Raw genomic sequence first — 56,907 nt, 5'->3', positions numbered from 1 at the left:
TCTTCTGATCTTAATCAAGGCCCTGCTGAGCAGGGCCTTTTTTCATACCCCCAGGCATTTCCTAGATCAATGACCGGGCGTCAATGCCTTTGCCCCATTACCTCTTTCGGGGGTAATGGAGTGACGCGATCTATTGCTGAGGAGCGAGAGCAGGCCAATTCCGTTTCCCGCGCACTGTTTTGATCGGGAAGAGCTCCCTACAATCCGTCCACATCTTGAGCTCATCACGTCAAGGAGGACGAATGACGGGGCTCTTCACCCCCAACGCGCCGGTCGGAAACTCTGATCTGGCAGCCGCAGTACTCACCGATGACAATCGGCTCATCGTGATGGTGATCGCGGCCGTGGCACTTGCCGCACTCGTCGTGGCACAGATCCTGGTCCGCCAGGTCCTCGCCGCGGACGAGGGCACCGACAGCATGAAGAAAATCGCCGCAGCCGTCCAGGAAGGCGCCAACGCCTACCTCGGCCGGCAGCTGCGCACCCTCGGGATCTTCGCGGTCGTCGTGTTCTTCCTGCTCTTCCTGCTGCCCGCCGACGACTGGACCCAGCGGGCGGGACGTTCCGCCTTCTTCCTCGTGGGCGCCATCTTCTCGGCGGCCACCGGCTACATCGGCATGCGGCTGGCGGTGCGCGCCAACGTCCGCGTCGCCGCCGCCGCACGCGAGGCCACCCCCGCCGAGGGCGAGCCCGCAAAGGACCTCACCGACGTCGCCCACAAGGCCATGCGGATCGCCTTCCGCACCGGCGGCGTCGTCGGCATGTTCACCGTCGGCCTCGGCCTCCTCGGCGCTTCCTGCGTCGTCCTGGTCTACGCCGCCGACGCCCCCAAGGTCCTGGAGGGCTTCGGCCTCGGCGCCGCCCTGATCGCGATGTTCATGCGCGTCGGCGGCGGCATCTTCACCAAGGCCGCCGACGTCGGCGCCGACCTGGTCGGCAAGGTCGAGCAGGGCATTCCGGAGGACGACCCGCGCAATGCCGCGACCATCGCCGACAACGTGGGCGACAACGTCGGCGACTGCGCCGGTATGGCGGCCGACCTCTTCGAGTCCTACGCCGTCACCCTCGTGGCCGCGCTCATCCTCGGCAAGGCCGCCTTCGGCGACCTGGGTCTGGCCTTCCCGCTGATCGTCCCCGCGATCGGCGTCATCACCGCCATGATCGGCATCTTCGCGGTCTCCCCGCGCCGCGCCGACCGCAGCGGAATGACCGCCATCAACCGCGGCTTCTTCATCTCCGCGGTGATCTCGCTGGTGCTGGTCGCCGTCGCCGTCTTCGTGTACCTGCCGGCGAGCTACAAGGACCTGGTCGGCGTCGAGGACGCCTCGATCACCAGCCACTCCGGTGACCCGCGCATCCTGGCCCTCGTCGCCGTCGCCATCGGCATCGTGCTCGCGGCCCTGATCCAGCAGCTGACCGGGTACTTCACCGAGACCAACCGCCGTCCCGTCCGGGACATCGGCAAGTCCTCCCTGACCGGCGCGGCCACCGTCGTCCTCGCCGGCATCTCCGTCGGCCTGGAGTCCGCCGTCTACACGGCGCTGCTCATCGGCCTCGGCGTGTACGGGGCGTTCCTGCTCGGCGGTACGTCGATCATGCTGGCGCTCTTCGCGGTGGCCCTGGCCGGCACCGGCCTGCTCACCACCGTCGGCGTCATCGTCGCCATGGACACCTTCGGGCCCGTCTCCGACAACGCCCAGGGCATCGCCGAGATGTCCGGCGACGTCGAGGGCGCCGGTGCGCAGGTCCTGACCGACCTGGACGCCGTCGGCAACACCACCAAGGCCATCACCAAGGGCATCGCGATCGCCACCGCCGTGCTCGCCGCGGCCGCGCTGTTCGGCTCGTACAACGACGCCATCGCCAATGCCGTCAAGCAGGTCGGAGCCAAGGCCGGGGAGATGAACCTCAGCCTGGACATCGCCCAGCCCAACAACCTGGTCGGCCTGATCCTGGGCGCGGCGGTCGTGTTCCTGTTCTCCGGCCTCGCCATCAACGCCGTCTCCCGCTCCGCGGGCGCCGTCGTCTACGAGGTGCGCCGCCAGTTCCGCGAGCACCCCGGGATCATGGACTACACCGAGAAGCCCGAGTACGGGCGCGTCGTGGACATCTGCACCAAGGACGCGCTGCGCGAACTCGCCACGCCCGGCCTGCTCGCCGTCCTCACCCCGATCGCCGTCGGGTTCTCGCTCGGCGTCGGCGCGCTCGGCTCGTTCCTCGCGGGCGCCATCGGCACCGGCACCCTCATGGCCGTCTTCCTCGCCAACTCCGGTGGCGCGTGGGACAACGCCAAGAAGCTCGTCGAGGACGGCCACCACGGCGGCAAGGGCAGCGAGGCCCACGCCGCGACCGTCATCGGCGACACCGTCGGCGACCCGTTCAAGGACACCGCGGGCCCCGCGATCAACCCGTTGCTCAAGGTCATGAACCTGGTGGCGCTGCTGATCGCCCCTGCGGTCGTGCAGTTCAGCTACGGCGCCGACACGAGCGCGACCGTGCGCGCGATCGTCGCCGTCGTCGCCATCGCCGTCATCATCGGCGCGGTGTACATCTCCAAGCGCCGCGGCATCGCCGTCGGCGACGAGGGCGACGGCTCGGCACCCGCCGAGCGGGTGGCCCAGCAGGCCGATCCCGCGGTGGTCTCCTGACCCGACGGGTGATCCGGGGGGCGACCCCCGGAGCAGCCGGAGGGCCGACCGGCCCGAGGACTCGAAGGTACGCCCGAACGGCGGACAGGCGGCGCGGACTGACGCGCCGTCTGTCCGCCTTTCTGCGTGCCCGGATGGCGGGCGTGTATCTTCCGGGCCGAGAGCCTTCGAAGGGACCAATCCGGTGAACAAGAAGTTTGCGGCCGCAGTGTCCGGCGGTGCGGTACTGATGCTCGTGCTGTCCGGCTGCGGCGGCGATGAGACGGACGACAAGGCCAACGCCTGGGCCAAGAAGGTTTGCGACAAGTGGCAGCCCGAGCTGAAGAAGATCGAGACCGCCAACACCGACATCAAGCGCGTGGCCACCCAGAGCAGCAAGCCCGACGAGGTGAAGACGACCGACTCGGCGGCGTTCGGGACGATGTCCGAGTCGTACAAGGCGATGGGTACCGCCCTGCAGGCGGCGGGAGTTCCGCCGGTCAAGGACGGCCAGACGACCCAGGCCACGGCCATCAAGGGCTTCGAGGACTCGTCCAAGGGCTACGCCGACCTGAAGGCGAAGATGGACAGCCTGGACCCGCAGGACCAGACCAAGTTCGCCGCAGGACTCAAGGAGGTGGCCGGTGGACTCGACGCGGCCACCCAGGGTGGCAAGGACGCGCTCAGCACGCTCAAGTCCGGTGGCCTGGACAACGCGATGAACAGCCAGAAGGGCTGCCAGGTCGCGGCGCCGACGCCGTCGCCGGCGAAGTGAGGTAGCAGGCTAGGACGGGCAGTACGCAGGCCAGGACGGGCAGTACGCAGGCCAGGGTGGGCAGTACGCAGGCCAGGGCGGCCGGGTTCGAGGAACCCGGCCGCCCTGCTCCGTGCCGGGCCACCGGCCGCGCGGGGCACGCATCTGCGGCGCCAGCCGACACAATGGACCGGTGAGTACCACCAGCCTTCCCTCGCCCGACCGCGCCGCCGAGCTCCGCACGGCCCTGCTCGCCGCCGGTTTCACCGCCGACGGCCTGCTCGACCTGCTCGGCGCCCCCGCCTACGCCGCGCTGGCCCGCAGTGAGACGGTCCCCGCCCTGCGCGCCACCCGCGGCAGCGGCGAGGGCGCGCTCGCGAGCCTGGTCCGGCTGTTCCTGCTCCAGCAGCCGGAGCCGTACGTGCACGCCGCCGAGGCGCTGCCCGTCGAAGCCGCCCTGGCCGACGGCTGGCTGCGCCGGGAGGGCGACGAGGTGCACGCCACCGTCGACGTGCGCCCGTACGGCGGCCCCGACGGCGAGGACTGGTTCATCGTCTCCGACCTCGGCTGCGCCGTCGGCGGGGCCGGCGGGATCGGAAGCCGCGAGGAGGGTGTGGTCCTCGGCGTCGGCGGGGCCTCCACCACCCTGGCCGGGATCACCGTCCGCACCCCGGTCGCCACCGCCCTCGACCTCGGCACCGGATCCGGCATCCAGGCGCTGCACGCCGCCCAGCACGCCACCCGGGTCACCGCCACCGACGTCAACCCCCGGGCCCTGGAGTTCACCCGGCTGACCCTGGCGCTGTCCGGGGCCCAGGAAGCCGAGCTGCTCCTCGGGTCGCTGTTCGCCCCGGTCGGCGACGCCACGTACGACCTGATCGTGTCGAATCCGCCGTTCGTGATCTCCCCCGGCGCGCGGCTGACGTACCGCGACGGCGGGATGGGCGGCGACGACCTGTGCCGCACCCTCGTCCAGGAGGCCGGGGCGCACCTCAACCCGGGCGGGTACGCGCAGTTCCTCGGCAACTGGCAGCACGTGGAGGGCGAGGACTGGCACGACCGGGTCCGCGCCTGGGTGCCGCGCGGCTGCGACGCGTGGATCGTGCAGCGTGATGTGCAGGACGTCACGCAGTACGCGGAGCTGTGGCTGCGCGACGCGGGCGACCACCGCACCGACCCCGCCGAGTACGCGCGCCGGTACGAGGACTGGCTGGACGAGTTCGAGGCCCGCAAGACCAAGGCCGTCGGCTTCGGCTGGATCACGCTGCGCCGCAGCGACGCGGCGGAGCCGTCGATCGTGGTCGAGGAGTGGCCGCACTCGGTGGAGCAGCCGCTCGGCGACGCCGTGGTGGCCCACTTCGCCCGGCAGGACTACCTGCGGGACCACGACGACGCGGCCCTGCTGGAGGCCCGCTTCGTCCTGGCGGAGGAGATCGTCCAGGAGCAGGTCGGCGCGCCCGGCGCGGAGGACCCCGAGCACGTGGTGCTGCGGCAGAACCGCGGGATGCGGCGCGCGACCAAGGTCGACACGGTCGGCGCGGGCTTCGCCGGAGTGTGCGACGGCTCACTCACGGCGGGCCGGATCCTGGACGCGATCGCACACCTGGTGCAGGAGGATCCCGTCGTCCTGCGGGACCGGACTCCGGGGTCGATCCGGATGCTGGTCGAGCAGGGATTCCTGGAGCCGGCGGACGGCTGACCGGCCTCCCGGCGGCGCGGCCGCGGCCCGTCGCCGGCGGTGGCCCGGCCGTGGCCGGATCCCTGATGTAACCAGGGGTTCGCGCGCCGTTTACCGCCGGCTGGCAGGCTCCCGTGCAGGGGGACGGCCAGGGGCCTGAGGGGGCGGTCCGGGGAGATCCGTAGGAGACCGCGAAGGTGCTCGGAGGGTAAGGGGGGAACGGCATGGAGGGCGGTCCGGCGGTCTTCGCGGCGACCGTGTTCCTGCTGTTCGGGGCGGCTCTGCTGGGCTGGACGGGGGCGCGTGCCCTGCGCCGCGCGCCGGTGGCCGAAGGTGTGCGCCCCGCCGTCGCCGTACCGCTGGCGCTGCTCGTGTCCGGGGTGTCCTTGGCGCTCGGCCTCTGGTGTCTCGCGCGGCTCTGATCACCGGCCGCGTGACGGACTGATCCCTGCTGATGACCGGCTGATCACCGGCGCGCCGACGGGCCCGGATCCTCTTCGGAAACAGGACGTCAGGCGGGGTGCGAGGGCGGGGCCAGACGGCCCCCTGGCCACTCGGCCCGGTGATCGCGACGGGTCCGGCGCGGTATCCGGGCGGCAGAAATGGCACTTGTCGGGTTACCGTTCGAGTGGCCGTTGCGGGCTTCTGCCGTTTGACACGGGGGCGGGTTGTACCGTCACACTCCGCAGCGTCGCCGTACCGCGACCGAGTGCCGACCGGAGAGAAGAGCCAAGTTGTCCCCGACTAGCGAGACCGCAAAGGGCGGCCGCCGACTCGTCATCGTCGAGTCCCCAGCCAAGGCGAAGACGATCAAGGGCTACCTCGGCCCCGGATACGTCGTCGAGGCGAGCGTCGGGCACATCCGCGACCTCCCCAGCGGCGCGGCCGAGGTTCCCGACAAGTACACGGGCGAGGTCCGCCGCCTCGGTGTGGACGTCGAGCACGACTTCGCGCCGATCTACGTGGTCAACGCGGACAAGAAGGCCCAGGTCAGGAAGCTCAAGGAGCTGCTGGCCGAGTCCGACGAACTCTTCCTCGCCACCGATGAGGACCGCGAGGGCGAAGCCATCGCGTGGCACCTGCAGGAAGTCCTCAAGCCCAAGGTCCCCGTCCACCGGATGGTCTTCCACGAGATCACCAAGGACGCGATCCGCGACGCCGTCGCCAACCCGCGCGAGCTGAACCAGCGCATGGTCGACGCCCAGGAGACCCGCCGCATCCTCGACCGCCTCTACGGCTACGAGGTCTCGCCGGTCCTGTGGAAGAAGGTCATGCCGAAGCTGTCGGCGGGCCGCGTGCAGTCGGTGGCCACCCGCCTCGTCGTCGAGCGGGAGCGCGAGCGCATCGCCTTCCGCTCCGCCGAGTACTGGGACCTGACCGGAACCTTCTCCACCGGGCGGGCCGGTGACGCCTCCGACCCGTCGACGCTGGTCGCCCGCCTGAACACGGTGGACGGCAAGCGCGTCGCGCAGGGCCGCGACTTCGGTTCGAACGGGCAGCTCAAGAGCGAGGTACTGCACCTCGACGAGGCCAATGCCCGGGCGCTGGCCGCCGCGCTGGCGGACACCTCGTTCGCGGTCCGGTCGGTCGAGTCCAAGCCGTACCGCCGCTCCCCGTACGCCCCGTTCCGTACGACGACGCTCCAGCAGGAGGCCTCGCGCAAGCTCGGCTTCGGTGCGAAGGCGACGATGCAGGTGGCGCAGAAGCTGTACGAGAACGGCTTCATCACCTACATGCGTACGGACTCCACCACGCTCTCCGACACCGCGGTGTCGGCGGCGCGGGCGCAGGTCACGCAGCTCTACGGGGCCGACTACCTGCCGGAGAAGCCGCGCGTCTACGCCGGCAAGGTCAAGAACGCGCAGGAGGCGCACGAGGCGATCCGCCCCTCGGGTGATCGTTTCCGCACCCCGGCCGAGACGGGCCTGACCGGCGACCAGTTCCGCCTGTACGAGCTGATCTGGAAGCGGACCGTCGCCTCCCAGATGAAGGACGCGGTCGGCAACTCGGTCACCGTCAAGATCGGCGGACGGGCGTCGGACGGCCGGGACGCCGAGTTCACCGCGTCCGGCAAGACGATCACCTTCCACGGGTTCATGAAGGCGTACGTCGAGGGCGCGGACGATCCGAACGCCGAGCTCGACGACCGCGAGAAGCGGCTCCCGCAGGTCGCGGAGGGCGACGCGCTGTCGGCCGAAGAGATCACGGCGGACGGCCACTCCACCAAGCCGCCGGCGCGCTACACCGAGGCCTCGCTGGTCAAGGAGCTCGAGGAGCGGGAGATCGGCCGCCCGTCGACGTACGCGTCGATCATCGGCACGATCCTGGACCGCGGGTACGTCTTCAAGAAGGGCACGGCGCTCGTGCCGTCCTTCCTGTCGTTCGCCGTGGTGAACCTGCTCGAGACGCACTTCGGCCGGCTCGTCGACTACGACTTCACGGCCAAGATGGAGGACGACCTCGACCGCATCGCGCGGGGCGAGGCCCAGTCCGTGCCGTGGCTGAAGCGGTTCTACTTCGGCTCGGAGGACGCGACCGAGGTCGTGCCGGCCGACGGGGACCACCTCGGCGGCCTGAAGGAGCTGGTCACGGACCTCGGCGCGATCGACGCCCGGGAGATCTCCTCCTTCCCGGTCGGCGAGGGCATCGTGCTGCGCGTGGGCCGCTACGGGCCGTACGTCGAGCGCGGCGAGAAGGACGCGGAGGGCCACCAGCGGGCCGACGTGCCGGACGACCTCGCGCCGGACGAGCTGACGGTCGGGTACGCGGAGGAGCTGTTCGCGAAGCCGAGCGGCGAGTTCGAGCTGGGCAAGGACCCGGTGAGCGGGAACGAGATCGTCGCGAAGGACGGCCGCTACGGGCCGTACGTGACGGAGATCCTCCCCGAGGGCACCCCGAAGACCGGCAAGAACGCGGTGAAGCCGCGGACGGCGTCGCTGTTCAAGTCGATGAGCCTGGACACGGTTACGCTCGACGAGGCGCTGAAGCTGATGTCGCTGCCGCGCGTGGTGGGCGCGGACGCGGAGGGCGTGGAGATCACGGCCCAGAACGGCCGCTACGGCCCGTACCTGAAGAAGGGCACGGACTCGCGGTCGCTGGAGACCGAGGACCAGCTGTTCTCGATCACGCTGGACGAGGCCCTCGCCATCTACGCGCAGCCGAAGCAGCGCGGGCGGGCGGCGGCCAAGCCGCCGCTGAAGGAGCTGGGCACCGACCCGGTCAGCGAGAAGCCGGTCGTCGTCAAGGACGGCCGCTTCGGGCCGTACGTGACGGACGGCGAGACGAACGCGACGCTGCGGCGGGACGACGACGTCGAGACGATCACGCCGGAGCGGGGCTACGAGCTGCTCGCTGAGAAGCGGGCGAAGGGCCCGGCGAAGAAGACGGCGAAGAAGGCCCCGGCCAAGAAGGCGCCGGCGAAGAAGGCCACGGCGACGAAGACGGCTGCGGCGAAGAAGACGACGACGGCGAAGAAGGCCGTCGCGAAGAAGACGGTGGCCAAGAAGACGGCGACGAAGAAGACGGCCGCGGCCGCCCCCGCCCCGTCGGACGACTAGCCTCCGGCCACGAACGGACAGGGCCCGCGCCCAAGGCGCGGGCCCTGTCCGCGTTTCAGCCCCGCCGGCGTTTGAGGCGCGGGTCGGGGCCCTGGGGTCGGGCAGCGGGGTGGTGGGGAGAAGACCCGCAACCCGCACGGCTGGTCAGGGCCGTGGGACTGGGGCCGGGGTCACACCCGATGGTTGTCCACAGGGCTCCGCACCCGCCAAGCGCAGCGGATAGGCTGGGCGGATGACGCGAGCCGAGCAGCCAACGGTCGTGACCGCCCCCGCGAACCCCACCTACGACGAAGCCCTCGCCGCGGATTCCCGCGAGCGCGCGGTGCGCGCACTGCTGCGCACCCCCAGGCTGCGCCGGCTGTGGAGCGCCCAGCTGGTGAGCGGCATCGGCGATGCCCTCGCCCTGCTGGTGCTGGTGCTGCTGGCCTTCCAGGCGGCGGTCTCCGAGGAGACCTTCGGCAGCGGCTACCAGGGCTGGGCCCTCGTCGTCGCCGCCGTCTTCGGGGTCCGGATCCTCGCCACGCTGCTCTTCGGCGCCGTACTGCTCGGCCCGCTGGCCAAGCTCCTCGCGCCGAAGGAGGCCGGCGGCAAGCTCGACCGCCGCTGGACGATGGTCGGCGCCGACGGGGTCAGGCTCGGCCTGTTCGTCGTCGCCCCGCTCTGGCTCGACTGGATCCCGGCCCACGCGCTGACCGCGGTGCTGGCCACCGTCTTCGTCTCCGGCGTCGCCGAGCGGCTGTGGACCCTGGCCAAGGACAGTGCGGCTCCCGCCCTGCTGCCCTCGCCGCCGCCGGAGGGGGCGACCGTACGCCCGCTGCCGGACCACCTCGACGCGCTGCGCCGGCTGACCCTGCGGACGTCCTTCGCCGCGATGCCGGTCGCCGCCGCCGTGCTGCTCGCCGCGACCCTCGTCGGCAAGGTCCTCGGCCTCGGCGTGGACTGGTTCGCCGAGAACCAGGCCGCCCTCGGCTCGTACGTGGCCTCCGGCCTGTTCGCGGCGTCCGTCTCGCTGCTGCTCCCGCTGGTGCTGCCCGCGGCGAAGACCCCGCGTCCGCGTTCCCCGCTGGAGGGGCTGCGGGCCCCCAAGGCGGGGGACCGCCCGGAGAAGGGCCGCACGGGGGCTATCCCCCTGCTCGTCCTGGCCAGTGCCGCCGTCGCGGGAGCCGTGTCCAGTGCCGCCGCCGTGGCCGTCCTGCACGCCTTCGACCTGGGCGGCGGCCCCGCCACCTTCGCCCTGCTCGTCCTCGCCCTGCTCGGCGGTACCGCCGTCGGCATCCGCGCCACCCAGGCCGGCAAGGTGCTGCCCGCCCTCTCCCGGCGCCGACTGCTGGCCCTGGCCATCGCGGTGGCCGGGGTCGCGCTGCTGCTGACCGGGCTGGTCCCGGACACGGCGACCGTGCTGTTCCTGTCGCTGCTCGCCGGCACCGCCGCGGGCGTGGCCGCCAACACCGGGCACACCCTGCTCGACCAGGAGACCGAGGAGTTCCGCCGGGCCCGCGTCACCGAGCACCTGCAGGCCGTCGTGCGGGTGGCCGTGGGCGTCGGCGCCGTCCTCGCCCCGGTCCTGGCCGCGGCGATCGGCCCGCACCGACTGGCCGCCGGGGACGTCGTCTTCGCGCACGGCGGGGCCGCGTTCACCCTGATGCTGGTCGGCGCCCTGCTGCTGCCCGTCGGCGTGGTGGTGCTCGCCAAGGCCGACGACCGCAGCGGCGTACCGCTGCGCCGCGACCTGCGCGAGGCGCTGCGCGGCGGGGAGCCGGTGCAGGCCGCGTCCGACGCCGGGTTCTTCATCGCCCTGGAGGGCGGCGACGGCGCCGGCAAGTCCACCCAGGTCGAGGCGCTGGCCGACTGGATACGGGGCAAGGGCCACGAGGTCGTCGTGACCCGCGAGCCGGGGGCCACCCCGGTCGGCAAGCGGCTCCGCTCGATCCTGCTCGACGTCTCCTCGGCCGGGCTGTCGCACCGCGCCGAGGCGCTGCTGTACGCCGCCGACCGCGCGGAGCACGTGGACACCGTCGTCCGGCCCGCCCTGGAGCGCGGCGCGGTCGTCATCTCCGACCGCTACATCGACTCCTCGGTGGCCTACCAGGGCGCCGGTCGCGACCTGTCCCCGACCGAGATCGCCCGGATCTCGCGCTGGGCCACCGACGGGCTCGTACCCCACCTGACGGTGCTGCTCGACGTGTCGCCGGAGGCGGCGCGCGAGCGGTTCACGGAGGCCCCGGACCGGCTGGAGTCGGAGCCCGCCGAGTTCCACCAGCGGGTGCGGGCCGGCTTCCTGACGCTGGCCGCGTCCGACCCCGGGCGCTACCTGGTGGTCGACGCCGGCCAGGACCCGGAGTCCGTGACCACCGTCGTACGCCACCGTCTGGACCGGATGCTTCCGCTCTCGGAGGCCGAGGTGGCCGCCCAGGCCGAGGCCCGGCGCAAGGCCGAGGAGGACGCCCGGCGCAGGGCCGAGGAAGAGGCGGCGCGCAAGGCGGAGGAAGAGCGGCTGCGGGCCGAGGAGGAGGCCCGGCTGAAGGCCGAGGCCGAAGCCGCCCGGATCAAGGCCGAGGCCGAGGCCGCCCGCAGGGCGGAGGAGGAGCGGCTGCGCGCCGAGGAGGAGGCCCGCGCCCGGGCCGAGGCCGAGCGGCTGCGCGTGGAGGCCGAGGAGAAGGCCCGCGCGGCGGAGCGGGAGCGGCTGCGCAGGCAGGCGGAGGAAGAGGCCCGGCTGCGTGCCGAGGCCGAGGAGCGGCGGCTGGAGAAGCAGCGGCGGGCCGAGGAGGCCCTGCTCAGGGCCGAGGAGGCGCGCCGGCTGGCGGAGGCCTCGGCGGCCGCGGCGGCAGCGCAGGCCGCGGCGGCAGCCGCTTCGGCGGCGGCTTCGGCCCCTGCCGTGGCTCCGGCACCTGCGCCTTCCCCGGCACCGGCACCTGCGCCTTCCCCGGCACCGACCCCCACTCCCGAGGCGCGCGCCCCCAAGGTGGCGATGACCAAGGAGCCGCTCCCGGACGACGCGGTGACGGTGGAGACCCCGCTGGTCAAGCGGGTCGTCCAGCCGGACGACGTGACCCAGACGGTCCCCGTGCCGAAGGTCGACCCGGCGGCGGAGACCTCGGTGCTGCCCGCCGTCCCGCCGGCCGGCCAGGCCGACGAGACGGCGGTCCTGCCGCCCGTACGCCCGTCGTCCCGTACGAGCCCGCAGGCCGGTCAGGCTTCGGCCGGCCAGGCCCGCTCCGCCACGCGGCCGACGGCCCGGCGTCCGGAGGAGAGCCCGGCCGACCGGGTGCCGCCGGGCATCTTCCGGGACTCGGGCGACGACGTGACCCGCGAGCTCCCGCTGCTCGGCGACGACGGCGGCCCGAGTGCGCAGGGCCGGCAGAGTCAGCCGCCGCGGCCGAGCCGGCCGCGGCCCGCCTGGGCCGAGGAGACCCCGCTGGACGATCTGCCGACCCTGGCGGACGAGCTGCTGGGCCCGCGCCGGGACGACGAGGACGAAGAGGGCGGTCCGCGCCGCCGCCGCTGACGGGGGTTGTCAGTGGCGCACGCCACACTGGGGGCGGGCACAGCACGAGCGGTACGGACGGCCAAGGGAAGACGGCCGGTGAAAGGCGGTGGGCGGGATGCCCGTATGGGACGACCTGGTAGGACAGGAGCGGGTGCAGTCGCAGCTGGCCGCCGCCGCCCGTGACGCCGACGCCCTGGTCACCGCCGTCGGGGCCGGGACGCCGCCGCCCGCCGCATCCAAGATGACCCACGCCTGGCTGTTCACCGGGCCGCCCGGCTCCGGTCGGGCCACCGCCGCCCGTTCCTTCGCGGCCGCCCTGCAGTGCACCAGCCCCGACCGCGCCCTCGGGGGCGAGCCGGGCTGCGGGTTCTGCGACGGCTGCCACACCACCGTGGTCGGCACCCACGCCGATGTGGAGATCGTCCGTACCGACCTGCTGTCCATCGGTGTGAAGGAGACCCGCGAGCTGGTCCGCCGGGCGCAGCTCTCCCCGGCCGTGGGCCGCTGGCAGGTCATCGTCCTCGAGGATGCCGACCGGCTGACCGAGGGCGCGGGCAACGTGCTCCTCAAGGCCGTGGAGGAGCCCGCTCCGCGGACCGTCTGGCTGCTGTGCGCGCCTTCCCTCGAGGATGTGCTGCCCACCATCCGCTCCCGCTGCCGCCACCTGACCCTCCGTACGCCGCCCGTCTCCGCCGTCGCCGATGTGCTGGTCCGGCGCGACGGCATCGAGCCCGCCGTCGCCGCGGCCGCGGCGCGCGCGACCCAGGGCCACATCGGCCGGGCCCGCCGGCTCGCGCAGGACGAGGCCGCCCGGGCCCGCCGGGCCGCCGTGCTGAAGCTCCCGCTCCGCATCGACGACGTGGGCGGCTGCCTCAAGGCCGCCCAGGAGCTGGTCGACGCCGCCGCCGAGGACGCCAAGCAGGTCGCGGAAGAGGTGGACACCAAGGAGACCGAGGAGCTGAGGGCCGCGCTCGGCGCCGGGGCCGGCACCGGCGGCCGGATGCCACGCGGCACGGCGGGCGTGATGAAGGAGCTCGAGGACCGGCAGAAGCGCCGCCGCACCCGTACCCAGCGCGACACGCTCGACCTGGCGCTGACGGACCTCACCGGCTTCTACCGGGACGTCCTGGCCCTCCAGCTCGGCTCTTCGCTGGCGATCGCGAACGAGGAGATACGGCCCGACCTGGACCGGATCGCCCGCGCGTCCGGACCGGAGCGCACCCTGCGCCGGATCGAGGCGATCATCGCCTGCCGCGATGCCCTGGACCGCAACGTGGCCCCGCTCCTCGCAGTCGAGGCGATGACGATGTCCCTCCGCGCGGGCTGAGCCGCCTCGGACCGGGGCGGCCTCGCCTTCAACCGCCGTTGACCGTTTCACCCGTATGAGCGATCTGCCGAGGTGGGGCCGGGTACTGCGGGATCAGGGCGGGGCTGCGGTGCGCCGCCGGGCGGCGGGCGGCCGGTCGGCGCGAGCGCGCCCGGGCCGGGTCGCCCGCCAGCACGTAGGCTCCGAGGATGGACACCAGTCGCCTGCTGCGTACCACCGGAACCGTGATCGCAGCTGCCGGGCTGCTGCTCTCCGGGTGCACCTCGGACGGGTCGGGAGGGCCGAAGGCCGCCGCGTCCTCGGCCGGGGGCACTGCGCCGTCGCCCGCTTCGACCGCGGTCTCGGCCGCGCTGCGCCCGTACTACGAGCAGAAGCTGAGCTGGCGCGACTGCGGTGTCCCCGGGTTCCAGTGCGCCACGATGAAGGCCCCGCTGGACTACGCGCACCCCGAGTCCGGCCAGGACGTCGACATCGCCGTGGCCCGCCGCCAGGCCACCGGACCCGGCAAGCGGCTGGGCTCGCTCGTGGTCAACCCGGGCGGACCCGGCGGCTCCGGCATCGGCTACCTCCAGGCGTACGCGGGCATCGGGTACCCGGCACCGGTCCGCGCCCAGTACGACATGGTGTCCTTCGACCCGCGCGGGGTGGACCGCAGCAGCCCGGTCCAGTGCCTGACCGGGCCGGAGATGGACAAGTTCACGCAGGTGGACCAGACGCCGGACGACGCGGCGGAGCGGGCCGAGCTGGTGGCCGCGTTCAAGGAGTTCGCGGCCGGCTGCCAGACCCGCTCGCAGCGGGTCCTGCCGCACGTCTCCACCGTCGAGGCGGCCCGCGACATGGACGTGCTGCGGGCGGTGCTGGGTGACGAGAAGCTGACGTACGTCGGCGCTTCGTACGGCACGTTCCTCGGGGCGACGTACGCGGAGCTCTTCCCCGGCAGGGTCGGCCGGCTCGTCCTGGACGGCGCGATGGACCCCTCCCGTCCGGCGCTCGAAATGAACCGGGACCAGACCGGGGGCTTCGAGACGGCCCTGCGCTCGTTCATCAAGGACTGCGCGAAGCAGCCCGACTGCCCGCTCGGCAAGGGCGGGCCGGATGCGATGGCGGAGCAGCTCCAGGAGTTCTTCCGCAAGGCCGACGCCCAGCCCGTGCCGAGCGGCGATCCGGACCGCCCGCTCGGCGAGTCGCTCGCCACGACCGGGGTGATCGCGGCGCTGTACGACGAGAGCGCGTGGCCGCAGCTGCGCGAGGCGCTGACGGCGGCGATGAACGGCGACGGGTCGGGCCTCCTCGGCCTCGCCGACAGCTATTACGAGCGGGAGCCGGACGGCAAGTACGCGAACCTGATGTTCGCGAACGCCGCGGTGAACTGCCTCGACCAGCCCCCCGCCTTCAGCGGCCCGGAGGCCGTCGACACGGCTGTGCCCTCGTTCCAGAAGGCCTCCCCGGTGTTCGGCGCGGGCCTCGCCTGGGCCTCGCTGAACTGCGCGTACTGGCCGGTCAAGGCCACGGGCGAGGCTCGTGCCCTGACGGCGAAGGGCGCCCCGCCGATCGTGGTGGTCGGCACGGTCCGGGACCCGGCGACCCCGTACAAGTGGGCCCGGTCGCTGGCGCAGCAGCTCGACTCGGGCGTCCTGCTCACGTACGACGGCGACGGGCACACGGCGTACGGCCGCGGCAGCGCCTGCATCGACACGGCGATCAACAAGTACCTGCTGGCGGGCACTCCGCCGACGGACGGCAAGAAGTGCACCTGACACCCGGCCCCGGCTGATCGCCCCGGCGGCCCGGGCCTCGGGCGAGTCAGACCTCGCCGATTGATCCCATATGCCCCACACATCCCACCCCTCCACAACGTGGTTCGGGGCACCCCGTTTCAGCCTGTAGACTTGGCGCCGCTGCTGATGAGAGCTCCTCTCCGAGGGAACACTTGTCTGACCAGCGGTGCCGCCTTAGCTCAGTTGGCCAGAGCAACGCACTCGTAATGCGTAGGTCTCGGGTTCGAATCCCGAAGGCGGCTCTGTAGAAGCCCCAGGACTCACTCGCCGTGACCTGGGGCTTTTGCTTGCCCCGGCGCAGGTGGCCGGTGGTGCGTCTCAGGTCGGCGCGGCTCCTTGCGGTGGGGGATCGCCGGGCCCTGCGGGCGGGGCCGCCGATACCGCCGAGGGAGTGTGACCTGGGGCTTCGGGGGCCCGGAAACGCCCCGGTCGCTCGGGGGGCGGGGCGGGGCTAGGTTGGGAAGGCTGGACCTGGGCGACGCGTGGCAGGAGGCCGGGATGTCGACACGGTTGCGCAAAGTGGCGGTGGGGATGGCCGCAGTGGGCCTGGTGGCGGTGCCTCTGGGGGTGGGGGCGGGGTACGCCCTCGATACGTCGGCAGCCTCCAGTGCCTCGGCTCCGGTCGCGGTGGCCCCCAGCGGCCCGGCTTCCGCCCCGGTTGCCGCCGACGGGGAGTTTCCGCAGCTCACGCCTGCCGTGGCACGGCAGTTGGACGACGCCGTCCGGAAGGTGATGAGCGAGGCGAAGATACCCGGGGTGATGGTCTCGCTCTCGGCCCCCGGCAAGGGCGAGTACGTGCGGGCCTTCGGTGTCGCCGACAAGGCCACCGGTCAGTCGATCAGCACGAACATGTACATGCGCATCGGCAGCGTGACCAAGACCTTCACCGTGACCGCCCTGCTCCAGCTGGTCGACCAGGGCAAGGTCGGACTGGACGACCCCATCGGCAAGTACGTGAGCGGGGTGCCCAACGGGGACCGGATCACGCTGCGCGAGCTCGCCGGGATGCGGAGCGGGTTGTTCAACTACTCCGAGGACGAAGGTTTCTTCAAGGCCCTGACGAGCCATCCCCGACGGCCTTTCACCCCGCAGGAGTTGCTCGCGTACTCCTTCAAGCACCCGGTGCTGTTCGAGCCCAACGCGAAGTTCTACTACTGCAACACCAACCTGATCCTGCTGGGGCTGGTCGTGGAGAAGCAGAGCGGGCAGAAGCTCAACGACTACATCAACCAGAAGGTCGTCCGCCCCGCCGGTCTGCGGCACACGCTCTTCCCCGTCGGCGCGGAGTTCCCGAGTCCGCACTCCCAGGGGTACACGGACCAGACCGCCACCGGGAAGGTCGAGGACGCGGCCGACTGGAACCCCTCCTGGGGCTGGGCGGCCGGCGCCATGATCTCCGATCTCGGTGACCTGAAGACCTGGGCGAGGGTCCTGGCCACGGGCACGCTGCTGAAGCCCGCCACCCAGGCCGAGCGCCTGAACGTCGTCGAGGCGCTGCCCGGCACCGGCTACGGCCTGGGCATCTTCAACGTCCAGGGGTGGATAGGCCACAACGGCTCGCTGCCCGGCTACCAGGCGCTGGTCGTGTACCTGCCGCAGGCGAAGGCCACGCTGACGCTGACGCTGAACACGGACATCTCCTACGAGGGTTCCGAGCCCAGCACCCTCTTCGGCGAGGCGATCACCAAGATCGTCACCCCGGACCACGTCTTCAGCCTGCCTGCGCAGCCCGTTACCGGACACTGAGTGCATGGATGATGTGAATGTGGTGGTGCGCGTCGCCGACGAAGGCGATGTCGACGTCGCGGGCGCGCTGTTCGGCGGGTACCTCGACTTCTACGAGGTGAAGGTCGAGGACCCGGACCGGCCGCGGGCCTTCCTCGCGGAGCGGATCCGGGCCGGTGAGTCCCTGGTGCTGCTCGCCGACGTGCCGGAGACCGGCACCGTCGGGTTCGCGCAGGTCTACCGGACCTTCTCGTCGCTCGCCCTGCGGCCCGTGTGGATCCTGAGCGACCTGTACGTCGACCCGTCCGGCCGCCGCACCGGCGCCGGGCGGGCGCTGCTGCGCGACGTACTGCGCCGGGCGCGGGAGGCCGGGGTGGCCGGGGTGCAGCTCGAGACGGCGTACGACAACCACGTCGCGCAGAGCCTCTACGAGGCGGAGGGTTTTGAACGCGACGCGTTCCACGTCTACTTCCACGGACTGGAGTGAAACCTTCCGGCACCGCCGTCGCGTCATCGGGGTGAGACCGACGCGAGGGGGAGCGGATGCGGGAGGGACGCCGGGACGGGTTCCGTGAGTTCGCGGCGGGCCGGTCAGGGCATCTGTACCAGTCGGCCTGCCTGCTGACCTGCGGGGACACCCACCTCGCGGAGGACCTGGTGCAGGAGACCCTGGGGCGGATGTACCTGCTCTGGGGGCGGATCTCCCGTATCGACAACCCGGCGGCATACGCGCAGACCGTGCTCGTACGGGCCTTCCTGACGCACCAGCCGCGCAGATCCGCGGGGGAGCGCCCGGCCGGGGCGCTCCCCGGGTCGGGGGCGCCGGCGGCAGGCGTTGCCGATCCGGCGCTGCAGCTCACGCTGCTGGAGGCGCTGGGGCGGCTGGAGCCCAAGGACCGGGCGGTGCTCGTGCTGCGGTATTGGGAGGACCGCAGCGTGGAGGAGACCGCCGACGCGATGAACGCCAGTTCGGCGGCGGTGCGGACCCGCACCACGCGGGCGCTGGGCCGGCTGCGGGAGCAACTGGGTGGGTCGCTCAGCGAGTTCGTCGGCCGCCCCTGAACCCCGCATCGCCACCTCGATCGTCTTTTTCCCTGCTACTCGGTGGAAGGTCTGGCTCCGTATGCCCCTTGAAGATGTGCTCGGCGAAGCCCTGCGGCGTACGGGGGACGGCTTCACGCCCGACCCGCACGCGCTCGTCGCCGCCGGTGAACGGCACGGGCGGCGGCTGGCGGCCCGCCGCAGGGCCGTCGTGGTCGGCGGATCGGCGGTGGCCCTGGCGGTGATAGCCGCCGGCAGCGCCTACGCCGGCGGCCTCTTCGACGCCGCGGGCGGCTCCGGCGCGACCGTCGCCGCGCCGCCGGCGGTCCCGACGGAGCCGCCGGCGGCGAAGGAGAAGACCGGCGGCGGCGCCGTCTCCGCCGATCAGCTGATCGGCGTGTTCAGGCAACTGCTGCCCGGTGGCACGGTGTCCGGGGGCAAGGCGCGGGGTACGGGCGAGACGGCCTACCCGAGGGTCTCCGGGCTCTACGACGACGGGGAGGGGCCGGCGGCCCTCGGCGTCGCCCTCGCGCGGGTCGACCCGAAGGGGCAGATGGCCGCCGAGTCGGTGACCTGCCCCGACAAGAACGTCCTGGACTTCGACGGCTGCACCGCCGAGACGCTCGCGGACGGCTCGAAGCTCATGGTCTTCCAGGGGTACGAGTACCCCGACCGTCGGGTGTCCACGAAGGTGTGGCGGGCCACGCTGGTGACCCCGCAGGGCTACCAGGTGGACGTACAGGAGTGGAACGCCACGGCAGAGAAGGGCCAGCCCGTCTCACGGGACAACCCGCCGCTGACCCCGAAAGGGTTGAAGGAGTTCGCGACCTCGCCGCTGTGGAAACCGGCGCTGAGCGACCTGCCGGCCGCCGAGCCCCGTGCCGCTGCCGCGTCGGCGGCCGAGGGGCCGGGCGCCGCCGCGGTGCTGGAGTCCCTGCTGCCGAAGACCGGGACCAAGGTCCGCAGCAAGGGCGGCGAGGGAGACCACGGCCATGTCGTGCTCGACGACGGCAAGGGCAAGTCGCTCGTCCAGGTCGACGTGCAGGCGGACATGGGTGACTTGCTCAAGCGCCACTTCGCGTCCGGTGCCGTCACCCTGCCCGACGGCACGAGGGTGAAGTCCGAGCAGAAGAACGGTGAGAAGGGCGGCGCGAACGTCGTCTGGTGGACCGTCGACACGCTGCGGCCGGACGGCCGGCGCGTGGTGGTCTCCGCGTTCAACACCGGCAACCAGAACGAGCCCGCGACCCGGGACAAGCCGATCCTGACGATGGAGCAGCTGAAGCAGATCGCGCTCGACCCGAAGTGGTTCGCCTGATCATCCGGACCATCTTGATCATTCTGATCATCCGGGGCAGGTGTTCCTCCTGCGCGTCCGCTCTCGCCCGTCCTACTTGGCGTCCGCGTAGCACTCCACGATCGCCGTGCTGAACGGGAACCGGACCGGGGTCTCGCCGAAGGCGATCCGGCCGGCCCGGTCGCCGGCGGCGCGGATCGCCTCGGCGACGGCCTCGGCCTCCTCGGCGGGGCAGTGCACCATCACCTCGTCGTGCTGGAAGAACACCAGCTCGGCCCGCATCCCGGCGCCCGCGATGGCCTGCCGGAGGGCGGCGAGCAGCAGCAGGGCCCAGTCGGCGGCGCTGCCCTGGACGACGAAGTTGCGGGTGAACCGGCCGCGGGCCCGGGTGTTGGTGGAGGCGTAGCTCGGGGTCCAGCCGTCGTCCCGGTCCTGCGGGATCCCGGCTTCGCCGTCCTCGTCGGCGCCGACCGGCGGCGGGCAGGTCCGGCCCAGCCAGGTCCGTACGAGGCGCCCCTCCTCGCCCGCCTTGGCGGCGTCGTCCACGTACGCCACGGCCTGCGGGAAGCGGCGGCGCAACGCGGCCAGGTTCTTCAGTCCGTCGCCGGAGGTCTGTCCGTACACGGCGCCGAGGACGGCGAGTTTGGCCATGTCCCGGTCGCCGGAGAAGCCCTGGCGGGAGATGGCCGTGTACAGGTCCTCGGGGCGCCCGGCCACCGCCATGAAGGCGGGGTCGCGGGAGATCGCGGCCAGCACGCGGGGCTCCATCTGGTCGGCGTCGGCGACGACGAGCCGCCAGCCGGGGTCGGCGACGACGGCCCTGCGGATCACCTTCGGGATCTGCAGGGCCCCGCCGCCGTTGGTGACCCAGCGGCCGGTGAGGGTGCCGCCGGGGACGAACTCGGGGCGGAAGCGGCCGTCGTGCACCCAGTCCTGGAGCCAGGACCAGCCGTGGGCGGTGTAGATCCGGTACAGCTTCTTGTACGCGAGGAGGGGCTCCACGGCGGGGTGGTCGAGCTCCTGGATCTCCCAGCGGCGGGTGGACTTGAGCCGGATCCCGGCTTCGGCGAAGGCCTTGATGACGTCGGCGGGCAGATCGGGGCGCACGCGGCGGCCGAAGGCGGCGGAGATCTCGTCGGCCAGCTCGGCGAGGCGGCGGGGCTCGCCGCCGCCGGCGTAGCGCTCGCCGAGGAGCTCGGTGAGCAGCGCGCGGTGGACGTCGGCCCGCCAGGGGAGGCCGGAGCGGTGCATTTCGGCGGCGGTCAGGAAGGCGGCGGACTCGGCGGCGATGAGCAGGCGCAGGCGGTCGGGGTGGGCGGTGGCGGCGGTGCGTTTCGCCTGGTCGTGGTAGATGGCGACGAGCGCGTCGAGCGGGAGGGGGGCGGAGGTGGGCTGGGGGTCGAAGAGGGAGTCCTGGGTGGTGGGTGTGGCGGTGCGTTGGGGGGGATCGGGGGGTACGGGGGCGCCGGTGAGCCGGGCCCAGGCGGCTGCCGCCGAGCGGGGTTCGCCGGAGCGGCCCTCGTGGGCGAGGAGGAGGAGCTCGGCGTCTTCGATGTCGTGGCAGCGCTCTACGCGGGTGCCGGCGGCGAGGAGGCGGGGGTAGAGGGCGGCGGTGCTGCGCCAGATCCAGCGGGTGGTGGTGGGGGCGGAGCGGATCGCTTCCGCGGGGTTTTGGACGGTGAGGGGGGCGCTGCCCGGGGCGTTGCCCGGGGTGTGGCCGGGGGTGGGGGTGAGCGGCATGGCGTGCCAGAGGCCGTCGCCGGCTTCGGCGAGGGCCCAGTGGGGGGTGCGGTCGCTCATGGGTGCGAGTGTCCCACCGGGGTCTGACACCCGCCCCGCCTGCCACTCCGGCGGCCCGGGTTCCGCTGCGCGGTGCCCTCTCCCCGCCCCGCCCTTTCTCCGTTTCCCGGGCGCTGCCCGGACCCCGTGCCGGGGGCTCTGCCCCCGGGCCCCCGCGCCTCAAGCGCCGGCGGGGCTGGAAGGGCGGGGTCGGAGAGCCGGCGGCTCTGCCCCGGGCCCCGCGCCTCAGGCGCCGGTGGGGCTGGGTTTGGCGCGGCCGGACTCCGTACTGCCGGGGGCTCTGCCCCTGGGCCTCCGAGCCTCAGGCGCCGGTGGGGCTGGAAGGGCGGGGTCGGAGAGCCGGCGGCTCTGCCCCGGGCCCCGCGCCTCAGGCGTCGGTGGGGCTGGGCACTGGGCGGTGGGGGTGGGGTGGGGGCGTGTAAAGCTGAGGGGGTGAGAGAGATTGTCGATCGTGCCTGTGAAGCCGCCCTCTACAGCCAGGACGATGCCGGGCTGGATGCCGGGGCCTCGGTTCTCGTCGGGGACGGTGGGCAGTGGGGCGCGGTCGGGCGGGAGCTGCTGGGGCGCGGGGAGGTGTACGTACGGCAGGCCTGGGAGCGGGGGTGGCAGCCCGCCGACGTGCTCCGGCTGGTCGGGCGGGACCTCGGCGAGCGGCATCTGCGGATCACCAGCGACCTGATCGCCGCCGAGGCGCGGCGGTACGCCCGGCTGCCCGAGCGGTGGACCGATGCCGAGGTGTGGTGGGGGGACGACGGCGAGTACGGGGAACGGCTCGTGCAGCGGGAGAAGGCCGATCGGTTCAGCCTTGCCACCGCCCTGCTGGAAGTGTTCCGGCTGTTGATCCGGTTGCCCTCCATCGAACCGGTGGGTCCGGTTCCCGGGGACCCGGCCGGCGATGCCCTGGAGCACGCGCACATCGAGCCCCGCATGCTCGGCCGCATCCGGGCCCTGCTCGCCAAGGCGGAGGCGACCACCTTCCCGGAGGAGGCGGAGGCGCTCAGCGCCAAGGCGCAGGAGCTGATGGCCCGGCACACCGTCGACGAGGCCCTGCTCGCGGCGAGCGGCAAGGGGCCCGCCCAGGTGCCCGCGGCCTGTCGGATCGGGGTCGAGGCACCGTACGAAGAGGCCAAGGCCGTGTTGCTGGATGCCGTCGCCACGGCCAACCGCTGTCGGGCCGTGTGGAACAGCGCCTACGAGTTCTCCACCGTGGTGGGGTTCGAGAGCGACCTGGAGGCCGTCGAGCTGCTCCATACGTCCCTGCTCGTGCAGGGGACCGCCGCCATGACCCGGGCCGAGGCCGCCCAGCGCTCCGGCGGGCGCAAGCGGACCAAGACGTTCCGGCAGTCCTTCCTGCTCGCGTACGCCAGCCGGCTCGGCCAGCGCCTCGCCGAGACGGCCGAGCACACCGTGGCCGAGGCCCCCGGCAACCTGCCCGCCCTGGTGGCCCGCGACGTCGCCGTCACCTCCCGGGCGGACGAGATGTTCCCCCGGACCACGACCACCCGGCTGCGCGGGGCCACCGACCACGCGGGCTGGGAGGACGGCACGGCCGCCGCCGACCGCGCACACATGGGCGGCAAGCGCCGCCCACTGCCCGGCTAGGGGGTGTCCGTGAAGTCGTGCCGGGCGCCCTTCGGGCGCCCCCTAGGGGGTGTCGTCAAAGTCCCGTCTGGCCGGTGGGGCCCGGCACGCGCGCTCGCCGCTTTGTCGTCGGTCGACGACGCGAGCGTCGCCTCCCTCCTCCGCCTTGCGATCACACGCACCAGACCCCACCGGCCCCGCCCTCACGGGCGGACGACGCTACTTTGACGACACCCCCTAGGTCCGGTCGCCGCGGTCGCCGGCCTCGCTGCGCAGGGCCTGGGTCTCCGACTTCAGGATGCGCATCGACCTGCCCACGGAGCGGGCCATGTCGGGCAGCTTCTTAGAGCCGAAGACCAGCACGCAGACCACGAGGAGCAGGATCAGGTGCCAGGGCTCAAGGGCATTGCGGAGCATGCTCGTTCCCACCTTCGGGCGGCGACAGCGGTTTCGGACGGACCTGGCCATCGAACAGCTCCGCGCGCATTCGTACAAATCTGAAGGAGTTCTGAACGAGTGGACCGAAGGGGTACCTGAAAGGCGTGCTGTGCAGGCCCGTGACCTCCGCTGCGCCTTGATCCAGCCCTTATAAGGGTCTGATTCGCCCCTGATCCACCCGAGTTCTTCCCTGACAGTGATCAGGGGAGCACCCTCCGCGTGCACGTGCATCTGCCCATGCATGCGCTTATGAACACAGCTATGATCCGGTGCAGTTGACATCTGCACTATCGGGGGCTTCCTGTGGACCACGCGTACAACGGGATGGCAGCTGCAGAACTCGACGGAGTGACCTGGCAGAAGAGCAGACACAGCAACTCGCAAGGTTCCTGTGTGGAGTTCGCCAAGCTGCCGGGTGGAGCTGTCGCCGTGCGCAACTCGCGCTTTCCGGACGGGCCCGCGCTCGTCTACACGCCGGCCGAGATAGAGGCGCTGCTGTTGGGCGTCAAAGACGGCGAGTTCGACCACCTGATCGCCTGATCGACCGATCGGCACCTTGCCTGATCGCCCCGAGGAACGGCGCACCGATCAAGCCATGCACGTGCACTGGCCGGGACTGATCGAAATGATCAACCCCGGCCAGTCGTCGTACGTCCCGCGTGTTCTCGCGTGTTCTGCGTATTCCGGTGTGGCCCGATGCGTCCCCGTGTGCGCCCGTGCTTCCCCGGGGCCCGGGGGACCGCCGCCTACTCGTGCAGCATGAACAGCGCCCAGACCACCTTGCCGGTCAGCCGTCCCGCGAGCGGGTGCCAGCCCCAGCTGTCGCTGTACGCGTCCACGAGGAACAGCCCGCGCCCCGACTCCAGGTCGCAGTTCTCCTGCGTCCGCTCCGGCGCGAACGACCCGCCCGGACGGTCCTCGCTGGGGTCCCGTACCGCGCACACCAGCCGGGTGCTCCACCGCATCAGGTGCAGCCGTACCGATGCCTCCGGCTCGCCCGGGCCGCCGGTCGCAGGCCGGGTGTCCTCCGGCAGGGCATGGCGCAGCGCGTTGGTGACGAGTTCGGAGACCACCAGGGCCACGTCGTCGAAGCGCTCGTCGAGGCCCCACTGGCACAGGGTGGACCGGGTGAACGAACGGGCGCCCCGCACCGCCTCGAAACGGGCGGGCAGAGCGCAGGAGGCGGACCCGGAGACAGCCGTGGGGTCGACCGGGGGCAGCCCCTGCCGTAACGGCTCGAGCATGGTCGATCCATTCGTCCCCATGCGAGGCACTCCCGGGATTCGCGGGCGGAGCGGCGCGCTCCGTCCAGAAAGAACTGCGGGGTGGGTCCGGCGCCGGCGCGAAGAGCACGCAGGTGCGCGGCACCATCGTTCCGAATGCAGAAGCTGGATGCAAGGGCAGATGCACGTGCACGCGCCGGACCTGTCCACTCCCGTGATGGTTCTTGCTCATTTCTTCCTACGCATACTTACGGACTTCTTTTGCGGCGAGCGGGATTCCGTTACAGAACGAGTACGGGCCGATGCGTTTTGGTGGCAGACTGCGGGCCCTGGGGTACGGGGGCCCCGGCGACGCACACCACGCGCAGACCACGCGTACACATGGCGATGGGGAGGGCAGGACAAGTGACCGCAGAAGCAAGCGGTTCTGTGGTGCGCCGCATCCTCCTGGGCTCTCAGCTCAGGCGACTCCGAGAATCCCGCGGCATCACCCGTGAGGCGGCCGGCTACTCGATCCGCGCATCCGAATCGAAGATCAGCCGCTTGGAGTTGGGAAGGGTGAGCTTCAAGGCAAGGGACGTGGAGGACCTCCTCACGCTCTACGGGGTCACCGACGGCGCGGAGCGGGAGTCCCTGCTGGGGCTGGTCCGCGAGGCCAACGCCGCCGGCTGGTGGCACAGTTACGGCGACGTGCTGCCCGGGTGGTTCCAGACGTACATCGGCCTGGAGGGCGCGGCCTCGCTCATCCGGATCTACGAAGTCCAGTTCGTCCACGGCCTGTTGCAGACCGAGGCCTACGCCCAGGCCGTCGTCAGCCGCGGCATGCCCGGCGCCACGAAGGCCGAGATAGACCGCCGCGTCGCGCTGCGCCTGGAGCGCCAGAAGGTGCTCGTCTCCGAGAGCGCCCCCGTCTTCCACGCCGTCCTCGACGAGGCCGCGCTGCGCCGCCCGTACGGCGACCGCGACGTCATGCGCGGCCAGTTGGAGCACCTCATCGAGGTCTCCCAGCGGCCCAACGTGCAGCTCCAGGTGATGCCGTTCTCCTTCGGCGGCCACGCCGGCGAAAGCGGAGCCTTCACCCTGCTGCGCTTCCCGGAGTCCGACCTCCAGGACATCGTCTATCTGGAACAGCTCACCAGTGCCCTCTACCTGGACAAAGACGAGGAAGTAGCGCAGTACGAACGGGCGATGGAGCGGCTCCAGGCCGACTGCCCCGACCCCGACCGGACCCGGGATCTCCTCCGCGGCCTCCTCCAACTGTCTTGATTCGCACGTAGTATGACGTCTGATCAGTGCATGATGACCGATCGGTCTCCGGTGCAGCGCACGGGTGCGCGCTCGCAGTAAGGGATGGCATGTCCATATTCGACGACCTGGCTCACCAGTACATCGACGGCGAATGGCTGGCCGGTACCGGTTCGTGGGACATCATCGACGTCAACCCGTACAACGGGGAGAAGCTCGCGGCCATCACCGTGGCCACCGTCGAGCAGGTGGACCGGGCCTACCGCGGCGCCGAGCGCGCCCAGAGAGAGTGGGCCGCCACCAGCCCGTACGCCAGACGCACCGTCCTGGAACGCGCCCTGCGGATCACCGAGGAGCGCGAGAAGGAGATCATCGAGGCGATGATCGACGAGCTCGGCGGGACCCGTCCCAAGGCCGAGTACGAGGTCCACCTCGCGAAGGAGTTCATCCGCGAGTCGATCCAGCTGGCCATCCGCCCCGAGGGCCGGATCCTCGCCTCGCCCGTCGAGGGCAAGGAGAACCGGGTCCAGCGCCTCCCGGTCGGCGTCGTCACCGTGATCAGCCCCTTCAACTTCCCGTTCCTGGTCACCCTGAAGTCGGTCGCCCCGGCCCTGGCACTGGGCAACGCGGTGGTGATCAAGCCGAACCAGAACGCACCCGTGGTCGGCGGCGGGGTCATAGCCAAGATCTTCGAGGACGCGGGCCTGCCGGCCGGGCTCCTCAACGTGCTGGTCACCGACATCGCCGAGATAGGCGACGCGCTCCTCACGCACCCCGTCCCGAAGGTCATCTCCTTCGCCGGCTCCGACCGGGTCGGCCGGCACGTCGGCTCCGTCGCCGCCCGGCACTTCAAGCGGACGGTCCTGGAGCTCAGCGGCAACAGCGCCCTCGTCGTCCTCGACGACGCCGACCTCGACTACGCGGTGGACGCGGCCGTCTTCAGCCGCTTCGTCTACCAGGGCCAGGTCTGCATGGCCGCCAACCGGATCCTCGTGGACGCCTCGATCGCGGAGGAGTTCACCGAGAAGTTCACCGCCCGGGTGCGGAGCCTGAAGACCGGCGACCCCCACGAGGCGGACACCCACATCGGCCCGCTGATCAACTCCTTCCAGGCCGACGCCCTCACCGCGCTCGTGGACCAGGCCGTGGAATCCGGGGCGCAGGCCCTCGTCCGCGGATCTACGCGCGGCAACCTGGTCGAGCCGACCGTGCTGGCCGGCCTCCCCGAGGACTCCCCCCTGCTCGGCCAGGAGATCTTCGGCCCGGTGGCGCTGCTGGTGGTCTTCGACGGCGAGGACGAGGCCGTACGGCTGACCAACGCGACCCCGTACGGGCTGAGCGGCGCCGTGCACACGCGGGACGTGGAGCGCGGCGTGCGCTTCGCCCAGCGGATCGAGACCGGGATGATCCACGTCAACGACTCGACCATCGGCGACGAGCCGCTCGCCGCGTTCGGCGGGGAGAAGTCCTCGGGCCTGGGCCGGCTGAACGGCGAGGCCACGATCGAGGCGTTCACGACCCAGAAGTGGATCTCGGTGCAGCACGGCAGGACGAGTTTCCCCTTCTGACCGCGCTTCCCCTTCCGGGCTCGCTCTAGACTCGTGCGAGTCAGCGGCGGGCAGCGTTCCGGGGGAGACCTGAGTTGAGCAACATTCCGGAGACGGGGCGCACGCCCCGGGTCCAGAACCGCCTGGTCGTCATCCAGGTGGTCGTCTTCTCGCTGCTGCTCACCCTCGGCGGGCGCCTCTGGTACCTCCAGGTGCGCAACGGCCAGGAGTACACGGACGAGGCGAAGAACAACCACACCCAGCAGGTCGTCCAGCCCGCCGTGCGCGGCTCGATCCTGGACTCCCGCGGGGTCCCGCTGGCAGACAACGAGACGCGGATGGTCGTCTCCGCCAGCCGTACCGACCTCACCAGGATGAAGGACAAGGGCAAGGGCGTCCTGACCCGGCTCGCCGGCGTCCTGGGCCTCAATCCCGAGGACGTGGTCAACAGCGTCCGGCTGTGCGACGCCAAGACGCCCAAGCCGTGCTGGAACGGCTCCCCGTACCAGCCGATCCCCGTCACCGACGAGGCGACCACGGACCAGGTGCTGGAGATAAGGGAACACGCCGAGCAGTTCCCCGGCATCACCGCCGAGCCGACCGCCCTGCGCCGCTACGCCGGCCCCGACGGGGCCAACACCTCGCAGGTGCTGGGCTACCTCTCGCCGGTCACCGACGCGGAGATCACCAAGGCCAAGAAGACCGACTCCCCGTACCTGCGCTCCGACCAGGTGGGTCGTTCCGGCCTGGAGCGCACGTACGACAAGGAGCTGCGCGGCAAGGCCGGCGTCACGCGCTACGAGGTGGACAACCTCGGTCGGGTCATCGGGCAGGCGCAGGCCGACAAGCCGACGCCCGGCTCGAACGTCGTCACCTCGATCGACTCGCGCGTGCAGGCGGTGGCCGAGCGCGAGCTGAACAACGCGATGATCGAGGCCCGCAAGGGGTACGACAAGAACACGCGCAGGAACTACGAGGCCGACTCGGGCGCCGTCGTCGTCATGGAGGCCAAGACCGGCCGCATCGTCGCGATGGCTTCCAACCCGACCTACGACCCGAACGCGTGGGTCGGCGGCATCTCCGCCAAGGACTACGCCTCCCTCACCGACAAGGAATCCAACTACCCGCTGCTCAACCGCGCGATCCAGGGCCAGGCGGCCCCGGGCTCGATCTTCAAGGTCGTCTCCTCGACCGCCGCGGTGAACGCCGGGTACCCCTTCAACGGGCGCTACGGCTGCCCCAGCTCGTACTCGGTGGGCAGCCAGAACTTCACCAACTTCGAGTCGCAGGGCTACGGCGACATCACCATCGGGCGGGCCCTCGAGGTCTCCTGCGACACCGTCTACTACGCCCTCGCGGACAAGGAGTGGAAGAAGGACGGCGGGATCAATCCCAAGAAGGACCCGAGCGACTGGTTCCTCAAGACGGCCCACGCGTTCGGCCTCGGCAAGGCGACCGGCGTCGACCTGCCGAACGAGGTGAAGGGCCGGGTCCCCGACCGCCAGTGGAAGAAGGACTTCTTCGAGGCGAACAAGGCCGCTTGGTGCCGGGACGGCAAGAAGGACGGCTCGTACGCCGAGAAGATCGCGTACGAGAACTGCCGCCAGGGCAACCAGCTCCGCGAGGGCGACGCGATCAACTACTCGATCGGCCAGGGCGACACCCTCGTCACCCCGATCCAGATGGCGTCGATCTACGCGGCCATCGCCAACGGCGGCATGATGCACCAGCCGAGCGTCGGCAAGGCGATCGTCAGCGCCGACGGCACCTCGGTCAAGGAGATCGCGCCGAAGGAGCAGGGCCGGCTGCCCATGGACGCGGAGCTGCGCGACGACATCGACGGCGCGCTCGCCTCGGTGGCCACCACGGGCAGTGCGGCCTGGCGGTTCGGCGGCTGGCCGCAGAAGCAGATCCCGATGCACGCGAAGACGGGCACCGCGGAGGTCCAGGGCAAGCAGACCACCTCGTGGTTCGCCTCGTACACCGAGGACTACGCGATCGTCATGACGATCTCCCAGGGCGGTACGGGCTCCGGGGCCTCCGGGCCGGCGGTGCGCAACATCTACGAGGCGATGTACGGGCTCGACGAGAAGGGCAGCCAGGACCTGTCCAAGGCCCTGCTCCCGAAGCCGCAGACGGCCCTGCCGGCGATCCGGCCGGAAGGCGTCGCCGAATGAGCCCGATTGAGGACAGAACCTGACCGCATCCCTCCGTAGTGTGGTTCTTGTCAGCAGGAGCACACCGAGAAGGCGGTAGATCGGCATGGTCACTCACGTTCCGGCAGAGTCCTACGGCGACGAGCGCGGCGCGCTCCTGTCCTTCGCGGAGGCCCAGCGCGGCGCACTGCGGCGGGCGGTGCTCGGCCTCACCGAGGAGCAGGCGGCGAGCCGCCCGAGCGCGAGCGGGCTGTCGCTGTCGGGGCTGCTGAAGCACGTCGCGGAGACGGAGCTGAACTGGCTGCGGATGGCGCAGCAGCTGCCGAACGAGCGGCAGCGCACGCAGGAGACCTGGGCAGACAGCTTCCGCCTGGTCGAAGGCGAGAGCATCCCCGAGATCCTGGAGTTCTGGGACGGGGTCGTGGAGGAGCTGGAGAAGTTCATCCGCGCGGTGCCGAGCCTGGACGACACGTTCCCGCTCCCCGAGGCGCCGTGGTTCCCGAAGGAGGGCCGGGTCTCGATGCGCTGGCTGCTCCTGCACCTGGTGGAGGAGCACGCGCGCCACGCCGGCCACGCGGACATCGTCCGCGAGTCGCTGGACGGCAAGACGGCCTTCGAGCTCGTGGCCGCGGCCAACGGCGACACCTGGCCGCCTGCGCGCTAGCGGGGCGGTTGCGGGGCCGCTCGGATCCGGCCCCGCTCCGGCCCGCCCCGCGGACCCGCCTCGGAGAGGACTTGCACCTCACGCGGCGTGAGGACCCAGAGTGAAGGGCGTACCCAACCAGAGGAGCGGGAGCGATGGGCTACTCCGTGGGACAGGTCGCCGGATTCGCCGGAGTCACGGTGCGCACCCTGCACCACTACGACGAGATCGGCCTGCTCTCCCCGAGCACCCGCAGCAGCGCGGGGCACCGGCGTTACGACGACGCCGATCTCGACCGGCTGCAGCGGATCCTGTTCTACCGAGAGCTCGGCTTCCCGCTCGAAGAGGTCGCGGTCCTGCTGGACGATCCGGACTCGAACCCGAGGGAGCACCTGCGCCGGCAGCATGCCCTCCTGTCCGACCGGATCGCCCGGCTCCAGCAGATGGCCGAAGCCGTGGAGCACGCCATGGAGGCAGAGAGAATGGGCATCAACCTCACGCCCGAGGAGAAGTTCGAGGTCTTCGGGGACTTCGACCCCGACCAGTACGCGGACGAGGCGCACCAGCGCTGGGGCGACACGGACGCGTACAAGGAGTCCGCCCGTCGGGCGGCCACCTTCACGAAGGAAGACTGGAAGCGCTTCCAGGCCGAGGCGGACGAGATCAACCGGCGGTTCGCCGAGCTGCTGGACGGCGGTGCGTCCGCGGAATCCGACGAGGCCATGGACGTGGCCGAGGAGCACCGCGGCTGGATCGGCCGGAACTGCTACACCTGCTCGTACGAGATGCACACGTGCCTGGGTGAGATGTATGTCGCGGATGAGCGGTTCACGGCGTACTACGACACGGTCCGTCCCGGTCTGGCGGTGTTCGTACGGGACGCGATCGTCGCGAACGCCATCCGCAAGGTGTAGACGGCCGGATTTTCCCCACACGGCCCCCTCCCGGTGACTGGAACCGGGAGGGGGTCCTGTGCGTTGATAATTGAAACCGCCGTCATGTCCGATGCACCCGCGGACGCCCGCCGCGACACCCCCGATCCAGGAGAGCCCGGAACTCGTGTACACGCTTGCGCTCGCCCCTGAGTGGCTGTCCCCGGACTATCTGATCTCGCACTACGGCCTGATCGGCATCCTGGTCATCGTCTTCGCGGAGTCCGGGCTGTTCGCCTTCCTGCCCGGCGACTCCCTGCTGTTCACGGCGGGCCTGCTGGTCGCGAACGGCGAGTACATCAAGCAGCCGCTGTGGCTGGTCTGCACCCTGATCTCGGTCGCCGCGATCGTCGGTGACCAGGTCGGGTACATGATCGGCAAGGTATTCGGGCCGAAGCTCTTCAACCGGCCGAAGTCGAAGCTCTTCAAGCGGGAGAATCTGGACAAGGCGCACGAGTTCATGGACAAGCACGGCCCGAAGGCCATCGTGCTCGCCCGCTTCGTGCCGATCGTCCGTACGTTCGCCCCGATGGTGGCGGGCGCCGGCTCGATGAAGTACCGCACGTTCCTGACGTTCAACGTCATCGGCGGCATCGCCTGGGGCGCGGGGCTCACGGTCGCGGGCTTCTGGCTCGGCCAGATCGACTTCATCAAGACCAACGTCGAGGCGATCCTCGTCCTGATCGTCCTCCTCTCGCTCATCCCGGTGATCTTCGAGGTGCTGAAGGCCCGCAAGGAGGCCAAGGCGAACGGTGGCGGCGCCGAGGCGCCGTCGGCCGGCGGCGAGCGCCGCCGCCACGCCAAGCGCTAGAGCGCAGCCAGGGCCGCCGTGGGCGGTCGAACCGCGCGAAGGGCGGGCACCCTCAGGGGTGCCCGCCCTCGCGCTTGTGCCGTTGGTCCTGCGGTCATCCTCGAGCCTTCGCCGTGGCGGTCAGAAGGGCAGCTCGAAGGGCAGGGGGAACGGGATCGGCAGCTTCGGCACCGGGAGCTTCGGCAGCGGCAGCTTCGGCAGCGGGATCTTCGGCACGGGGATCGGGAGCTTGGGCACCGGGATCGGGAGCTTGGGCACCGGGATCGGGAGCTTCGGCGGCACCGGGATGGGCAGCTTGGGCAGCGGGATCGGCAGCTTGGGCAGCGGGATGGGCAGCTTGGGCACCGGGATCGGCAGCTTGGGCACCGGGATCGGGAACTTCGGTACCGGCGGCAGCGGAAGCGGGAACTTCGGCAGCGGCGGTACCGGGAGCGGCAGCTTGGGCACCGGGATCGGGAACTTCGGTACCGGCGGCAGCGGGATCGGCAGCTTCGGCACCGGCAGGCCCGGGGGCGGCGGCAGCGGGATCGGCAGCTTGGGCACCGGCAGGCCCGGGGGCGGCGGCAGCGGGATCGGCAGCGGGAGCGGCAGCTTGGGCGGCACCGGCCCCGGAGGCAGCGGTATCGGAAGCTTCGGCGGCAGCGGCGGCAAGGGCAGCTTCGGCGGCGCCGGAAGCTTGTTGTGCCCACCGCTCCCCTTCCCCTTTCCCTTCCCGTGCTTGTTGTTGTTCTGCTTTCCGTTGCGGTTGTTGTTCCGGCCGTCATTCTTGTCGTGGACGAGGTCGGTGTGACTGGCTGAGGCAGTCTTGTGCGGCGTCGCGGCGAATGCGCTCGCGGGCAGCGCCGCGACTCCGGCCGCCAGGGCGGTCGTCGTCGCCAACGTCACGAAATGCCGGGTCAAGGCTGTCTTGGGCATGGGATTCTCCTTGTGCGTCGAGAGGGGTGAATCCCGGCTCCGGTGCTGGTCCGGCCGGTGCCGGGATGTCACGAACCTGGTCGGCCCGTTCCTCAAGTAAGCGCGGGTCGGCGCACGAGAACACGTCCCGGGAATTCGGGACTTGACAGGTTGGTTCGGCGTATTCCTTGATTTCGCGGAACTCGCAGGGCGGTTTTCCGGAAAGGCGCCCATGCCGCGGCGACGGCATTCCGGAAACCGGGACACCGTCGAGCGATCAGCTTGACGAAAAAGGGCTCAGAAGCCGCGGGTCCGCTTGGCGGCGCGGCGCTTGGCGGCGCTGGCGGCCCCCGGAATGCGCATGAACAGCCGCGAGGTCTCGGAGCCGAGGTTGACCCCGATCGCGATGGCCAGCGCGATGGCGGCGGCGTTCACCAGCGAGCCGAGGCCCTCGTTCAGCCGGTTCTCGGCGATCAGCAGCAGCCCGTAGTACGTCGCCGAGCCCGGCAGCAGCGGGCCGATGGCCGCCGTCGTGTACGGCAGGGCCGACGCGAAGCGGTAGCGCGAGAAGAGCTGGCCGAACAGGCCGACCAGCCCGGCGGCGATGGCCGTGGAGGGCACGGGCGGGATGCCGCCCGCGTAGTGCAGGGCACCGAAGGTCACCCAGGCGACCCCGCCGTTCAGCGTCACGATCCACACGGTGGAACGTTCCTGCTGGAGCAGGATCGCGAACGTGAACACCAGCACCATCGAGGCCGCGATCTGGATCAGCGGCCGCTGGGTGATCTGGAGGACCTCCTCCGGCTTCGGCGAGGCGCCGAGCTGGAGCCCGAGGTACAGCACGACCAGCACGCCCATGATGATGCCGATGAAGAGGTACATGACCTCCAGCAGCCGGGCCGAGGCGGTGATGTAGAAGCCGGTCAGGCCGTCCTGCACGGCTGCGACCAGGGCCCGCCCGGGCAGCAGCGCGAACAGCCCACCGGTGATCACCGCGGAGGAGCGTACGTCGGTCTCGGCCAGCTTCAGGGTCACGCCGATCGCGGCGGGCGGCATCGCGGCCACGACGAACTGGTAGAACTCCGGCAGCCCGCGCCCGGCGCACAGCCAGGCCAGCCGGTCACCGAGCATCGCTCCGATCGCGGCCGCGAAGAAGACGAACACGCCGCCGCCGACCAGGGTGGAGGCGGCGCCGGCGAGCAGCCCGGCGGCGGCCGTGAGCACCCAGGAGGGGTACGGGTGCCGGTTGCGGCGGATCTCCGCGAGGCGCCGGTAGGCCTCCTCCAGCGACAGCTCGATCTCGTGCGCGCTGATGTCGTCCACCAGCTGGTAGACGGCGGCCAGGCGCGTGTAGTCGGTGCCGCGGCGGCGCACGGTCCGGCTCGCCGAGACCGGGTCGTCGACGAGGGAGGGCTGGTGGGTGATCGACAGCAGCGTGAAGGTGACCGTGGGCTCGCAGCGGTCCAGCCCGTACGAGCGGGCCACCGCGAACATCGCGGCCTCCACGTCCTCGGCGCCCTCGCCGCCCGCGAGCAGCAGCTCGCCGATGCGCAGGGTCAGGTCGAGTACGCGGCCCACGGCGGGCCCTGTCTCGCTGTGCTTGTGCACGGCCTCGGGGACGGGCCGCACGTCGACCGGCATGCGCAGCATGGTGCGCATGCGGTCCTGCCAGGGGGATTCCTTCATCAGGGAGACGGGGAAGCCCTGGCCGGGGGTGTAGGCGGGCGGGGACTGGCGGCCGCTGTAGGTGGCAGGGGGCGCGAACGCGGAGCCCTCGGGCTCCGGCTGCACCGTTTCGGCGCCTGCCGGACGGACGAACTCCGACGTGGGCTGGTCGTCCTCGGGAACCTCCGGTTCCATGCCGGGCGGGGCTGTGAAGGCGCTGTGCGCCTCGTCGGACTGGGGCTTCCTGTCCTCGGCCCCATCGGCCTCCGCCACGCGTCCTCCAGTCCGTGATCACCCGGGGTATCAGTATGCGGAACCCTTTCGTCCCCGGCGAAACCGGACGACGAACGGGCGGCACCCCCTCGGTGAAGGGGTACCGCCCGTCGTGTTCGAGCCTTTTACCGGCTGAGCGGACTCAGCGGATTCAGTGGTGGCCGCCCTGGGCCTCGAGGCGCTTGTACGAGGCCTCGATCTCGGCCTCGGCCTCGGTGCGGCCGACCCAGTTCGCGCCCTCGACCGACTTGCCCGGCTCCAGGTCCTTGTAGACCTCGAAGAAGTGCTGGATCTCGAGGCGGTCGAACTCCGACACGTGGTGGATGTCGCGCAGGTGCTCCACGCGCGGGTCCGAGGCCGGCACGCACAGCAGCTTGTCGTCGCCGCCCGCCTCGTCCGTCATGCGGAACATGCCGATCGCGCGGCACTTGATCAGGCAGCCCGGGAAGGTCGGCTCGTCAAGGATGACCAGCGCGTCCAGCGGGTCGCCGTCCTCACCGAGGGTGTTCTCGACGAAGCCGTAGTCGGCCGGGTAGCTGGTCGAGGTGAAGAGGCGACGGTCCAGACGGATCCGGCCGGTCTCGTGGTCCACCTCGTACTTGTTCCGCGAACCCTTGGGGATCTCGATGGTGACGTCGAACTCCACGTCCTGCTCCTCCATGATCAGCTTCATTGCTTCGAGACTGCATTGATTCATCTGCGCGCGTCCGGCCCAGCCCTGCGGGTGGGGTGCCATGGTCGCGGCAAGACGCAGTGGTTAAGTGTCCCTCACGCATATGTGTGATCGCGAAAGGGGCTGGTCCGAGGTGCCATTGGTCAAGACGTGGCAGCTCATCGCGGTGTCGGCCGTCGCCGGCCTCGCCCTGTCGGTGGCTGCGGTGGCCGCTGCCGGTCCTTGGGACTCCGGCCAGCGTAAGGCCGAGCGGGACAGGGCCGCCTCCTGGGGCCTGACGGGTGGCGCAGATCACGGCGCGGACCACGGCGGCGGGGCCGTGCCGCAGGCCGCGCCCAGCGCTCCCGGGGTGCTCTCGGGGATCGGGCCGGGCGTCGCGCTCACGGCGGAGAGCGGCGTCGTGGCCGCGGATCCCGGGCGGCTCGCGGCGGCCCTGCGGCCGCTCCTCGCCGACCCCGCGCTCGGGACGGTCCGTACCGCCTCGGTCGTCGACACCGCCACCGGCCAGGTGCTCTTCGAGTCCGGGCCGCACGAGGCCATGACCCCCGCCTCCACCACCAAGATCGCCACCGCGACGGCCGCGCTGGCCGCGCTCGGCCCCGAGCACCGGATCCGGACCACCGTGGCGCCCGGCGCCGACCCGGGGGAGATCGTCCTGGTCGGCGGCGGCGACCCCTCCCTCACCGCCAAGAAGAAGAGCCCCGCCGGGTCCGGCGGCAGCCTCGTCGCGCTCGCCGCCGACACCGCCCAGGCTCTCAAGGCCGCCGGCACCGACACCGTGCGCCTCGGCTACGACGACACCCTCTTCACCGGACCCGCCCTCCACCCGATCGGCGAGAACCCCAACATCGCACTGGTCACGGCCCTGGCGGCGGACGAGGGCCGCTCCGACGACTCCACCTCCGGCCCCGTCGAGCGGGTCGAGGACCCCGCCAAGGAGACCGCCCGCTCCTTCGCCGCCCTCCTCAAGGAACGCGGCATCAAGGTCGCCGCCGACCCCGCCAAGGCCAAGGCCCCCGCCGGCGCCCAGCCGCTCGCCACCACCCTCTCCACCCCGCTCGCCGGGCTCGTCGAGCGGATGCTGACCAACAGCGACAACGACATCGCCGAGGTCCTGGCCCGCCAGACCGCGCTCGCCTCCGGGCAGCCCGCGAGCTTCGAAGGCGCCGAGAAGGCCGTCAAGGACCGGCTCACCGCCCTCGGCATCGACACTGCCGGCGCCCGCTTCGCCGACGGCAGCGGCCTCAACCGCGCCGACAAGATCAACACCGGCCTGCTGACGGGGCTCCTGGCCAAGGCAGCCGACCCGCAGCGGCCGGAGCTGCGGCCGGTGCTCACCGGACTGCCCGTCGCCGGGTTCACCGGGACCCTGCGCACCCGCAACGCCGGCAGCTCCCCGGCCGCCGGCCTCGTCAGGGCCAAGACGGGCACCCTGAGCGGGGTGAACTCCCTCGCCGGGACCGTCGTCGACCCCTCCGGCCGACTCCTCGCCTTCGCGTTCCTGACCGCGAACACCACCGACGCGGGGGCCGCGGAGAAGGGCCTCGACAAGCTCGCCGCGGCCGTCGCCCGCTCCTCGTAGGGATTCCGGGGGGCTCCGCATCGGCGCTGGTCCACGTACCGTTGACGCATGACGAGCATCGGTGGTGCCGAGATGGTCGACTGGAATCTCGCGGTGGCGACCGCGACCCGGCTGGTCCGGCCGGGTCCCGAGGTCAGCCGCGACGAGGCCCGGGCCGTGGTGGCGGAACTGCGCAGGCATGCCAGGACCTCCGAACGCCACGTACGCGAGTTCACGCGGATGATCCCCGAGGGCGCGGCCGTCCCCGACACCCCCGTCCTCGTCGTCGACCGGGCGGGCTGGGTCAAGGCCAACGTGGCCGGCTTCCGCGAGCTCCTCGCCCCCCTCCTCGGCAAGATGCAGGACCGCCGCGCCGGCGCCCCCGGCGGCGCCGTCCTCGGCGCGGTCGGCGGCAAGGTCACCGGCGTCGAGCTGGGCATGCTGCTCAGCTTCCTGGCCTCCCGCGTGCTCGGCCAGTACGAGACGTTCGCCCCGGCCGGCCGCGACCTGCCCGGCTCGGCCGCGGGCGGCGGCCGGCTGCTGCTCGTCGCCCCGAACATCGTGCACGTCGAGCGCGAGCTGGACGTGCGCCCGCACGACTTCCGGCTGTGGGTCTGCCTGCACGAGGAGACGCACCGTACGCAGTTCACCGCCGTGCCCTGGCTCCGCGACCACCTCGAGGGCGAGATCCAGACGTTCCTCGGCGCCACCGAGATGGACCCGGCGACCATCTTCGAACGGCTGCGCGAGGCCGCCCAGTCCTTCGCGGCCCCCCGCCCCGACACGGAGCAGGGCGACGAGGGCCGCTCCCTGGTCGAGCTCGTCCAGACCCCCGAGCAGCGCGAGGTGCTGGGTCGGCTGACCGCCGTCATGTCCCTGCTGGAGGGCCACGCCGACTACGTCATGGACGGGGTCGGCCCCGCGGTGGTGCCCTCGGTCGCCGAGATCCGGGAGAAGTTCCAGCAGCGCCGGGCCAGCGGCGCGGGCCGCCTCGACGCCGCGCTGCGCAAGCTGCTGGGGCTCGACGCCAAGCTGCGCCAGTACCGCGACGGCGAGCGGTTCGTACGCGCCGTCGTCGGCGAAGTCGGCATGGACGGCTTCAACCGGGTCTGGACCTCGCCGAACACGCTGCCGACGAAGGCGGAGATCGCCAAGCCCGCGGACTGGGTCGCGCGGGTGCAGCGCAAGGGCGAATAGAAGCGAAGGGGAGTGACTCAGGGGGCGTAAACATGTCTCACTGGGGGAAGCAGCGTCACCCGTCCGAGGGACCGTGAGGCGTGGAAGGCCGTGCGATGCTCAGGGAACGGCTCGGTTCTGTCACCATCGACGCACTCTGAGTGACAACCCCTCATCTCGCGGGGGCTCCCGGCGGGGGCTCCTCACGGGGGCCGGGGCACCGGGCAGCGTCGAACAGCACCGAACAGCACCGAACAGCAGCCGTTCCAGCACCACACCCCCAGCCTTCGAGGCATCCGAACTCCACCGAAGGGCACCGGACATGGGTCCCCATCCTGCGGTCGCGGCGATACGCCTGGCGGTCCGCCGCGTACTCCACGACGTCCTCACCGACCTCACCGACCGTCCTGTCGGCCTCGCCACGGCTCCGTCCGGGAGGACCGCCGCCGCAGCAGCCGGCTCCCCGCCGCTCGTACTCGTCGCCTGCTCCGGCGGCGCCGACTCCATGGCACTCGCCTCCGCCCTCGCCTTCGAGGCGCCCAAGCTCGGCATCCGGGCCGGCGGCATCACCGTCGACCACGGGCTCCAGGTGGGCTCCGACCTGCGCGCCGCCGAGGTCGTCACCCGCATGACCGCACTCCGCCTCGACCCGGTGGAGTCCGTCGCCGTGCGCGTCGGCCGCGACGGCGGACCCGAGGCCGCCGCCCGCGACGCCCGCTACGCCGCCCTGGACGAGGCCGCGGACCGCCTGGGCGCCGCCGCCGTGCTGCTCGGCCACACCCGGGACGATCAAGCCGAAACCGTCCTGCTGGGGCTCGCCCGCGGCTCCGGCATCCGCTCGCTGTCCGGCATGGCCGAAGTCTCCGGCGGCCCGGGCCGCAGCCACCGCTACCGCCGCCCCTTCCTGCAGGTCGACCGGCAGACCGCCCGCAAGGCCTGCATGGTCCAGTCCCTGCCGGTCTGGGACGACCCGCACAACATCGACCCCGCCTACACCCGCTCCCGGCTCCGCCACGAGGGCCTGCCCGCCCTCGAGAAGGCGCTGGGCAAGGGCGTGGTCGAGGCGCTGGCCCGCACCGCCCAGCTGTCCCGCGACGACGCCGACGCCCTCGACGCCTGGGCCGCCGATGCCGAGGCCGGCGTACGGGACGAGGACGGCCGCCTGGAGTGCGCGAAGCTCTACGCCCTGCCCCCGGCCGTCCGCCGCCGCGTGCTGCGCAGGGCCGTGGTCGCGGCCGGTTCCCCCGCAGGCTCCCTCTTCGCCCGCCACATCGAGGAAGTGGACCGGCTCATCACCGGATGGCGGGGTCAGGGCGCGATCAACCTGCCCGGCCGGGTCGAAGCCCAGCGGCAGGGTGGCAGACTTGTCATCCGGCAGGGCTGATTGGTGCTGAAACACGGCTGAGTCCTCCGGGGGACCCCCCGGAGCCCCGGCCGTCGACGAAAGTGATGCGGGTGGACGAGAAGGACATGGGCAGCGACCTCCAGTCGGTGCTCATCACCAAGGAAGAGATCGACGCGAAGCTGGCCGAGCTGGCCGCGAAGATCGACGCGGAGTACGCGGGCAAGGACCTGCTCATCGTCGGCGTCCTCAAGGGCGCGGTGATGGTGATGGCGGACCTGGCGCGCGCCTTGTCCACCCCGCTCACCATGGACTGGATGGCGGTGTCCTCGTACGGCGCCGGGACCCAGTCCTCCGGTGTGGTCCGGATCCTCAAGGACCTGGACACCGACATCAAGGACAAGCACGTCCTGATCGTCGAGGACATCATCGACTCGGGCCTGACCCTGTCCTGGCTGCTGTCGAACCTGGGCTCCCGCCAGCCGGCCTCGCTCGAGGTCGTCACGCTGCTGCGCAAGCCCGACGCCGCCAAGGTCGCGATCGACGTGAAGTGGGTCGGCTTCGACATCCCGAACGAGTTCGTCGTCGGCTACGGCCTCGACTACGCGGAGAAGTACCGCAACCTGCCGTTCGTCGGCACCCTCGCCCCGCACGTCTACGGCGGCTGACGCCGCGGGCCCCGGTCGGGGCCCGCACAGGGGAACCCTGGAACGATTCCTGCCGTTGGAGCAGGGGAAAGCAGTTCTGTCAGCCGTCCCACGAGGCCGCGGGTGACAATACAGGGGTACATTCCGAAGAACAGTCTTTACTCACAGCAGCATTTACCTACGGGCAGGAGGGACGGGGCGCCTGGCGCCCCGTATGGATGGACGTGAAGCGATACTTCCGTGGGCCGGTCATGTGGATCGTGCTGGCCGTCCTCGCCGTGGTCGTGTTGATGAACGTCGTCGGCTCCGGCGGCGGCTACAAGTCGGTGGAGACCAGCGAGGTCATCAAGGCGATCAACAGTGGCCAGGTGGAGAGCGCCAAGCTCACCACCGGTGACAGCCAGATGATCAAGATCGAGCTGAAGAAGGACCAGAAGCTCGGCGACAACGACGGCACCAAGTTCCAGGCCAACTACATCGGGGACCAGGGCGTCGGGCTCGCCAAGGACCTCCAGACCAAGTACGAAGCCGGTCAGATCCCGAACGGGTACACCGTCTCGCCGGACAAGACCAGCCCGTTCCTCAGCGTGCTGCTCTCCCTGCTGCCCTTCGTCCTCATCGTCGTCGTCTTCTTGTTCCTGATGAACCAGATGCAGGGCGGCGGCTCCCGGGTGATGAACTTCGGGAAGTCCAAGGCCAAGCTCATCACCAAGGACACCCCGAAGACGACGTTCGCCGACGTCGCGGGCTCGGACGAGGCCGTCGAGGAACTCCACGAGATCAAGGAGTTCCTGCAGGAGCCGGCGAAGTTCCAGGCCGTCGGGGCGAAGATCCCCAAGGGCGTGCTGCTCTACGGCCCGCCCGGCACCGGCAAGACCCTGCTGGCGCGTGCCGTCGCGGGCGAGGCGGGCGTCCCGTTCTACTCGATCTCGGGTTCCGACTTCGTCGAGATGTTCGTCGGTGTCGGTGCCTCGCGTGTCCGCGACCTGTTCGAGCAGGCCAAGGCCAACGCCCCGGCGATCGTCTTCGTCGACGAGATCGACGCCGTCGGCCGGCACCGCGGTGCGGGCCTCGGCGGCGGCCACGACGAGCGCGAGCAGACCCTGAACCAGCTGCTCGTCGAGATGGACGGCTTCGACGTGAAGGGCGGCGTCATCCTGATCGCCGCCACGAACCGCCCGGACATCCTCGACCCGGCGCTGCTGCGCCCGGGCCGCTTCGACCGGCAGATCGCGGTCGACCGTCCCGACATGCAGGGCCGTCTGGAGATCCTCAAGGTCCACCAGAAGGGCAAGCCGGTCGCTCCGGACGTCGACCTCTCGGCCGTCGCCCGCCGCACCCCCGGCTTCACGGGTGCCGATCTGTCCAACGTCCTGAACGAGGCGGCGCTCCTGACCGCCCGCTCGGACCGCAAGCTGATCGACAACCACATGCTGGACGAGGCCATCGACCGCGTCGTGGCGGGCCCGCAGAAGCGGACCCGGATCATGTCGGACCGGGAAAAGAAGATCACCGCGTACCACGAGGGCGGCCACGCCCTGGTCGCGGCGGCCTCCCCGAACTCCGACCCGGTCCACAAGATCACGATCCTGTCCCGCGGCCGGGCCCTGGGCTACACCATGGTCCTGCCCGACGAGGACAAGTACTCGACCACGCGCAACGAGATGCTCGACCAGCTGGCGTACATGCTGGGCGGGCGCGCGGCCGAGGAACTGGTCTTCCACGACCCGACCACCGGTGCGGCGAACGACATCGAGAAGGCCACGGCGACGGCCCGCGCGATGGTGACCCAGTACGGCATGACCGAGCGCCTCGGCGCGATCAAGTTCGGCGGGGACAACACCGAGCCGTTCCTGGGCCGCGACATGTCGCACCCGCGGGACTACTCGGAAGAGGTCGCGGCGCTGGTCGACGAAGAGGTCAAGAAGCTCATCGAGACGGCGCACAACGAGGCCTGGGAGATCCTGGTCGAGAACCGCGACGTCCTCGACAACCTCGTGCTGGCGCTCCTCGAGAAGGAGACGCTGAACAAGGAGCAGATCGCCGAGATCTTCTCGACGATCGTGAAGCGCCCGGCCCGCCCGGCGTGGACCGGCTCTTCGCACCGCACCCCGTCGACCCGTCCGCCGGTGCTCTCTCCCAAGGAGCTCCAGCTGACGAACTCGGCGAACGGCACGTCGGCGAGCGCGCCGGTCGTGTCCGTGGAGAAGGAGCCGTCCCCGGAGGACCGCGCCGAGTAGCCCTCGGCCGGACCGTCCCGGAATGGATGCCGCGCCCCCCAGGTTCTAGCCTGGGGGGCGCGGCACTTTTGCGTGCCCGCGAGCGCCAGTGCACACAGGAACGAGGAAGAGATGACCGACCCAGTGACCCTGACCGGTGACGAGGGCACGATCGGCGAGTTCGACGAGAAGCGCGCCGAGGCGGCGGTCCGCGAACTTCTGATCGCGGTCGGCGAGGACCCGGACCGCGAGGGCCTCCTCGAAACCCCGGCACGCGTGGCGCGGGCGTACAAGGAGATATTCGCCGGCCTCTACCAGAAGCCCGAAGAGGTCCTGACGACCACCTTCGACCTGGGCCACGACGAGATGGTCCTGGTCAAGGACATCGAGGTCATGAGCAACTGTGAACACCACCTCGTGCCGTTCCACGGCGTCGCGCACGTCGGCTACATCCCGTCCGTCGACGGCAAGATCACCGGCCTGTCGAAGCTGGCACGCCTCGTGGACGTGTTCGCCCGCCGCCCGCAGGTGCAGGAGCGGCTGACCACGCAGATAGCGGACTCCCTGATGGAGATCCTGGAGCCGCGCGGGGTCATCGTCGTCGTCGAGTGCGAGCACATGTGCATGACGATGCGCGGGGTCCGCAAGCCCGGTGCGAAGACCATCACCTCGGCGGTCCGCGGCCAGCTCCGCGACCCCGCGACCCGCAACGAGGCCATGAGCCTCATCATGGCGCGCTGACCGGCTGACCACGGGGGCGGGCGCAGGCTACGGCCAGGCGTGGGCCCCCGCGGCGGGCGCCGTCCCGCCGACCCCGGCCAGGGGCCGTCTCAGGCGCGGGAGGGGGAGTGGGGGGCGGTGTCGTCGTCTTCCGGGAGCTTCAGGACGTGCTCCAGGAAGAGGGCGGCGGCGATGACGGCCGCGCCCGCCAGGACCGAGAAGGCGGCGTACCAGGCCTGGTCGCGGCGAGCGGGCACCTCCAGGCCGCCCGCCCACAGGAAGACGCCCACACCGCCGTACATGCCCGCCACGAGGGCCGCCACGAGGGCGCTGGCCTGTCCGAAGACGACCGCGCGGGCCGCCATCAGCGGCTCCACGCCCTTGGCGCCGGGCCGCCGCTCGCGCTGGGCCTTGAGGCGGGACCGCAGCGAGAGGGCCGTGGCCAGCAGGACGACGGCGATGGCGCCGAGGACGATGGGCGCGGCCAGCGGGACGCCCGGCAGGGTCCCGTACGCGTTCCACAGCCGGGCGCCCGCCCAGGACAGCACCCCGGCGACGGCGAAGATCCCCGCCAGGACCGCCGGCCTCAGTTGCTTCACGTGCCCGTTCCCCGCTTTCCGCGCCAAGTCGTCAGCCGCCGCAGTCCACAGGCTGCAGCCACAGGTTAACGACTACTCGGGGAGGCGGAGTTCCAGGTCCGGACGCGGCGTGACGCCGGCCAGGCCGATTCCGGCCAGCAGGGACGCGACCGCGCCGTGCCCGGGGATCTGCGCCTCGGGGTCGATGTCGTTCCACGGGGCCAGGACGAAGGCCCGCTGGTGGGCCCGCGGGTGCGGGAGGGTGAGGACCGGGTCGTCCGAGACCACCTCGGCGTACGACACGATGTCGACGTCGATGGTGCGCGGACCCCAGCGCTCGTCGCGGACGCGGTCGAAGGCCTCTTCGATGGCGTGGCCGCGCTCCAGCAGCGAGGACGGGGGCAGCGTGGTCCGTACGCGGACCACCGCGTTGAGGTACGACGGCTGGGAGCCGGGCTCGACGCCCCACGGCTCCGTCTCGTAGACGCGGGAGACGGCCTTGACCCGCAGGCCGGGGGTGTCGCCGAGGGCGTCGATGGCGCCCTGGAGGGTCTCCAGGCGGTTGCCGAGGTTCGCGCCGAGCGCGATGACGGCCCACCTCGGGTTGGAGAGGGTCGTGTCGGCCGCGTCCACCGTCTCCACGACGGATGCGGGCACCGGCTGGACGGTGGGGTCGCTCTGGGCGTTCAGTCCGTTGTTCACACGCGGCTCCGGGTGATCGTGATGGTCACGTCGTCGAAGGGGACGGTGATGGGGGCGTCCGGTTTGTGGACGACGACCTCCACCTGTGCGACCGCTTCGTGCTTCAGGCACTGCTGGGCGATCCGCTCGGCGAGGGTCTCGATCAGGTCGACGGGCTCTCCCTGGACCACGTCGACGACTTCCTCGGCGACGACCCCGTAGTGCACGGTCTTCGCCAGGTCGTCGTCGGCCGCCGCGGGGCGGGTGTCGATGTGGAGCACCAGGTCGACGATGAAGGTCTGGCCTTCCTCGCGTTCCCGGGGGAAGACGCCGTGGTGCCCGCGAGCCTTGAGGCCGCGCAGCGCGACACGATCCACGCGAATCACTCCTGCTTTCGTAGGTGCTTCCGGTCCGGGACTCCCCGGATCCATGGGCCTGCGCCGAGTGCGGTCGGCGTCGTCCGTCTTCGAATTTACCTGCGAAAGGCCTCGGATCCCGCCGGAGGGGTCAGGCGGAGTCCTCCTCCTCGTCCTCGTCGGAGTCCGTGAGGACGGGAGAACCGTGGTGGGACCAGAGTCGCCAGCCCCCGGATGTGCGTCGGAACACATTCGTGGCGACGACCAGCTGGCCGACGAGCGGGCCGAGCTCTCCGCCGTCCTCGGCGGGCCCGCCGCTGAGGATGTTCTCCGTGCACGTCACCAGAGCGGTGTCGCCTATGACGGCGACCTTCGTGTCGGTGAGGAAGAACTGGATGTAGTCGGTGTGGGACATGATCAGCGCGTACGAGCGCAGCACCTCGCCGCGGCCCGAGAGCACCGGCCAGCCCGGGTGCACGCAGGAGATCTCGTCCTCGAGCCAGAGCGCCGACAGTGCGTCGAAGTCCCCCTGCTCCATGGCCTCGTAGAAGGCCGTGTTGACCTCTTCGACGGCTTCGATGTCGGTAAGGCTCACCGTTCCCCTCTCCTGGCTGCTATACGGGTCCCTCCGCCGGCGGGGCGGATCACAGGGCCCCTTCCACGGCGCGGGCCACCCGAACCGCGTCGGCGGTGGCCCGTACCTCGTGGACCCGTACGGCCCAGGCGCCCTGGTGGGCGGCGATGGCGGAAACGGCGGCGGTGGCGGCGTCGCGTTCGCGGGCGGGCGGCGGGGCGGCGTCGGCGGCGCCGGCCAGGACCCGGCCGAGGAAACGCTTCCGCGACGCGGCGACCAGCAGCGGGAAGCCGAGGGCGCGCAGCTCGGGGAGGTGGGCGACGAGGGCGAGGTCGTGCTCGGCCATCTTCGCGAAGCCGAGGCCGGGGTCGACGACCAGCCGCTCGGGGGCGATCCCGCCGGCGACGACCGCGTCGATGCGGGTGCGGAGCTCGGCGGTGACCTCGGCGACGACGTCCCCGTAGACGGCGAGGCGGTTCATGTCGTCGCTGAAGCCGCGCCAGTGCATGACGACGAACGGCACCTCGGCGGCAGCGACGGCCGGGATCATGCCGGGGTCGGCGAGCCCGCCGCTGACGTCGTTGACCAGCAGCGCGCCGGCGGCCACGGCCTGGGCGGCGACGGAGGCGCGCATGGTGTCGACGGAGACGGTGACCCCCTCGGAGGCCAGGCCGCGCACGACGGGGACGACGCGGCGCAGCTCCTCCTCCTCGTCGACGCGTGAGGCGCCGGGGCGGGTGGACTCGCCGCCGACGTCGACGAGGTCGGCGCCCTGGGCGACGAGGTCCAGGCCGCGCTTGACGGCGGCGGTGGTGTCGAACCAGCGCCCGCCGTCGGAGAAGGAGTCGGGGGTGACGTTGACGACGCCCATGACCCCGCAGCGGTCCCATTCCGGCAGGCCTGCGACCCGGCCCCTGCCGGCGGCCCCGCGCTCGATGTTCATGGCTCCAGGGTAGGGCCGCGTCCCTGACCGGGCCGTACGCGGGTTCCGGGCCCAGGAGCCCGGGCGCGGAAACGCCGGAGCCCGGCCTGCCGCGGGTGCGGCGGGCCGGGCTCAGGGGGCCGGGCCGGGGTCAGGCGACCTGGACCTCGCGTTCGGGCTGGGCCTGGACCGGGACCTTCGCGGTCACGTGCGTGTGGGCGCAGGTGCGGACCGGCTTGGGGCGGCGCCGGCTGGCGAACAGCCGGGGCAGGGCCAGCGTGACGAAGCCCTCGGCCTGCATCGCGGCGAAGCCGATGCGGGGCAGGTCGCGGGTGGTGCGGAAGACCACGAAGCGGGGCTCCCAGCGGGGCTTGAACTTCGCGTTGAACTTGTACAGCGACTCGATCTGGAACCAGCGCGAGAGGAACACCAGCAGGCTGCGCCACATCCGCAGGACCGGGCCGGCGCCGATCTTCTCGCCGCGGGCGAGGGCCGAGCGGAACATCGCGAAGTTCAGCGAGACCTTCTCGATGCCGAGGGACGGCGAGGCCTCCAGGGAGGCGACGATCAGCAGCTCGTTCATGCCGGGGTCGGCGGCGCGGTCGCGGCGCATCAGCTCCAGCGACATGCCGTCCTTGCCCCACGGGACGAAGTGCAGGACGGCCTTGAGGTCGCCGAACGGGCTGGTGTCGCCCTCCTCCACGCGGTGGGCGGTGGCGATGTAGCAGTCGCCGTCGCCCGGGTCGCCGACGCGGCCGAGGGCCATGGAGAAGCCGCGCTCGGTGTCGGTGCCGCGCCAGGCGTCGGCGGCGCCCCGTACCTGCTCCAGCTCCTCGTCGGTCAGCTCGCTGACCCGGCGGACCTTGGTGGTGTAGCCGTTGCGCTCGATGCGCTTCACCATCTGGCGGACGTTGCGCATGGCCCGTCCGGAGAGGGAGAAGTCTTTGACGTCGACGATCGCCTCGTCGCCGAGCTCCAGGGCGTCCAGGCCGGTCTCGCGGGTCCAGACCTCGCCGCCCGTCTCGCTGCAGCCCATGACGGCGGGAGTCCAGGAGTGGGCCTTGGCCTCCTCCATGAACCGCTCGATGGCGCCGGGCCAGGCCTCGACGTCGCCGATGGGGTCGCCGGAGGCGAGCATCACGCCGGAGACGACGCGGTAGGTGACGGCGGCCTTGCCGCTGGGGGAGAAGACGACGGCCTTGTCGCGGCGGAGCGCGAAGTGGCCCAGCGAGTCGCGGCCGCCGTGCTTGGTGAGCAGCTCGCGCAGCTTGAGCTCGTCGTCGGGGGTGAGCTGCGCGGCCGGGTGCTCGGGGCGGAAGGCCAGGTAGATGGTGGTGAGCGCGGTCAGCATGCCGAGGGCGCCGAGGGAGTAGCCCACGGTCCAGGACACGCGGCCGGCGTAGTCGACGGGGCCCTCGAAGCCGAAGAGGCCGTACACGACGTGGCTGATCTGCTCGTAAATACCCGGATGGCCGACGACGCGGCTCGGGTGGGAGTTGACGATGACCAGACCCAGGCCGATGGAGCCCGCGCTCATCAGCACGAAGTTGGCGAGCGCCTTCCAGCGGCTGCGCGGGTCCGGCAGCGCCTTGAACTCGTTCTGGTGCCGCACGATCAGCCCGAGGAGGACCGCCGCGATGACGACACCGATGATGGAGTGCCGGTACGTGAACTGCGCGACGGCACCGGCCGGGAGCAGCACGACGGCGGCCCGCCAGGCACGGCGCTTGCGGCGCTTGAGACCGTGGGCGAGGAGGAGGAGCAGAACGCCCGCGCTGAGGGCGAGGGCGGCTGCGAACGGGCCCAGCGAACCGGGCAGCACCTCGGTGACCGCGTGGAACCGGCTGTGCCGGAACCGCGGGAACACTCCCGCCGCGATGTCCAGAAGGCCGACGATCATGACGGCCGTACCTACCAGGCCGGGCACCGACTCCGGTCGTGGGCCGCGGAAGATTCGGCGGACCTGCTTCGGAACCTGTCCCGACTTATCGCCATCTATCCTGCTAGACATCGCTTCCCGTTGCTCCGCGAGAGATCATGTGGCCGAAGGCCGCGACAGCCTCCGGAGTGTGGTGCGTCCACTAGGACGACATCGGGGTCGAGCGGGTTCACTCTTCCGCCGAGAAAAACTAGTCCTGCCATCAGAAAGTCGACTGACTGCTCATGGGTCTCACCAGTAATACGGTTCTGGCGCTGGCCATCGTCGCCGGTGTGCTGCTGTTCGCAGCCACGGTGTGGTTCTGGCCCCGGCTCTCGGGCCGCACCTGGCGTGCGCTGCTCGGCCGGATCGGCCTCCTGCTCGCGACCCAGCTGGCGCTGTTCTCGGCCGTCGGCCTGGCGGCGAACAAGTCCTTCTCCTTCTACGGCTCGTGGGCGGACCTGTTCGGCCAGCAGACAACTGTCGGCAAGGTCGTGGACCACTCGATGAGCAGCAAGGACATCAAGGTCGTCGACAAGCAGAAGCTCGACGTGCCGGGCGGCGCCCAGCCCCAGGTGGGGGGACAGATCCTGAAGGTTGCCATAACCGGGCAGAAGTCGAAAATAACGAGCCCCGGGTACGTGTGGCTGCCGCCGGAGTACTTCCAGCCGCAGCACAAGGACAAGAACTTCCCGGCCTCCATCGTGCTGACGGGCTACCCGGGCACCGCCGAGAACCTCATCAAAGGGCTGAACTACCCGATGACGGCCTTCAAGCAGGCCAAGGCGGGCAAGATGAAGCCGATGATCCTGGTGATGCTGCGCCCGACGATCGCGCCGCCGCGTGACACCGAGTGCGTGGACATACCCGGCGGACCGCAGACCGAGACCTTCTTCGGCCAGGACCTGCCGCAGGCCATCCAGGACACCTTCCGGGTCGGCAAGAAGCCGCAGAACATGGGCTTCATCGGCAACTCCACGGGCGGTTACTGCGCCCTGAAGATCGCCGCGCACTACCCGCAGACCTTCGGCGCCGCCGCGGGTCTGTCCGCGTACTACGACGCCGCCAACGACGCGACGACGGGCAACCTGTTCCAGGGCGACGACAAGCTGAAGAAGCGCGCGGACGTCCTGCACAGCATCGAGCACAAGCAGCCGTCGGGTACGTCCTTCCTGGTCACCAGCAGCGAGCAGGGCGAGCCGAACCTCGGCGACACCAAGAAGTTCATCAAGCTGGTCAAGGGCCCGGACCGGGTCTCCTCGATCATCCTCGACAGCGGCGGCCACAACTTCAACACGTGGCGCCGCGAGATCCCGCCGATGCTCGTGTGGATGAGCAACCGCATCCAGGCCTGACGCCGGGCCCTGGCCCTAAGCCTCTTGCAGTTGGGCCCGGCGCAGGGCCCGGTGGACGCCCTCCGGGGTCAGTACGCCGACCAGCGCGCCGGTGTCCGGGTCCGTGACCCCGATCCGGCCGGAGTCCTCCTGCAGCAGCAGCGCGAGCGCCTCGCGCAGACTCGCCCCCAACGCCACTTCGGCGGTGGGGGCTTTCCCGTCGGCCTCCGCCAGGTCGGCCCGCCCCACCGGGGTGACCGCGAGCCGCTTCAGGCCCCGGTCCGCGCCGACGAAGGAGGCCACGTACTCGGTGGCCGGCGCGCCCAGCACCGCGGCCGGGCGGGCGAACTGCTCGATGGTTCCCGCGCCGTAGACGGCGATGCGGTCGCCGAGCCGGACCGCCTCCTCCAGGTCGTGCGTGACCAGCAGGATCGTCTTGCGCACCGTCTTCTGCAGCGCCAGGAACTCGTTCTGCAGGCGTTCGCGGACCACCGGGTCCACCGCCCCGAACGGTTCGTCCATCAGCAGCACCGGCGGATCGGCGGCCAGCGCCCGGGCGACGCCGACGCGCTGGCGCTGCCCGCCGGAGAGCTGCTCCGGGTAGCGGCCCCCGTACACGGCCGGGTCCAGGCCCACGAGTTCGAGGAGCTCGGCCGCCCGGGCGCGCGCCTTGGCCTTGGGGGTGCCGATCAGCTGCGGCACGGTCGCGGTGTTCTCCAGCACCGTCTTGTGCGGGAACAGCCCGACCTGCTGGATGACGTACCCGATGTGCCGGCGCAGCTCGACCGGATCGGCGTTCGCGATGTCCTCGCCGCCGAGCAGGATCCGGCCGGAGGTCGGCTCGATGAGCCGGTTGACCATCTTCATCGTGGTGGTCTTGCCGCACCCGGACGGGCCCACGAGGGTGACCAGCTCGCCCTCCGCGACCTCGAAGGACAGGTCCTCGACGGCCGTCGTCCCGTCGGGGTAGCGCTTGGTCACATGCTCGAATCGGATCACCCGCCCATCCTCCCCTACGCACTGCGCGTCGTTCGTGACGGGAGTATTACCCCCTGCGAAGGATTCCGGCCACGGTCGGCCCGGCGGGTTAGGGTCGCTCCTGACCGTCCTCTTTCGGACGGGTGTACGCGACAGCGGCCGGGGGTGAGGGCATGGCCGGGCAGAACTGCCTGGTGGCGAACGACTGGATCTGCTGGGAGTACGTCACCTCCCGCTCCCAGGAGCTCACCGACGCCACGGTCCAACATGTGTGGATCACGGGCGTGTCGGTGCTTATCGGCCTCGCCGTCTCCCTCCCGCTGGCCCTGCTGGCCCGTCGCGGCCGGCACTGGGCCGCGCCCGTGCTGGGCCTGACCACCCTGCTCTACACGGTCCCCTCGCTCGCCATGTTCTCCCTGCTGCTGCCGCTGTTCGGGCTGTCGGCCTCGCTGGTGGTGACCGGCCTGGTGCTGTACTCGCTGACCATCCTGGTCCGCAATGCGATGGCCGGCCTGGAAGCCGTCCCCGAGGAAGTGCGGGAGGCCGCGCGCGGGATGGGCTACGGGCCCGCGCGGCTGCTGTGGCAGGTCGAACTGCCGCTTGCGCTGCCCGCTCTGCTCGCCGGGGTGCGGATCGCCACGGTGTCCACGGTGGCGCTGACCACCGTCGGCTCCATCGTGGGCAAGGGCGGCCTCGGCAACCTCATCGCCCCGGCGGTCAACAGCTCCTTCAAGGCCCAGGTGCTCACCGCCTCCGTGCTGTGCGTGCTGCTCGCGCTGGTGGCGGACCTGCTGCTGCTCGGAGTGCAACGGCTGCTCACGCCGTGGACACGGGCGGCGCGGACGACGCGGACGACGCGCGCCGGGCGGGCCGGGCGGGCCGAGCGCCTGACGCGGACGGCGAAGGGGGCCTGAGGCGATGGGTGTGATGGGACAAGCCTGGGACTGGCTGGCGAACGGGGCCAACTGGTCCGGCGAGAACGGCGTGTGGCACCGGCTCGGCGAGCACGTCTACGTCAGCGGGATCTCCCTCGCCATCGCCTGCGCGGTCGCCCTCCCGGTCGGGCTGTGGCTCGGCCACATCGGCAAGGGCGGGGCGCTCGCGATCAACGTGTCCAATGTCGGGCGGGCCGTGCCCGTCTTCGCGGTGCTGGCCCTGTTCATGGTCTCGCCGCTGCGCAGCGCGGGCTACGTGCCCACCATCGCCGCCCTCGTGCTCTTCGCCGTTCCGCCGCTGCTGACCAATGCGTACGTCGGCATGCGGGAGGTGGACCGCTCGGTGGTGGAGGCCGCCCGGGGCATGGGCATGTCCGGCGGCCAGCTCTTCTGGCGGGTGGAACTGCCGCTCGCGCGGGAGCTGGTGATGACCGGGCTGCGCTCGGGCGCCGTCCAGGTCATCGCCACGGCCACGATCGCGGCCATGGTCGGCCAGGGCGGCCTCGGCCGGATCATCACCGCCGGCTTCAACACGTACAACACCCCGCAGGTCGTCGCGGGGGCCCTGCTGGTGGCGGCGCTCGCCCTGCTGGTCGAGGGCGCCCTGGTGGCGGCGGACCGGCTGTTCCCGCGTCCGGCGGCGCGCTGAGGCTCCGGCCGGCCCGCGGGCGCTTCCCTTCCCTGTCCGTCCTCTCTCGTTCCCACTCCCTTGGAGGAGCAAAGATGAGCAAGTCCACGCGCATCCTCGGCGCCGTACTGGGGGCGGCGGCCCTGACCGCCTCGCTCACCGCGTGCGGCGGAGACAGCCTGGAGAAGAGCAAGGACACCGGTGCGTCCGCGCCCTCGGACTCCGGGTCCGGCAAGGGCAAGGTCGTGATCGGCGCGGCCGGGTTCACCGAGTCCAACGTGCTCGCGGAGCTGTACGCGCAGGTACTCAAGGACGCGGGCTACAGCACCTCGATCACCACGGTGAACAACCGCGAGCTGTACGAGCCCTCGCTGGAGAAGGGCGAGATCGACGTCGTCCCGGAGTACGCGGCCACCCTCGCGGAGTTCCTCAACGCCAAGGTGAACGGGCCGAAGGCGCCCGAGGAGAAGCCGGTCGCGTCGAGCGACGTGGCGGCGACGGTGGCGGGGCTGGAGAAGCTGGCGGGCCCCCTCGGCCTGAAGGTGCTGCCGGCGGGCGCGGCGGTCGACCAGAACGCGTTCGCGGTTTCGAAGGAATTCGCCCAGAAGAACAACCTGAAGACCCTTTCCGACCTTGGTAAGTCGGGTCTGAAGGTGAAGATCGCGGCGGGCGACGAATGCGCCGTACGACCCTTCTGCGCGCCCGGGTTGAAGAAGACGTACGGAATCGACGTTTCCGGCATCGACCCGAAGGGCGTCGGCACCCCGCAGGCCAAGCAGGCGGTCAAGGACGGCGTGGACCAGCTGGCGCTCACCACGACCACGGACGCCACCCTCGACAGCTTCGGGCTGGTCCTGCTGGAGGACGACAAGAAGCTCCAGAACGCCGACAACGTCCTGCCGGTGGTCAACGCCGAGGACGCGGGTTCCCCGGAGATCGCGGCCGCCCTCGACAAGCTGACCAAGGTCCTGACGACCGCCGACCTCGTCGAGCTGAACAAGAAGGTGGACGCGCAGCGCGAGAAGCCTGCGGATGCCGCGAAGGCCTATCTGAAGGCGAAGGGCCTGACGAAGTAGGCGTAGTTACGGGTTTGGTGGAGAAATGACGGGTAACTGCCCGGCCACAGATTGCCGGGCAGTTACCCCACTGGACCCCCACGCCCTGTAAATTTCAGGCCATGCCCCGTGGACGCCACCGCAATCCCGAACCCCTGCACCGGCTGCTCACGCCGACGACCGTGGCCGGAGTCTCCGTCGCCAGTGCGGCCGCGGCCTGGCTGATCGCGGAACCCTTGCCGCTACGCCTGCTCGTGGCCCTCACGGCGGCCACGGGCGTGGCCGGCGCCGTCGTCATGCGCGCCTGGGACCGCTCCGCCGGGCGCCGCGTCGCGGAACTCGCACGCGAACGGGTCAAGGACGAGTGGAAGACCGAGGAGCGGATAGCCGAGCTCGAGTCCGACCTCGAAGAGGCCCGCGCGCTGCGCGCCAAGCTCGACGCGAAGCTGCGCGCCAAGCGGGTCGAACTCGCGGGGCTGCGCGGCGAGCACGCGGCGCTGCTGCGGCGGTACGCGACCGCCGAGACCGAGCGGGCCAGCGCCCTGGAGGGCCGCCGGCTGCTCGCCATCGAGGCCGCCGCGGCCCCGGCGGCGGCGCCCAAGGAGCTCCCGGCGGTCTCCGAGGAGCGCACGTCGAGCGGCGCACCCACCAGCGTCGGCTACGCCCGGGCCCATGCGGCCATGAAGGCCCTCGCCCGCAAGGCCGCGGCGGACCCGGCCCGGCCGAAGATGCTCGAGGGCCGGGGCACCGAGCCCAGGGCCCTGGAGGCCGGGTCGCCGGCCGGTGGACCGCATTCCCGTACGGACGGCGCCCCGGGCGCTCCCGCGACGGCGGTCCCGGCGCGCCGCCCGGCCGCGGCGGTGGCCCCGTACTCGGCCGCACGCCGCTCGGCGTCCCGCGTCGAGGGCGGCTTCGACTTCTTCGGCACCAAGACCGCCGCCCAGGCCCGAGCGGTGATCGAGTCGGTCCAGAACGAGGACCTGGCCGACGTGGTCGGCGCGGAGGCCCTCGAAGTCCACAAGGCGGAGTCGGCCCGGGCCGCCGCCGAGCCGCCGGTCAAGGAGCAGGGTTTCAAGCCGGCCACCCCCGAGCAGCGCGCGGTGGGCCAGGTCATCGACCTGACGGCGCACGACGAGACCGAGCCGATCGACGTCGTCCGGCTGCGCACGGCCATCTCGTAGCCGTACGACCGGGACGCCGGGCGGTGGCTCAGGGGTAGGCCAGGACCATGAGCACGGCCAGGGCCTCCAGGGCCGACTGGGTCGCGAGGGCGCCCTTCTGGAACCTGCGGGGCGCGGACTGCACCGCCACGCAGGACGCCACGACCCCGGCGAGCAGCGCCAGGAAGACCTCCCCGGGGAACGGCCGGCAGCCGCCGTGCGTCAGGCAGCTGCTGCCGACCTCGGTCGACAGCACGAGGACCTTCGCGGCCACCAGCGCGGGCAGGAGCAGCAGGGCGGCGATCCCCGCGTTCCGCCGGATGCGCCGGGCGGCGGCCTCGGCCGGCGACTCGGGAGCGGGCGCGAGGAGGGGGAGCTCCGGGTTCCAGGACATGCCGCCATCCTGTCGGCGCCCCCGGTGCGGGGGATCCGCGCGGGTACTCAGATCGGCGGACCGGCGTACTCAGCCCGGGCCGCGCGTTCAGAACAGCGGCAGTTGACCCGGCAGTTCCGACAGGACGAACCCGTCCAGCGTCGGCGCGGACGCCCCGAGCACCACCCGCGCCCTGGATCCGGGGCAGGAGACCAGGTCGCCGCGGGCCCGCCCGGCGGGAGGGTCGTGGCGGGCGATCCGGCCGGCGGTCACGGCGCAGTCGCGCCCGCATGCGGGACAGGCCCGTCTGGGGGAGTGGGACATGCCCCAAGTCTGCACTCCTGCACCGACATCGGCACCGCCGTCGGCACGGCCCTCGCTACCGTCGTCAGCGCCGCCGTCAGCTCCCGGCCCCCGCCCCCGCGGCGGCCGTACCCGCCTCCGCCCGGTCGGCCAGCCACTTCTCGTGGGCCGCGCACACCCGGTCCCACAGCGCCCCTCGGTCCTCCGGCGTCAGATCGTCGAGTTGCCGCTCGAAGAGCCCGCCCACCACCGCCCAGAACTCCCCGGGCGTGTCCAGGACCCGCTCGCTCGTCCCCTTCACGGGATCGATCCGGCTCAGCACCCGCCCCCGCAGCGTGTCGACCCCGTGCGCGTCGCGCCGCAGCAGCGCGAGGGTCCGTACGAAGCCGGAGTCCGACGAGGTCGACAGCCGCACGTGCGTGGCCTCGAAGTCGACCGTAGCCGCCGGCGCCGAGAGGATGTTGACCACCGGACAGGGGCTCGCCTCGTTGACGTACCTCCAGCCGGGCGCCTCCCCCTCCAGCGGGGCCAGCCCGTACGTGAACTCCCCCTGCCGGTGCGTGCCGGCGCGCAGCGGCAGCGGCTCGTACGGGCCGTCGCCGAGGCCTGCGTCGACGAAGTACTCCTCCCCGCCGACCCGGACGGTCAGCGCGAGGTGGTCGCCGCTGACGTCGCGCCGCTCGCGCTCCGACGCCCCGAGGACACCCGCGAGGTGGCGGGTCACCTCGAAGCCGAGGGTTTCCAGGAGCAGTGCGAAGGCGCCGTTGAGGTGGAAGCAGTACCCGCCGCGCCCGGCCGCGAAGCGGCGTGCGGACAGCTCGGGGTCGATGCCGGGCGGCCGGCCGAGCTGGATGTCGAGGTTCTCGTACGGGATGCGCTCGAGGTGGGCGCGCTGGAGCGCGAAGAGCGCCTCCACGGTGGGCCCGGGCGGCCGCGGGAAGCCGAGCCGCCGCAGGTAGCCGTCGTATACGCCAGGGGTCATCCCCGCACCCTAAGCAGAAAACTCCCGCGCCATCACGGGAGTTCCCGCGACGTGTCACTTGTCGATGTCGCCCACGACGAAGAACAGCGAGCCCAGGATCGCCACCATGTCCGCGACCAGCTGGCCGGGCAGCAGCACCGACAGGGCCTGGATGTTGTTGAACGAGGCGGAGCGCAGCTTCAGCCGGTACGGGGTCTTCTCGCCCTTGGAGACGAGGTAGTAGCCGTTGATGCCGAGGGGGTTCTCGGTCCAGGCGTACGTGGCCCCCTCGGGCGCCTTCAGCACCTTCGGGAGGCGCTGGTTGATCGGCCCGGGCGGCAGCTCCGCCATCCGGTCCAGGCAGGCGACCGCGAGGTCGAGCGCATTGTGGGTCTGGTCCAGCAGGCACTCGAAGCGGGCCAGGCAGTCGCCCTCGGTACGGGTGACCACCTTCAGGACGTCCTGGAGCTCTCCGTACGCCAGGTACGGCTCGTCGCGGCGCAGGTCGAAGTCGACGCCGGAGGCGCGGGCGATGGGCCCGGAGACCCCGTACGCGTGCACCGCCTCGGGCGACAGCACGCCCACCCCGCGGGTACGGCCGCGGAAGATCTCGTTGCCGTGGACGAGCTTGTCGTACACGTCCATGCGGGTGCGGACGTCGGCGATCGCGGCGCGCGCCCGGCCGAGCCAGCCGGCCGGGAGGTCCTCCTTGAGGCCGCCGACGCGGTTGAACATGTAGTGCATGCGGCCGCCGGAGATCTCCTCCATGACGGCCTGGAGCTCCTCGCGCTCGCGGAACGCGTGGAAGATCGGGGTGATTCCGCCCAGTTCGAGCGGGTACGAGCCGAGGAACATCAGGTGGTTCAGCACCCGGTTCAGCTCGGCGAGCAGGGTCCGCATCCACACGGCCCGCTCGGGGACCTCCATGCCGAGCATCCGCTCGACCGCCATGACCACGCCGAGCTCGTTGGAGAACGCGGACAGCCAGTCGTGGCGGTTCGCGAGCATCACGATCTGCCGGTAGTCGCGCGCCTCGAAGAGCTTCTCGGCGCCGCGGTGCATGTAGCCGACGACCGGCTCGGCGCTGACGATCCGCTCGCCGTCGAGGACGAGGCGCAGGCGCAGCACGCCGTGCGTGGAAGGGTGCTGGGGTCCGATGTTGAGCACCATGTCGGTGCTTTCCGCCGCACCGCCGATGCCGACCGTGGTCTCCGTCATGGCCGCATTGTCGCAGCCGCAGGGGGTGGGGGGGGGGGGGGGGGGGGGGGGGGGGGGGGGGGGGGGGGGGGGGGGGGGGGGGGGGGGGGGGGGGGGGGGGGGGGGGGGGGGGGGGG

48 protein-coding genes, 1 tRNA gene and 1 pseudogene are annotated in these 56,907 nt (G+C 71.5%); 32 read left to right on the top strand and 18 right to left on the bottom strand.

From position 1 onward, the window contains the following. Positions 1-242: 242 nt before the first annotated feature. The 7 genes from ACZ49B_RS26590 (at position 243) to ACZ49B_RS26560 (ending at position 13,430) form a co-directional block, all read left to right on the top strand. Positions 243-2,648, top strand: a complete 2,406-nt coding sequence (locus tag ACZ49B_RS26590) for a sodium-translocating pyrophosphatase (protein ID WP_468310588.1) — start codon at positions 243-245, stop codon at positions 2,646-2,648. A 184-nt stretch (positions 2,649-2,832) separates the two neighbouring features. Next, the gene (locus tag ACZ49B_RS26585) at positions 2,833-3,402 is read left to right on the top strand and encodes a small secreted protein (protein WP_468310585.1); all 570 of its coding nucleotides are present in this window, start codon (positions 2,833-2,835) and stop codon (positions 3,400-3,402) included. Positions 3,403-3,574: 172 nt separating this feature from the next. Continuing rightward, a complete protein-coding gene (locus ACZ49B_RS26580) occupies positions 3,575-5,080 on the top strand; it encodes a DUF7059 domain-containing protein (RefSeq protein ID WP_468310582.1) in 1,506 nt (501 codons plus the stop codon). A gap of 203 nt (positions 5,081-5,283) precedes the next feature. Further along, positions 5,284-5,481: a hypothetical protein gene (locus tag ACZ49B_RS26575; protein WP_468310579.1), complete on the top strand. Its 198-nt coding sequence runs from the start codon at positions 5,284-5,286 to the stop codon at positions 5,479-5,481. A gap of 312 nt (positions 5,482-5,793) precedes the next feature. After that, positions 5,794-8,616 carry a type I DNA topoisomerase gene (gene topA / locus ACZ49B_RS26570; protein ID WP_468310576.1) on the top strand — a complete coding sequence of 941 codons (2,823 nt, stop codon included), beginning with the start codon at positions 5,794-5,796 and terminating at the stop codon, positions 8,614-8,616. 232 nt (positions 8,617-8,848) lie between these two features. Then, the gene (gene tmk / locus ACZ49B_RS26565) at positions 8,849-12,121 is read left to right on the top strand and encodes a dTMP kinase (protein ID WP_468310574.1); all 3,273 of its coding nucleotides are present in this window, start codon (positions 8,849-8,851) and stop codon (positions 12,119-12,121) included. Between the two features lie 97 nt (positions 12,122-12,218). After that, positions 12,219-13,430 carry a DNA polymerase III subunit delta' gene (locus ACZ49B_RS26560; RefSeq protein WP_468310572.1) on the top strand — a complete coding sequence of 404 codons (1,212 nt, stop codon included), beginning with the start codon at positions 12,219-12,221 and terminating at the stop codon, positions 13,428-13,430. A 28-nt stretch (positions 13,431-13,458) separates the two neighbouring features. On the opposite strand, the gene ACZ49B_RS26555 is transcribed toward ACZ49B_RS26560, so the two are convergent. After that, a complete protein-coding gene (locus tag ACZ49B_RS26555; RefSeq protein WP_468310569.1) occupies positions 13,459-13,626 on the bottom strand; it encodes a hypothetical protein in 168 nt (55 codons plus the stop codon). Between ACZ49B_RS26555 and ACZ49B_RS26550 the strand changes: the two genes are divergently transcribed. The 6 genes from ACZ49B_RS26550 to ACZ49B_RS26525 all read left to right on the top strand — a co-directional run bounded on the left by ACZ49B_RS26550 (position 13,619) and on the right by ACZ49B_RS26525 (position 19,292). After that, complete coding sequence (locus ACZ49B_RS26550) at positions 13,619-15,187, top strand: alpha/beta hydrolase (protein ID WP_468310566.1); 1,569 nt, start codon at positions 13,619-13,621, stop codon at positions 15,185-15,187. The genes ACZ49B_RS26555 and ACZ49B_RS26550 overlap by 8 nt on opposite strands. A gap of 189 nt (positions 15,188-15,376) precedes the next feature. After that, positions 15,377-15,450: transfer RNA gene (locus tag ACZ49B_RS26545), tRNA-Thr, on the top strand. 256 nt (positions 15,451-15,706) lie between these two features. Next, complete coding sequence (locus ACZ49B_RS26540) at positions 15,707-16,954, top strand: serine hydrolase domain-containing protein (protein WP_468310563.1); 1,248 nt, start codon at positions 15,707-15,709, stop codon at positions 16,952-16,954. Positions 16,955-16,958: 4 nt separating this feature from the next. Next, positions 16,959-17,420: a GNAT family N-acetyltransferase gene (locus tag ACZ49B_RS26535; RefSeq protein WP_468310561.1), complete on the top strand. Its 462-nt coding sequence runs from the start codon at positions 16,959-16,961 to the stop codon at positions 17,418-17,420. A 56-nt stretch (positions 17,421-17,476) separates the two neighbouring features. Next, positions 17,477-17,995 (top strand): SigE family RNA polymerase sigma factor, encoded by a 519-nt coding sequence (locus ACZ49B_RS26530; protein WP_468310558.1) that lies wholly within the window; start codon positions 17,477-17,479, stop codon positions 17,993-17,995. A gap of 61 nt (positions 17,996-18,056) precedes the next feature. Beyond that, complete coding sequence (locus ACZ49B_RS26525; protein ID WP_468310556.1) at positions 18,057-19,292, top strand: hypothetical protein; 1,236 nt, start codon at positions 18,057-18,059, stop codon at positions 19,290-19,292. Positions 19,293-19,364: 72 nt separating this feature from the next. On the opposite strand, the gene ACZ49B_RS26520 is transcribed toward ACZ49B_RS26525, so the two are convergent. Next, the gene (locus ACZ49B_RS26520) at positions 19,365-21,071 is read right to left on the bottom strand and encodes a bifunctional 3'-5' exonuclease/DNA polymerase (protein WP_468310553.1); all 1,707 of its coding nucleotides are present in this window, start codon (positions 21,069-21,071) and stop codon (positions 19,365-19,367) included. A 432-nt stretch (positions 21,072-21,503) separates the two neighbouring features. Between ACZ49B_RS26520 and ACZ49B_RS26515 the strand changes: the two genes are divergently transcribed. Then, the gene (locus tag ACZ49B_RS26515) at positions 21,504-22,673 is read left to right on the top strand and encodes a DUF2786 domain-containing protein (RefSeq protein ID WP_468310551.1); all 1,170 of its coding nucleotides are present in this window, start codon (positions 21,504-21,506) and stop codon (positions 22,671-22,673) included. Between the two features lie 216 nt (positions 22,674-22,889). On the opposite strand, the gene tatA is transcribed toward ACZ49B_RS26515, so the two are convergent. Continuing rightward, entirely contained in the window at positions 22,890-23,069 is a 180-nt protein-coding gene (gene tatA / locus ACZ49B_RS26510) for a Sec-independent protein translocase subunit TatA (RefSeq protein ID WP_468310548.1), read from the bottom strand. Between the two features lie 324 nt (positions 23,070-23,393). Between tatA and ACZ49B_RS26505 the strand changes: the two genes are divergently transcribed. Continuing rightward, positions 23,394-23,630, top strand: coding sequence for a DUF397 domain-containing protein (locus ACZ49B_RS26505; protein WP_030158576.1), 237 nt, complete (start codon positions 23,394-23,396; stop codon positions 23,628-23,630). A gap of 206 nt (positions 23,631-23,836) precedes the next feature. Here ACZ49B_RS26505 and ACZ49B_RS26500 read toward each other — a convergent pair whose 3' ends face one another. Continuing rightward, positions 23,837-24,334 carry an ATP-binding protein gene (locus ACZ49B_RS26500; protein WP_468310545.1) on the bottom strand — a complete coding sequence of 166 codons (498 nt, stop codon included), beginning with the start codon at positions 24,332-24,334 and terminating at the stop codon, positions 23,837-23,839. Positions 24,335-24,694: 360 nt separating this feature from the next. Between ACZ49B_RS26500 and ACZ49B_RS26495 the strand changes: the two genes are divergently transcribed. The 6 genes and pseudogenes from ACZ49B_RS26495 to ACZ49B_RS26470 all read left to right on the top strand — a co-directional run. After that, a complete protein-coding gene (locus ACZ49B_RS26495) occupies positions 24,695-25,579 on the top strand; it encodes a helix-turn-helix domain-containing protein (RefSeq protein WP_468310542.1) in 885 nt (294 codons plus the stop codon). Between the two features lie 89 nt (positions 25,580-25,668). Then, positions 25,669-27,126, top strand: coding sequence for an aldehyde dehydrogenase family protein (locus tag ACZ49B_RS26490; protein WP_468310539.1), 1,458 nt, complete (start codon positions 25,669-25,671; stop codon positions 27,124-27,126). 74 nt (positions 27,127-27,200) lie between these two features. Next, positions 27,201-29,282, top strand: a complete 2,082-nt coding sequence (gene mrdA, locus ACZ49B_RS26485; protein WP_468310536.1) for a penicillin-binding protein 2 — start codon at positions 27,201-27,203, stop codon at positions 29,280-29,282. Between the two features lie 85 nt (positions 29,283-29,367). Further along, positions 29,368-29,925, top strand: a complete 558-nt coding sequence (locus tag ACZ49B_RS26480) for a DinB family protein (RefSeq protein ID WP_468310534.1) — start codon at positions 29,368-29,370, stop codon at positions 29,923-29,925. 134 nt (positions 29,926-30,059) lie between these two features. Then, on the top strand, positions 30,060-30,818 hold the full coding sequence (locus ACZ49B_RS26475; RefSeq protein WP_468310531.1) for a MerR family transcriptional regulator: 759 nt from the start codon (positions 30,060-30,062) through the stop codon (positions 30,816-30,818). Between the two features lie 145 nt (positions 30,819-30,963). Then, positions 30,964-31,611, top strand: a pseudogene (locus ACZ49B_RS26470) (DedA family protein); the annotation flags it as partial. A 156-nt stretch (positions 31,612-31,767) separates the two neighbouring features. On the opposite strand, the gene ACZ49B_RS26465 reads toward ACZ49B_RS26470, so the two are convergent. The 3 genes from ACZ49B_RS26465 to ACZ49B_RS26455 all read right to left on the bottom strand — a co-directional run bounded on the left by ACZ49B_RS26465 (position 31,768) and on the right by ACZ49B_RS26455 (position 35,125). Next, positions 31,768-32,562, bottom strand: a complete 795-nt coding sequence (locus ACZ49B_RS26465) for a hypothetical protein (protein WP_468310528.1) — start codon at positions 32,560-32,562, stop codon at positions 31,768-31,770. A gap of 276 nt (positions 32,563-32,838) precedes the next feature. Further along, positions 32,839-34,479, bottom strand: coding sequence for a threonine/serine exporter family protein (locus tag ACZ49B_RS26460; RefSeq protein WP_468310525.1), 1,641 nt, complete (start codon positions 34,477-34,479; stop codon positions 32,839-32,841). Between the two features lie 151 nt (positions 34,480-34,630). Then, on the bottom strand, positions 34,631-35,125 hold the full coding sequence (locus ACZ49B_RS26455) for an inorganic diphosphatase (protein WP_008742522.1): 495 nt from the start codon (positions 35,123-35,125) through the stop codon (positions 34,631-34,633). Between the two features lie 130 nt (positions 35,126-35,255). On the opposite strand from ACZ49B_RS26455, the gene dacB reads away from it, so the two are divergent. From dacB to folE, 6 genes are all read left to right on the top strand, one after another. Continuing rightward, entirely contained in the window at positions 35,256-36,734 is a 1,479-nt protein-coding gene (gene dacB, locus ACZ49B_RS26450; RefSeq protein WP_468310522.1) for a D-alanyl-D-alanine carboxypeptidase/D-alanyl-D-alanine endopeptidase, read from the top strand. A 48-nt stretch (positions 36,735-36,782) separates the two neighbouring features. After that, positions 36,783-37,910: a zinc-dependent metalloprotease gene (locus ACZ49B_RS26445; protein WP_468310519.1), complete on the top strand. Its 1,128-nt coding sequence runs from the start codon at positions 36,783-36,785 to the stop codon at positions 37,908-37,910. Positions 37,911-38,211: 301 nt separating this feature from the next. Then, entirely contained in the window at positions 38,212-39,273 is a 1,062-nt protein-coding gene (gene tilS, locus ACZ49B_RS26440; protein ID WP_468310516.1) for a tRNA lysidine(34) synthetase TilS, read from the top strand. A gap of 65 nt (positions 39,274-39,338) precedes the next feature. After that, positions 39,339-39,899: a hypoxanthine phosphoribosyltransferase gene (gene hpt / locus ACZ49B_RS26435; RefSeq protein WP_030158549.1), complete on the top strand. Its 561-nt coding sequence runs from the start codon at positions 39,339-39,341 to the stop codon at positions 39,897-39,899. Positions 39,900-40,096: 197 nt separating this feature from the next. Further along, on the top strand, positions 40,097-42,118 hold the full coding sequence (ftsH, locus tag ACZ49B_RS26430) for an ATP-dependent zinc metalloprotease FtsH (RefSeq protein WP_468310512.1): 2,022 nt from the start codon (positions 40,097-40,099) through the stop codon (positions 42,116-42,118). Between the two features lie 111 nt (positions 42,119-42,229). Continuing rightward, complete coding sequence (gene folE / locus ACZ49B_RS26425) at positions 42,230-42,838, top strand: GTP cyclohydrolase I FolE (RefSeq protein WP_030867983.1); 609 nt, start codon at positions 42,230-42,232, stop codon at positions 42,836-42,838. Positions 42,839-42,927: 89 nt separating this feature from the next. Here the strand turns inward: folE and ACZ49B_RS26420 are convergent, their stop codons facing one another. The 6 genes from ACZ49B_RS26420 to ACZ49B_RS26395 form a co-directional block, all read right to left on the bottom strand. After that, entirely contained in the window at positions 42,928-43,416 is a 489-nt protein-coding gene (locus tag ACZ49B_RS26420) for a DUF3180 domain-containing protein (RefSeq protein ID WP_468310509.1), read from the bottom strand. 72 nt (positions 43,417-43,488) lie between these two features. Further along, a complete protein-coding gene (folK, locus tag ACZ49B_RS26415; protein WP_468310507.1) occupies positions 43,489-44,097 on the bottom strand; it encodes a 2-amino-4-hydroxy-6-hydroxymethyldihydropteridine diphosphokinase in 609 nt (202 codons plus the stop codon). Beyond that, positions 44,094-44,453 carry a dihydroneopterin aldolase gene (gene folB, locus ACZ49B_RS26410; RefSeq protein ID WP_030158540.1) on the bottom strand — a complete coding sequence of 120 codons (360 nt, stop codon included), beginning with the start codon at positions 44,451-44,453 and terminating at the stop codon, positions 44,094-44,096. Before folB ends, folK begins: the two co-directional genes overlap by 4 nt. Before the next feature lie 130 nt (positions 44,454-44,583). After that, positions 44,584-44,970 (bottom strand): nuclear transport factor 2 family protein, encoded by a 387-nt coding sequence (locus ACZ49B_RS26405; RefSeq protein WP_240805359.1) that lies wholly within the window; start codon positions 44,968-44,970, stop codon positions 44,584-44,586. 106 nt (positions 44,971-45,076) lie between these two features. Then, positions 45,077-45,949 carry a dihydropteroate synthase gene (folP, locus tag ACZ49B_RS26400; RefSeq protein ID WP_468310503.1) on the bottom strand — a complete coding sequence of 291 codons (873 nt, stop codon included), beginning with the start codon at positions 45,947-45,949 and terminating at the stop codon, positions 45,077-45,079. Between the two features lie 130 nt (positions 45,950-46,079). Further along, on the bottom strand, positions 46,080-47,939 hold the full coding sequence (locus ACZ49B_RS26395) for a phosphatidylglycerol lysyltransferase domain-containing protein (RefSeq protein ID WP_468310501.1): 1,860 nt from the start codon (positions 47,937-47,939) through the stop codon (positions 46,080-46,082). 152 nt (positions 47,940-48,091) lie between these two features. Here ACZ49B_RS26395 and ACZ49B_RS26390 point away from each other — a divergent pair, with 152 nt between their 5' ends. Continuing rightward, a complete protein-coding gene (locus ACZ49B_RS26390; RefSeq protein WP_468310498.1) occupies positions 48,092-49,201 on the top strand; it encodes an alpha/beta hydrolase in 1,110 nt (369 codons plus the stop codon). 15 nt (positions 49,202-49,216) lie between these two features. Here ACZ49B_RS26390 and ACZ49B_RS26385 read toward each other — a convergent pair whose 3' ends face one another. Beyond that, the gene (locus ACZ49B_RS26385) at positions 49,217-50,179 is read right to left on the bottom strand and encodes an ABC transporter ATP-binding protein (protein ID WP_468310497.1); all 963 of its coding nucleotides are present in this window, start codon (positions 50,177-50,179) and stop codon (positions 49,217-49,219) included. Between the two features lie 152 nt (positions 50,180-50,331). Between ACZ49B_RS26385 and ACZ49B_RS26380 the strand changes: the two genes are divergently transcribed. The 4 genes from ACZ49B_RS26380 (at position 50,332) to ACZ49B_RS26365 (ending at position 53,957) form a co-directional block, all read left to right on the top strand. Continuing rightward, complete coding sequence (locus ACZ49B_RS26380) at positions 50,332-51,072, top strand: ABC transporter permease (RefSeq protein WP_468310496.1); 741 nt, start codon at positions 50,332-50,334, stop codon at positions 51,070-51,072. Positions 51,073-51,076: 4 nt separating this feature from the next. Continuing rightward, on the top strand, positions 51,077-51,742 hold the full coding sequence (locus ACZ49B_RS26375) for an ABC transporter permease (protein WP_468310493.1): 666 nt from the start codon (positions 51,077-51,079) through the stop codon (positions 51,740-51,742). A gap of 74 nt (positions 51,743-51,816) precedes the next feature. Continuing rightward, positions 51,817-52,797 (top strand): ABC transporter substrate-binding protein, encoded by a 981-nt coding sequence (locus ACZ49B_RS26370; RefSeq protein WP_468310491.1) that lies wholly within the window; start codon positions 51,817-51,819, stop codon positions 52,795-52,797. Between the two features lie 101 nt (positions 52,798-52,898). Further along, complete coding sequence (locus ACZ49B_RS26365) at positions 52,899-53,957, top strand: hypothetical protein (protein ID WP_468310488.1); 1,059 nt, start codon at positions 52,899-52,901, stop codon at positions 53,955-53,957. A gap of 28 nt (positions 53,958-53,985) precedes the next feature. Here ACZ49B_RS26365 and ACZ49B_RS26360 read toward each other — a convergent pair whose 3' ends face one another. The 4 genes from ACZ49B_RS26360 to ACZ49B_RS26345 all read right to left on the bottom strand — a co-directional run bounded on the left by ACZ49B_RS26360 (position 53,986) and on the right by ACZ49B_RS26345 (position 56,791). Further along, positions 53,986-54,330, bottom strand: coding sequence for a hypothetical protein (locus tag ACZ49B_RS26360; RefSeq protein ID WP_468310485.1), 345 nt, complete (start codon positions 54,328-54,330; stop codon positions 53,986-53,988). Positions 54,331-54,417: 87 nt separating this feature from the next. After that, entirely contained in the window at positions 54,418-54,633 is a 216-nt protein-coding gene (locus ACZ49B_RS26355) for a hypothetical protein (RefSeq protein WP_468310482.1), read from the bottom strand. Positions 54,634-54,709: 76 nt separating this feature from the next. Beyond that, positions 54,710-55,594 carry an arylamine N-acetyltransferase family protein gene (locus ACZ49B_RS26350; RefSeq protein ID WP_468310480.1) on the bottom strand — a complete coding sequence of 295 codons (885 nt, stop codon included), beginning with the start codon at positions 55,592-55,594 and terminating at the stop codon, positions 54,710-54,712. Positions 55,595-55,648: 54 nt separating this feature from the next. Beyond that, entirely contained in the window at positions 55,649-56,791 is a 1,143-nt protein-coding gene (locus tag ACZ49B_RS26345; protein WP_468310477.1) for an NADH-quinone oxidoreductase subunit D, read from the bottom strand. Between the last annotated feature and the right edge of the window lie 116 nt (positions 56,792-56,907).

Source organism: Streptomyces sp. NPDC031132 (assembly GCF_055570595.1).
Note: the sequence above shows the minus strand (reverse complement) of the source record. Positions and strands in the feature narration are given on the sequence as shown.

Excerpts from the sequence above, each read along its gene's own strand:
- ACZ49B_RS26590 (WP_468310588.1), top strand. The coding sequence starts at position 243 with ATGACGGGGCTCTTCACCCCCAACGCGCCGGTCGGAAACTCTGATCTG.
- ACZ49B_RS26575 (WP_468310579.1), top strand. The coding sequence starts at position 5,284 with ATGGAGGGCGGTCCGGCGGTCTTCGCGGCGACCGTGTTCCTGCTGTTC.
- tmk (WP_468310574.1), top strand. The coding sequence starts at position 8,849 with ATGACGCGAGCCGAGCAGCCAACGGTCGTGACCGCCCCCGCGAACCCC.
- ACZ49B_RS26560 (WP_468310572.1), top strand. The coding sequence starts at position 12,219 with ATGCCCGTATGGGACGACCTGGTAGGACAGGAGCGGGTGCAGTCGCAG.
- ACZ49B_RS26550 (WP_468310566.1), top strand. The coding sequence starts at position 13,619 with ATGGACACCAGTCGCCTGCTGCGTACCACCGGAACCGTGATCGCAGCT.
- ACZ49B_RS26540 (WP_468310563.1), top strand. The coding sequence starts at position 15,707 with ATGTCGACACGGTTGCGCAAAGTGGCGGTGGGGATGGCCGCAGTGGGC.
- ACZ49B_RS26535 (WP_468310561.1), top strand. The coding sequence starts at position 16,959 with ATGGATGATGTGAATGTGGTGGTGCGCGTCGCCGACGAAGGCGATGTC.
- ACZ49B_RS26530 (WP_468310558.1), top strand. The coding sequence starts at position 17,477 with ATGCGGGAGGGACGCCGGGACGGGTTCCGTGAGTTCGCGGCGGGCCGG.
- ACZ49B_RS26525 (WP_468310556.1), top strand. The coding sequence starts at position 18,057 with ATGCCCCTTGAAGATGTGCTCGGCGAAGCCCTGCGGCGTACGGGGGAC.
- ACZ49B_RS26520 (WP_468310553.1), bottom strand. The coding sequence starts at position 21,071 with ATGAGCGACCGCACCCCCCACTGGGCCCTCGCCGAAGCCGGCGACGGC.
- tatA (WP_468310548.1), bottom strand. The coding sequence starts at position 23,069 with ATGCTCCGCAATGCCCTTGAGCCCTGGCACCTGATCCTGCTCCTCGTG.
- ACZ49B_RS26500 (WP_468310545.1), bottom strand. The coding sequence starts at position 24,334 with ATGCTCGAGCCGTTACGGCAGGGGCTGCCCCCGGTCGACCCCACGGCT.
- ACZ49B_RS26495 (WP_468310542.1), top strand. The coding sequence starts at position 24,695 with ATGGCGATGGGGAGGGCAGGACAAGTGACCGCAGAAGCAAGCGGTTCT.
- ACZ49B_RS26490 (WP_468310539.1), top strand. The coding sequence starts at position 25,669 with ATGTCCATATTCGACGACCTGGCTCACCAGTACATCGACGGCGAATGG.
- ACZ49B_RS26480 (WP_468310534.1), top strand. The coding sequence starts at position 29,368 with ATGGTCACTCACGTTCCGGCAGAGTCCTACGGCGACGAGCGCGGCGCG.
- ACZ49B_RS26475 (WP_468310531.1), top strand. The coding sequence starts at position 30,060 with ATGGGCTACTCCGTGGGACAGGTCGCCGGATTCGCCGGAGTCACGGTG.
- ACZ49B_RS26465 (WP_468310528.1), bottom strand. The coding sequence starts at position 32,562 with ATGCCCAAGACAGCCTTGACCCGGCATTTCGTGACGTTGGCGACGACG.
- dacB (WP_468310522.1), top strand. The coding sequence starts at position 35,256 with ATGTGTGATCGCGAAAGGGGCTGGTCCGAGGTGCCATTGGTCAAGACG.
- ACZ49B_RS26445 (WP_468310519.1), top strand. The coding sequence starts at position 36,783 with ATGACGAGCATCGGTGGTGCCGAGATGGTCGACTGGAATCTCGCGGTG.
- tilS (WP_468310516.1), top strand. The coding sequence starts at position 38,212 with ATGGGTCCCCATCCTGCGGTCGCGGCGATACGCCTGGCGGTCCGCCGC.
- hpt (WP_030158549.1), top strand. The coding sequence starts at position 39,339 with ATGCGGGTGGACGAGAAGGACATGGGCAGCGACCTCCAGTCGGTGCTC.
- ftsH (WP_468310512.1), top strand. The coding sequence starts at position 40,097 with ATGGACGTGAAGCGATACTTCCGTGGGCCGGTCATGTGGATCGTGCTG.
- folE (WP_030867983.1), top strand. The coding sequence starts at position 42,230 with ATGACCGACCCAGTGACCCTGACCGGTGACGAGGGCACGATCGGCGAG.
- ACZ49B_RS26405 (WP_240805359.1), bottom strand. The coding sequence starts at position 44,970 with ATGGAGCAGGGGGACTTCGACGCACTGTCGGCGCTCTGGCTCGAGGAC.
- folP (WP_468310503.1), bottom strand. The coding sequence starts at position 45,949 with ATGAACATCGAGCGCGGGGCCGCCGGCAGGGGCCGGGTCGCAGGCCTG.
- ACZ49B_RS26395 (WP_468310501.1), bottom strand. The coding sequence starts at position 47,939 with ATGTCTAGCAGGATAGATGGCGATAAGTCGGGACAGGTTCCGAAGCAG.
- ACZ49B_RS26390 (WP_468310498.1), top strand. The coding sequence starts at position 48,092 with ATGGGTCTCACCAGTAATACGGTTCTGGCGCTGGCCATCGTCGCCGGT.
- ACZ49B_RS26380 (WP_468310496.1), top strand. The coding sequence starts at position 50,332 with ATGGCCGGGCAGAACTGCCTGGTGGCGAACGACTGGATCTGCTGGGAG.
- ACZ49B_RS26375 (WP_468310493.1), top strand. The coding sequence starts at position 51,077 with ATGGGTGTGATGGGACAAGCCTGGGACTGGCTGGCGAACGGGGCCAAC.
- ACZ49B_RS26370 (WP_468310491.1), top strand. The coding sequence starts at position 51,817 with ATGAGCAAGTCCACGCGCATCCTCGGCGCCGTACTGGGGGCGGCGGCC.
- ACZ49B_RS26365 (WP_468310488.1), top strand. The coding sequence starts at position 52,899 with ATGCCCCGTGGACGCCACCGCAATCCCGAACCCCTGCACCGGCTGCTC.
- ACZ49B_RS26360 (WP_468310485.1), bottom strand. The coding sequence starts at position 54,330 with ATGTCCTGGAACCCGGAGCTCCCCCTCCTCGCGCCCGCTCCCGAGTCG.
- ACZ49B_RS26355 (WP_468310482.1), bottom strand. The coding sequence starts at position 54,633 with ATGTCCCACTCCCCCAGACGGGCCTGTCCCGCATGCGGGCGCGACTGC.
- ACZ49B_RS26350 (WP_468310480.1), bottom strand. The coding sequence starts at position 55,594 with ATGACCCCTGGCGTATACGACGGCTACCTGCGGCGGCTCGGCTTCCCG.
- ACZ49B_RS26345 (WP_468310477.1), bottom strand. The coding sequence starts at position 56,791 with ATGACGGAGACCACGGTCGGCATCGGCGGTGCGGCGGAAAGCACCGAC.